General features: G+C 40.2%; 51 protein-coding genes (1 of these 51 only partly in view). 22 read left to right on the forward strand and 29 right to left on the reverse strand.

What is annotated here, in order from left to right; genetic code table 11:
- The 5 genes from MMO38_RS05640 to MMO38_RS05660 all read left to right on the forward strand — a co-directional run.
- Nucleotides 1–13, forward strand: the 3' end of a protein-coding gene (locus MMO38_RS05640; RefSeq protein ID WP_241322867.1) for a TonB-dependent receptor. It extends 2,669 nt beyond the left edge of the window; the window shows 13 of its 2,682 coding nt (coding positions 2,670–2,682); its start codon lies beyond the left edge, outside the window; it ends in the stop codon at nt 11–13.
- A gap of 150 nt (nt 14–163) precedes the next feature.
- On the forward strand, nt 164–871 hold the full coding sequence (locus tag MMO38_RS05645) for a TonB family protein (RefSeq protein WP_241322868.1): 708 nt from the start codon (nt 164–166) through the stop codon (nt 869–871).
- A gap of 40 nt (nt 872–911) precedes the next feature.
- Nucleotides 912–1,787: a MotA/TolQ/ExbB proton channel family protein gene (locus MMO38_RS05650; RefSeq protein ID WP_241322869.1), complete on the forward strand. Its 876-nt coding sequence runs from the start codon at nt 912–914 to the stop codon at nt 1,785–1,787.
- Nucleotides 1,788–1,798: 11 nt separating this feature from the next.
- Entirely contained in the window at nt 1,799–2,224 is a 426-nt protein-coding gene (locus tag MMO38_RS05655; RefSeq protein WP_004669976.1) for a biopolymer transporter ExbD, read from the forward strand.
- Nucleotides 2,225–2,245: 21 nt separating this feature from the next.
- On the forward strand, nt 2,246–2,665 hold the full coding sequence (locus MMO38_RS05660; protein ID WP_241322870.1) for a biopolymer transporter ExbD: 420 nt from the start codon (nt 2,246–2,248) through the stop codon (nt 2,663–2,665).
- A 75-nt stretch (nt 2,666–2,740) separates the two neighbouring features.
- Here MMO38_RS05660 and bioD read toward each other — a convergent pair whose 3' ends face one another.
- The 6 genes from bioD to MMO38_RS05690 form a co-directional block, all read right to left on the reverse strand.
- Nucleotides 2,741–3,397, reverse strand: a complete 657-nt coding sequence (bioD, locus tag MMO38_RS05665; RefSeq protein ID WP_241322871.1) for a dethiobiotin synthase — start codon at nt 3,395–3,397, stop codon at nt 2,741–2,743.
- Entirely contained in the window at nt 3,394–4,182 is a 789-nt protein-coding gene (gene bioC, locus MMO38_RS05670; RefSeq protein ID WP_241322872.1) for a malonyl-ACP O-methyltransferase BioC, read from the reverse strand. Before bioC ends, bioD begins: the two co-directional genes overlap by 4 nt.
- On the reverse strand, nt 4,179–5,333 hold the full coding sequence (locus MMO38_RS05675) for an 8-amino-7-oxononanoate synthase (RefSeq protein ID WP_241322873.1): 1,155 nt from the start codon (nt 5,331–5,333) through the stop codon (nt 4,179–4,181). The genes bioC and MMO38_RS05675 overlap by 4 nt, the downstream gene beginning before the upstream one ends.
- Nucleotides 5,320–6,615: an adenosylmethionine--8-amino-7-oxononanoate transaminase gene (gene bioA / locus MMO38_RS05680; protein ID WP_241322874.1), complete on the reverse strand. Its 1,296-nt coding sequence runs from the start codon at nt 6,613–6,615 to the stop codon at nt 5,320–5,322. The genes MMO38_RS05675 and bioA overlap by 14 nt, the downstream gene beginning before the upstream one ends.
- Nucleotides 6,616–6,938: 323 nt before the next feature.
- Complete coding sequence (locus MMO38_RS05685) at nt 6,939–7,673, reverse strand: hydrolase (RefSeq protein ID WP_241322875.1); 735 nt, start codon at nt 7,671–7,673, stop codon at nt 6,939–6,941.
- Between the two features lie 34 nt (nt 7,674–7,707).
- Nucleotides 7,708–8,031 carry a DUF6176 family protein gene (locus MMO38_RS05690; RefSeq protein ID WP_241322876.1) on the reverse strand — a complete coding sequence of 108 codons (324 nt, stop codon included), beginning with the start codon at nt 8,029–8,031 and terminating at the stop codon, nt 7,708–7,710.
- A 132-nt stretch (nt 8,032–8,163) separates the two neighbouring features.
- Here MMO38_RS05690 and MMO38_RS05695 point away from each other — a divergent pair, with 132 nt between their 5' ends.
- Nucleotides 8,164–8,739, forward strand: coding sequence for a peroxiredoxin (locus tag MMO38_RS05695; RefSeq protein ID WP_241322945.1), 576 nt, complete (start codon nt 8,164–8,166; stop codon nt 8,737–8,739).
- A 50-nt stretch (nt 8,740–8,789) separates the two neighbouring features.
- On the opposite strand, the gene bfr is transcribed toward MMO38_RS05695, so the two are convergent.
- On the reverse strand, nt 8,790–9,254 hold the full coding sequence (gene bfr, locus MMO38_RS05700; RefSeq protein ID WP_004669950.1) for a bacterioferritin: 465 nt from the start codon (nt 9,252–9,254) through the stop codon (nt 8,790–8,792).
- Between the two features lie 352 nt (nt 9,255–9,606).
- Between bfr and MMO38_RS05705 the strand changes: the two genes are divergently transcribed.
- Nucleotides 9,607–10,662: an aldehyde reductase gene (locus tag MMO38_RS05705; protein ID WP_241322877.1), complete on the forward strand. Its 1,056-nt coding sequence runs from the start codon at nt 9,607–9,609 to the stop codon at nt 10,660–10,662.
- Nucleotides 10,663–10,704: 42 nt separating this feature from the next.
- Here MMO38_RS05705 and ligA read toward each other — a convergent pair whose 3' ends face one another.
- The 5 genes from ligA to MMO38_RS05730 form a co-directional block, all read right to left on the reverse strand.
- Entirely contained in the window at nt 10,705–12,729 is a 2,025-nt protein-coding gene (gene ligA, locus MMO38_RS05710; RefSeq protein ID WP_241322878.1) for an NAD-dependent DNA ligase LigA, read from the reverse strand.
- Nucleotides 12,730–12,803: 74 nt separating this feature from the next.
- Nucleotides 12,804–13,817, reverse strand: coding sequence for a cell division protein ZipA C-terminal FtsZ-binding domain-containing protein (locus MMO38_RS05715; protein ID WP_241322879.1), 1,014 nt, complete (start codon nt 13,815–13,817; stop codon nt 12,804–12,806).
- A gap of 1 nt (nt 13,818) precedes the next feature.
- Nucleotides 13,819–17,304, reverse strand: coding sequence for a chromosome segregation protein SMC (gene smc / locus MMO38_RS05720; protein WP_241322880.1), 3,486 nt, complete (start codon nt 17,302–17,304; stop codon nt 13,819–13,821).
- A gap of 21 nt (nt 17,305–17,325) precedes the next feature.
- Nucleotides 17,326–18,021, reverse strand: coding sequence for a GntR family transcriptional regulator (locus tag MMO38_RS05725; RefSeq protein WP_004669914.1), 696 nt, complete (start codon nt 18,019–18,021; stop codon nt 17,326–17,328).
- A 409-nt stretch (nt 18,022–18,430) separates the two neighbouring features.
- Complete coding sequence (locus MMO38_RS05730) at nt 18,431–19,231, reverse strand: sulfite exporter TauE/SafE family protein (protein WP_241322881.1); 801 nt, start codon at nt 19,229–19,231, stop codon at nt 18,431–18,433.
- A 29-nt stretch (nt 19,232–19,260) separates the two neighbouring features.
- On the opposite strand from MMO38_RS05730, the gene MMO38_RS05735 reads away from it, so the two are divergent.
- Nucleotides 19,261–20,013 (forward strand): biotin--[acetyl-CoA-carboxylase] ligase, encoded by a 753-nt coding sequence (locus MMO38_RS05735; RefSeq protein WP_241322882.1) that lies wholly within the window; start codon nt 19,261–19,263, stop codon nt 20,011–20,013.
- A gap of 15 nt (nt 20,014–20,028) precedes the next feature.
- Nucleotides 20,029–20,772, forward strand: coding sequence for a pantothenate kinase (locus MMO38_RS05740; RefSeq protein ID WP_241322883.1), 744 nt, complete (start codon nt 20,029–20,031; stop codon nt 20,770–20,772).
- Here MMO38_RS05740 and MMO38_RS05745 read toward each other — a convergent pair.
- A complete protein-coding gene (locus MMO38_RS05745) occupies nt 20,742–21,329 on the reverse strand; it encodes an alpha/beta hydrolase (protein WP_241322884.1) in 588 nt (195 codons plus the stop codon). The two genes, MMO38_RS05740 and MMO38_RS05745, sit on opposite strands and share 31 nt — an antisense overlap.
- A gap of 161 nt (nt 21,330–21,490) precedes the next feature.
- On the reverse strand, nt 21,491–22,903 hold the full coding sequence (gene ffh / locus MMO38_RS05750; protein ID WP_004669909.1) for a signal recognition particle protein: 1,413 nt from the start codon (nt 22,901–22,903) through the stop codon (nt 21,491–21,493).
- Nucleotides 22,904–23,049: 146 nt separating this feature from the next.
- Here ffh and ccsA point away from each other — a divergent pair, with 146 nt between their 5' ends.
- The gene (gene ccsA / locus MMO38_RS05755; RefSeq protein WP_004669908.1) at nt 23,050–23,859 is read left to right on the forward strand and encodes a cytochrome c biogenesis protein CcsA; all 810 of its coding nucleotides are present in this window, start codon (nt 23,050–23,052) and stop codon (nt 23,857–23,859) included.
- A gap of 79 nt (nt 23,860–23,938) precedes the next feature.
- Nucleotides 23,939–24,871 (forward strand): tRNA-dihydrouridine synthase, encoded by a 933-nt coding sequence (locus tag MMO38_RS05760; RefSeq protein ID WP_241322885.1) that lies wholly within the window; start codon nt 23,939–23,941, stop codon nt 24,869–24,871.
- Between the two features lie 87 nt (nt 24,872–24,958).
- Here the strand turns inward: MMO38_RS05760 and MMO38_RS05765 are convergent, their stop codons facing one another.
- The 9 genes from MMO38_RS05765 to MMO38_RS05805 form a co-directional block, all read right to left on the reverse strand.
- On the reverse strand, nt 24,959–25,954 hold the full coding sequence (locus MMO38_RS05765; RefSeq protein ID WP_241322886.1) for a DUF6160 family protein: 996 nt from the start codon (nt 25,952–25,954) through the stop codon (nt 24,959–24,961).
- 130 nt (nt 25,955–26,084) lie between these two features.
- On the reverse strand, nt 26,085–27,584 hold the full coding sequence (locus MMO38_RS05770) for a hypothetical protein (RefSeq protein WP_004669905.1): 1,500 nt from the start codon (nt 27,582–27,584) through the stop codon (nt 26,085–26,087).
- 20 nt (nt 27,585–27,604) lie between these two features.
- The gene (locus MMO38_RS05775; protein WP_241322887.1) at nt 27,605–30,001 is read right to left on the reverse strand and encodes a DUF6160 family protein; all 2,397 of its coding nucleotides are present in this window, start codon (nt 29,999–30,001) and stop codon (nt 27,605–27,607) included.
- A gap of 20 nt (nt 30,002–30,021) precedes the next feature.
- Nucleotides 30,022–30,714: a hypothetical protein gene (locus MMO38_RS05780; RefSeq protein ID WP_241322888.1), complete on the reverse strand. Its 693-nt coding sequence runs from the start codon at nt 30,712–30,714 to the stop codon at nt 30,022–30,024.
- 12 nt (nt 30,715–30,726) lie between these two features.
- A complete protein-coding gene (locus tag MMO38_RS05785; RefSeq protein ID WP_241322889.1) occupies nt 30,727–32,796 on the reverse strand; it encodes a hypothetical protein in 2,070 nt (689 codons plus the stop codon).
- Nucleotides 32,797–33,039: 243 nt separating this feature from the next.
- Nucleotides 33,040–34,707 carry a POTRA domain-containing protein gene (locus MMO38_RS05790; RefSeq protein ID WP_347005782.1) on the reverse strand — a complete coding sequence of 556 codons (1,668 nt, stop codon included), beginning with the start codon at nt 34,705–34,707 and terminating at the stop codon, nt 33,040–33,042.
- A gap of 126 nt (nt 34,708–34,833) precedes the next feature.
- Nucleotides 34,834–37,815 carry a filamentous hemagglutinin N-terminal domain-containing protein gene (locus MMO38_RS05795; RefSeq protein WP_241322891.1) on the reverse strand — a complete coding sequence of 994 codons (2,982 nt, stop codon included), beginning with the start codon at nt 37,813–37,815 and terminating at the stop codon, nt 34,834–34,836.
- Nucleotides 37,816–38,224: 409 nt separating this feature from the next.
- Nucleotides 38,225–38,794 (reverse strand): dCTP deaminase, encoded by a 570-nt coding sequence (gene dcd, locus MMO38_RS05800; RefSeq protein WP_004669899.1) that lies wholly within the window; start codon nt 38,792–38,794, stop codon nt 38,225–38,227.
- A gap of 113 nt (nt 38,795–38,907) precedes the next feature.
- A complete protein-coding gene (locus MMO38_RS05805) occupies nt 38,908–39,501 on the reverse strand; it encodes a LysE family transporter (RefSeq protein ID WP_004669898.1) in 594 nt (197 codons plus the stop codon).
- A 323-nt stretch (nt 39,502–39,824) separates the two neighbouring features.
- Here MMO38_RS05805 and MMO38_RS05810 point away from each other — a divergent pair, with 323 nt between their 5' ends.
- From MMO38_RS05810 to MMO38_RS05825, 4 genes are all read left to right on the forward strand, one after another.
- Nucleotides 39,825–40,382: a DUF2062 domain-containing protein gene (locus MMO38_RS05810; protein WP_241322892.1), complete on the forward strand. Its 558-nt coding sequence runs from the start codon at nt 39,825–39,827 to the stop codon at nt 40,380–40,382.
- Between the two features lie 138 nt (nt 40,383–40,520).
- Complete coding sequence (locus tag MMO38_RS05815; RefSeq protein WP_241322893.1) at nt 40,521–41,525, forward strand: TAXI family TRAP transporter solute-binding subunit; 1,005 nt, start codon at nt 40,521–40,523, stop codon at nt 41,523–41,525.
- Nucleotides 41,522–42,010 (forward strand): DUF1850 domain-containing protein, encoded by a 489-nt coding sequence (locus MMO38_RS05820; protein ID WP_241322894.1) that lies wholly within the window; start codon nt 41,522–41,524, stop codon nt 42,008–42,010. The genes MMO38_RS05815 and MMO38_RS05820 overlap by 4 nt, the downstream gene beginning before the upstream one ends.
- Complete coding sequence (locus tag MMO38_RS05825) at nt 41,994–44,015, forward strand: TRAP transporter permease (protein WP_241322895.1); 2,022 nt, start codon at nt 41,994–41,996, stop codon at nt 44,013–44,015. Before MMO38_RS05820 ends, MMO38_RS05825 begins: the two co-directional genes overlap by 17 nt.
- Nucleotides 44,016–44,101: 86 nt before the next feature.
- Here the strand turns inward: MMO38_RS05825 and MMO38_RS05830 are convergent, their stop codons facing one another.
- From MMO38_RS05830 to MMO38_RS05845, 4 genes are all read right to left on the reverse strand, one after another.
- Nucleotides 44,102–44,977: a 5'-methylthioadenosine/S-adenosylhomocysteine nucleosidase gene (locus MMO38_RS05830; RefSeq protein WP_241322896.1), complete on the reverse strand. Its 876-nt coding sequence runs from the start codon at nt 44,975–44,977 to the stop codon at nt 44,102–44,104.
- Nucleotides 44,978–45,145: 168 nt separating this feature from the next.
- Complete coding sequence (apbC, locus tag MMO38_RS05835; RefSeq protein WP_241322897.1) at nt 45,146–46,384, reverse strand: iron-sulfur cluster carrier protein ApbC; 1,239 nt, start codon at nt 46,382–46,384, stop codon at nt 45,146–45,148.
- Nucleotides 46,385–46,541: 157 nt separating this feature from the next.
- Nucleotides 46,542–46,991 (reverse strand): hypothetical protein, encoded by a 450-nt coding sequence (locus tag MMO38_RS05840; protein ID WP_004669889.1) that lies wholly within the window; start codon nt 46,989–46,991, stop codon nt 46,542–46,544.
- Between the two features lie 182 nt (nt 46,992–47,173).
- Nucleotides 47,174–47,716 carry a GNAT family N-acetyltransferase gene (locus MMO38_RS05845; RefSeq protein ID WP_241322898.1) on the reverse strand — a complete coding sequence of 181 codons (543 nt, stop codon included), beginning with the start codon at nt 47,714–47,716 and terminating at the stop codon, nt 47,174–47,176.
- A gap of 108 nt (nt 47,717–47,824) precedes the next feature.
- Between MMO38_RS05845 and MMO38_RS05850 the strand changes: the two genes are divergently transcribed.
- Nucleotides 47,825–48,322, forward strand: coding sequence for a hypothetical protein (locus tag MMO38_RS05850; protein ID WP_241322899.1), 498 nt, complete (start codon nt 47,825–47,827; stop codon nt 48,320–48,322).
- Nucleotides 48,323–48,413: 91 nt separating this feature from the next.
- Nucleotides 48,414–50,471 (forward strand): methionine--tRNA ligase, encoded by a 2,058-nt coding sequence (gene metG / locus MMO38_RS05855; protein ID WP_241322900.1) that lies wholly within the window; start codon nt 48,414–48,416, stop codon nt 50,469–50,471.
- Nucleotides 50,472–50,545: 74 nt separating this feature from the next.
- On the opposite strand, the gene MMO38_RS05860 is transcribed toward metG, so the two are convergent.
- Nucleotides 50,546–51,574, reverse strand: coding sequence for a hypothetical protein (locus MMO38_RS05860; protein WP_241322901.1), 1,029 nt, complete (start codon nt 51,572–51,574; stop codon nt 50,546–50,548).
- 135 nt (nt 51,575–51,709) lie between these two features.
- On the opposite strand from MMO38_RS05860, the gene MMO38_RS05865 reads away from it, so the two are divergent.
- The 5 genes from MMO38_RS05865 (at nt 51,710) to MMO38_RS05885 (ending at nt 57,164) form a co-directional block, all read left to right on the forward strand.
- Nucleotides 51,710–52,687, forward strand: a complete 978-nt coding sequence (locus tag MMO38_RS05865) for an MBL fold metallo-hydrolase (protein ID WP_241322902.1) — start codon at nt 51,710–51,712, stop codon at nt 52,685–52,687.
- 129 nt (nt 52,688–52,816) lie between these two features.
- Nucleotides 52,817–53,365 carry a TetR/AcrR family transcriptional regulator gene (locus tag MMO38_RS05870; RefSeq protein WP_241322903.1) on the forward strand — a complete coding sequence of 183 codons (549 nt, stop codon included), beginning with the start codon at nt 52,817–52,819 and terminating at the stop codon, nt 53,363–53,365.
- Nucleotides 53,366–53,378: 13 nt separating this feature from the next.
- Nucleotides 53,379–55,034, forward strand: coding sequence for an MFS transporter (locus MMO38_RS05875; protein WP_241322904.1), 1,656 nt, complete (start codon nt 53,379–53,381; stop codon nt 55,032–55,034).
- A gap of 123 nt (nt 55,035–55,157) precedes the next feature.
- Nucleotides 55,158–56,222, forward strand: a complete 1,065-nt coding sequence (locus MMO38_RS05880) for an HlyD family secretion protein (RefSeq protein ID WP_241322946.1) — start codon at nt 55,158–55,160, stop codon at nt 56,220–56,222.
- Nucleotides 56,223–56,288: 66 nt separating this feature from the next.
- Nucleotides 56,289–57,164, forward strand: coding sequence for a pyridoxal-phosphate dependent enzyme (locus MMO38_RS05885; protein ID WP_241322905.1), 876 nt, complete (start codon nt 56,289–56,291; stop codon nt 57,162–57,164).
- Nucleotides 57,165–57,193: 29 nt separating this feature from the next.
- Here MMO38_RS05885 and MMO38_RS05890 read toward each other — a convergent pair whose 3' ends face one another.
- On the reverse strand, nt 57,194–57,559 hold the full coding sequence (locus MMO38_RS05890) for a hypothetical protein (protein ID WP_241322906.1): 366 nt from the start codon (nt 57,557–57,559) through the stop codon (nt 57,194–57,196).
- Between the last annotated feature and the right edge of the window lie 112 nt (nt 57,560–57,671).

Consider the following 57,671-nt stretch of genomic DNA (forward strand, 5'->3'; position numbering starts at 1 on the left):
TTTCAAATTTTAATATGCACATCACTACAGCATGATTTTCGGATGCTGTAGTGATCTACCGTGATCCGCTGATCCCAAAACAACATTTACTTGCATGACATAAATCAGAGTTTTCATTTTCAAATTTATGTATGGATCGACGATTACAATTTCAGGAGCAATTATGGGCATACCCTTTGCTGAGAATGAAAATCAATCTGCCAAACGTTTCATCGGTCTTGGTGCGGTTTTATTTCTACATCTCGTGATCGCCTATATTTTAGTAACAAGTTTAACGACTGCAACGATCAAGCCTGTCGAGAAACCTGTCGAACTACAGATTATTCAAGATATTGAACCGCCCCCTCCACCACCTCCACCAAAACTAGAGGAAAAACCACCTGAACCACCAAAAATGGTAGAGAAAGTGGCAAAAATGCCTGATCCGCCTAAACAAGTGGAAAAAGTAACACCTGTTGCCAAACCAACGCCTACGCCACCTGTACAAAATGCAGTTGCGACTCCTACAGCTACGCCTGTTGTCGCAGCACCCAGTCCGAGTCCTGTTGCAGCACCAATCGCCGCACCTGCTCCTGCACCCAAACCCGCTGGGATTTCACGTGGGGTATCCGAAGGTAGCGTAGGTTGTAAAAAACCTGACTATCCACGTGAAGCTTTAATGAATGAAGAAGAAGGTACGGTACGGATGCGTGTATTGGTCGATGCTTCAGGCAAGGTAATTGATTCAAAAGTCGCAAAATCTAGCGGTAGCAAAAGCTTAGATAAAGCCGCGATCAAAGCATACAGCTTATGTTCGTTTACACCTGCCATGAAAGACGGTGTCCCCCAACAAGAATGGTACGAAATCGAATACCCATTCACAATTACTTAAACAAATGAATGAATTAAACAAATTTTTTGGAGAATTTGAAATGAATAAAACAGCAAAATATATCGCTCGATTCGCGGCTATTGGTTTAATTTCAACCAGCACTTTACTCCCATTGGGCACAGTGTGGGCAGAAGAAACCGCCCAAACAACGCCTGTAACCACAGTCGTGGCGGATGAAACCACGCAAACGACAGCAACACCTCCTCCACTTCCAGCAACTGAACAAGAAGCTTATAACCCTTATGGTTTAGAAGCACTTTGGCGTGAAGGTGATGTTATTGCCAAAACAACACTGTTTATTTTGGTATTGATGTCGATTGGTACGTGGTACATCATTTTTTCTAAAGTATTCCAACAAAGTAAAGTTAAACGCCACGGTATAGAAGCTGAACGTAATTTTTGGGAAGCAGATACGCTCAATAGTGCCAAAGACAGTTTAAATCCCAGCAGTAGTTATCGATATATCGCTGAAAAAGGAATCCACTCAACCAAACACCATGATGGCTCTTTATTAGAAAGAATTGATTTCAACACTTGGGTAACCATTTCGATCCAACGTGCAATTGAAAAAGTACAAAGCCATTTAGGTAATGGTTTGGCATTTCTCGCAACGGTTGGTTCTACAGCGCCTTTCGTTGGGTTATTTGGAACAGTTTGGGGAATCTATCACGCCCTGACAGCCATCGGCATCTCAGGGCAAGCATCGATTGATAAAGTCGCAGGACCTGTTGGTGAAGCACTAATTATGACCGCAATTGGTTTAGCCGTCGCAGTCCCTGCGGTACTTGGCTATAACTGGCTTACTCGCCGTAATAAAGCGGTGATGGACAACGTCCGTTCATTTGGTTCGGACTTACATGCTGTTTTATTGAGTGGTGAACTAAATGGCAATCACCCAAACCGTGATTCTAAATAAGGAATACGATTATGGGCATGATGATGAATTCTGGCCAAGATGACGATGATGTCATTGGTACGATTAACACAACACCGTTGGTTGATATCATGCTGGTTCTGCTGATTATCTTTTTAATCACTGTTCCAGTTGTCACACACACAGTGCCTGTGAAACTTCCTGAAGAAAAAAATACGCCTTATGCCACCACACCTCAAAATATCCAACTTTCAGTCAATAAAACTGGCGATATTTTTTGGAATGAACAAAACGTTGCAGATAAAGAAACATTACTTGCACGTTTACAAGTTGAGGCGCAAAAGCGCCCTCAACCCGAGGTTCATATCCGTGGCGATCAACTCACGCATTATGAAGCGATTGATCAGGTGATTAGTACCACCCAACAAGCGGGTATTGGCAAAATTGCATTTGTCACTACTCCGCCTAGTTCACCTTAATCAAACGATAAGGAGTTAGCCATGGGTATGAATGTTGGTCCAAAAAGTAGTGAAGATGATGTCATGCTTGACGTCAACATGACGCCATTGATTGATGTCATGCTGGTGTTATTGATCATGTTCATCATCACGATTCCGATCCCAAACAACGCCATTAATATTAATTTACCAAATGGTACGCCTCCACCGCCAACAGATCAAAAACCACCTGAAACCATCAATCTTAGAGTTGATGCACAAGGTCAGATTTTTTGGAATGATCAAACGGTTGCTGATCGACAGGCATTAAAGGCTTTGTTTGACGCTGTTGCACAAAAAACAGATCAGGATCAAATTAAATTTAAACCTGATCCTCAAGCAGAATATAAAAATATTGCGATGGTGATGGCATTAGCCCAGCAAAGTGAAGTCACTAAAATTGGGATCGTGAGTAATAACTAGAAAAATAAACACTATAAATTAGGCTTCACAATTCTAAGTTCCTCCTCCGCTAACAAGTGCGCTTGTTAGCTTTTTTTATTTTGTGCTTTCGTCGAATTTTTCCAACTCCAGCCATTTTGCATCAGGAAAATGCTTTGCTAAATAAGCCTTTAAATAATCCGCCGTATCTTTAGAAATCAATGGGTCTTTCGATTGATCTTTTAAGTTATACACCAAAGCATACAAACTCAAACCACGCTGTTTTAATGCTTCCAAGCTTAATAAAGTATGATTAATACTGCCTAAACGCCCAGAAGTCACCAAAATCACAGGAAATTGATGCTGCACAATATAATCAATGGTCAATAACTCTGTGGTTAAAGGCACCATTAAACCACCAGCACCCTCCAATAACACCACATCAAAACGCTGAGTAAGTTCTTTAGTTGCAGCTTCAATCTTGGCGAAATCTAACTCACGCCCATCCAAACGCGTGGCTAAATGCGGTGATGCTGGATAAGTAAAAATCTCAGGCATGGTCAGTTTGTCATGATCTTCTTGAAACCACCCACTCCCCATGATTTCACGGTGTTTTTCGATGTCCTCTGAAACATCGACATTGCCCGTTTGTACCAGCTTTTGGGTAATAACGCGTTGCCCTTGTTCGGTCCAAAGCTTGGCGAGATAACCTGTGGCATAGGTTTTACCAATTTCTGTATCAATACCGCTGACGAAATAAATTGCTGCACTCATGCTGTTCTCCGCGCAATCAGATAAATAGGATGGTAAGTCAGTCGATAACCTTGCTCATCATGAAACTGTTGATAATCTAAATAAAACTGTTGTAAGGATTGCTTGGTCCAGCGATGCGATTTTGCGGTCGCGGTCACGCCTGTCGCTTTTAGATGCTGTAAAACTGCTTTAGGCTGATCAAAATACAGATGCTTTTGCTCTTGCTGTATCAATAAAATCTCAAAACCATTTTCTTCTAATTGTTGTTGCAAGGTCTCTAAAGAATAATAATTCAAACCTTGTCCAGTCAGTTGCTTGATCTCAATTAAATTCTCTGCCCCAAATGTAGAGAAACCGAAATATGCATTTGGTTTTAATGCGGTATGAATCCGTTGCAATAATGCAGGAAGATCAACCATCCATTGCAAAGCTGAACTGGAAATAACGGCATCTAATGATGTTGGTAAAGCAAGTTGTTCAATGTCACCAATCAACCAATTAACTTCAGGTCTCCCATTTGTAAAGGGGAGATTTAGAGGGGATTCCACATCAGCAAAATGCTGCTGCACGTCTTCATATAAATCATTTAAAAACAGTTGTTCAACCTGAAAATAGGATTGGAATAAATCGGTTAAATTACCAGAACCACAACCAATCTCAAGTACTGAGGCTAAAGATTCGGGACAATGCTTTTTGAGATATTCAAATAGCTGTTCACTAATCTGCTTCTGTACCACAGCATGTTCAACATAACTTTGCCCAGCTTTGGCAAAGCGCTGCGCGACCAGTGTTTTATTTAAACTCACAAACACTCCACCAATTGTTCCAATTCAGTTTTTTGCACCAGAGAAGTCAATGAAATGCGTAAGCGCGAACTATTTTGCGGGACAGTCGGCGGACGTACGGGCATGGCATAAAAGCCTTGCTGCTGTACATATTTCGCTTTTTCAATCGCTGCCTGACTTTCGCCGACAATAATCGGAATGATATGACTACTTGATGGACTTGAAAACCCTTTCGTAATCACCGCCTGCTGTAAATATTGACTGATTTCAGCCAAGTGTTGACGTTGTTGCTGCATGCTCAAAACTTTGTGAAATATAAAATCTGACCACGCCATCGAAATCGGGGGTAATGCAGTACTAAAAATCAGCGGGCGCATTTTGTTAATCAGATAATCACGGATAATTGGATCACAGATAATATAACCTCCCACAGAGGCGATCGCCTTACCGAAGGTTCCGACTAAAAAATCAATCTGATCCAGTACCCCATATTGCTCAGCACAACCTAGTCCTTGCTCACCTCTCACACCTATGGCATGAGCTTCATCAACATATAGCATGGTTTTATGGAAACGTTGTTTTAACTGAGCCAATGCAGCTAAATCGGTTTCATCACCATCCATACTAAAAATACTTTCAGTCACCACAATAATACGTTCAACTTGCTCATCTTGTTGATACTTTTGCAATAACTGTTCCAGATGTTGCAAATCATTATGACGATAACGCACATACTGAGCGTTGGATAGTCTAATACCATCAATCATACTGGCATGCACCAGTTTATCCGCCAAAATCACAGTTTTACTATCACATAAAGCAGGTAAAATGCCGATATTCATGTGATAGCCACTATTAAAAAGTAAGGCAGCTCGACCAAAAGCTTTGCTTAGGCTATTTTCAAATTGCTCATATTCTGCAAAATTACCTGTAAGTAAACGCGAAGAAGATGAACTAAACAATGCCCGTTCTATTTGTAAAGTATCGAGAAATTCCTCTCTTAAACTTAAATCAGCCGCCAAACCCAAATAGTCATTCGAGGCTAGATTCAGCATGGTTCGATCTTGGATCGTAATCCATCTGCCTTGCTGTTGATTCGAGGTAAATTGACGAAAATTGCCTTGCTGTTTGAGCTGGTCAAGCTGCTCGGCATAATGATCAAGCAAGGACATTAGCATTTTCTCCTTGCATATTTTTAACGACTTCACTCAACTGCGCTAATAAATAATGCAGCTCATCATCAGTGATGACATACGGTGGCATCACATAGACCAATTTTCCAAAAGGTCGCACCCAAATACCACGCTCAACAAATTGCTGCTGTAAGGTTTTCATATCAACGTTAGAGGTCAATTCAACCACACCAATCGCGCCTAAAACACGTACATCTGAGACATGATCAAGCTGAGCTAACGCATTGAGTTGCTGATTTAAAATATTTTCGATGCGCTGGATATTACTTTGCCAATCTTGAGAAACTAATAGTTGTGTACTTTTAAGTGCAACTGCACAAGCCAAAGGATTCGCCATAAAAGTTGGGCCATGCATAAACACGCCAGCCTCACCACGACTAATGGTTTCAGCCACCTCTTTGGTGGTTAGGGTCGCAGATAAAGTCATGTAGCCACCCGTTAAACCTTTGCCAATACACATGATATCAGGTTCAACTTGCGCATGTTCCCAAGCAAACATTTTGCCCGTACGACCAAAACCTGTTGCGATTTCATCAAAGATCAACAATAAATTGTACTTCTCACACAACGTCTTGGCTTGGCGCAAATATTCAGGATGGTAAAACCGCATCCCCCCTGCACCCTGCACAATCGGTTCAATAATCAGGGCAGCTATACTGTGATGATGTTGTTCAATTTGCTGTTTGAGTTCTTGAATGTCTTGTGGATTCCACTCACCATCAAAACGACTTTGCGGTGCAGGCACAAAAATTCGGTTCGGTAAACTACTACCAAAAATCTGATGCATCCCCGTGACAGGATCACAGACCGACATCGCATTCCAAGTGTCACCGTGATAGCCAGAACGCGTGGTAATAAAATTGGTTTTCTCAGGTTGATTCAACGCAGTCCAGTACTGAACCGCCATTTTTAAAGCCACTTCAACGGAAACCGAACCTGAATCTGCATAGAAGATTTTATCTAAACTCGGCGGGGTAATGTTTAAAAGTAATTTGCCTAACTCAATCGCTGGTTCATGGGTAAAACCGCCAAACATAATATGCGCCATGTTCTGCAATTGATCAGTAACGGCTTGGTTCAGGTCAGGATGGTTATAACCATGAATCGCACACCACCATGAAGACATACCATCAATCAAAGTGCGACCATCATCCAACTCAATAGTCGCCCCATAAGCACGTTTGACTTTGAACGTTGGTAGTGGATTTAACATCGAAGTATAAGGATGCCATATATGTTCTAAATCAAATAAATCGGTCATCCCCTATTCCTCATTCGTTAAATTAAATCTTAGTTATATCGGGGTCTTGCCGAGTGCTCATTCATTTCCAGTATAAGCCTTCGGCTCGACCTACTTTTCTTTCGGGAAAAGTAGGCAAAACCATTTGTCATCCACAAAACCTGTTCACCTTCATCATATTTTTAATTTAATCGCAGAAATCACATTTTATTGATACCGCGCAGGTTGTGGATGACGTTTCCGCGTATCAAGTTTCTGGTTAAATATTTAGAGCTAAACTTATTAATATATTAAACCTGTCAAAATCTAAAATACATTGCGAGAAATTTCATTTCTCAACAAGATTAAACCGTCTGTTTAAGAAAATCCTCAATTATTTGCACAGTTTCATTCACCATAAAACATGGGAAACCATGTGATGCACCACCAACCGAAACAACAGATTGATTCTTTGCAGCCAAATTACGGATATTCTGCATAACTTGGTAAGGAACTAAAGCATCATGCTCTGCAAACACATGCAACTGGACACCTTGATAATTTTTATAGATATTGACCAGATTTAACTGCTCCAACAATTGTAACCCATGCTTAAGTAATGCAATCGGTTGCGGCTGAATCAATCTTTGCATTGCCAAAAAATCTTTTTTCGCAGAACTTGCACCTTGACATACCAGTAGTCCGAACCGTTTTAAGGTGGTAATCGCATCTTGCTCAAATGACTGCTTAAACTGCATAAAAGTCTCGACTGGCATCGCCGTCATCCAATCTTCTTGGGCGACAAAACACGGATTTGAAGCTAGCGTAATTAAAACCTTTTGCTCTGTATATTGCTGCTGAATCAAATTGACCAACAATGTTGCAAGTTCACCGCCTAAAGACCATCCCACAATCACATCATATTTTCGTGCAAGTTCAATATGCTGTTCTAAGACACCGTCATCAAAAGCATTAAAAATATTGATTCGCTCAACCTCATGTCCTTGTTGCGCTAAAGCATCATGTAAAGGTTTTAATAATTCAACGCCACCGCCCCATCCTGTGATGAGTAAAATCTTGTGCTTCACCTTATGACCCAATTATGCAAACTTTCAAAATTATAACCTGTTTTTTCTAATCATTATTTTCCAAATCAACCAATAATGTCGCAGGAATGACACGTTCCCAATTTTGTTTAAACTGTTTATGAACTTTATCAATTTCGAAAGGGCTGTTGCGTGCGACTTGTTGAGCATGTGCAATATCATTTGCACGCATATATGCAAGTAGATAATTATTTCCATCAAGTTCAAGATGGAACCAAGATTCTATTTTCACACCTTCGGCTTGGAGTGTTTGAATGGCTTCATCTTTTCGTTGTTCAATTTCTATTTTCCAAGCATCGACATTTGCTAGCGTGTCTTGCTTCAATTTAATTAACACTGCACCGACATCCACTCTATTTTCCTTTTAGTTATACTTCATTTAAATTCAACTATATAAAACAATCAAAAGCCCTGTAAAGAATTTACTCGCACATCAAATTTTTAAATTTGCTAAAGTAAGCGTCTACCACACTTTGAGATCAAGATAATGGCTACGATAAAATCCAAAGTTCTTATTCTATGTAGCTCTCTTATTTTACTTAGTGCGCCAAGTTTAAGTAGCGCACAAAATACCTTATTTTCTAAGCAAAATACCCCCCAAAAAGAATGGGTCGGACAATCTGCGCCTGATTTCAAACTACAAGATCAAAGTGGAAAATGGCATACCTTAAGCCAATATAAAGGCAAATGGGTGGTACTCTATTTCTACCCTAAAGATAACACCGCAGGCTGTACTGAAGAAGCCAACCAATTTAAATCACTCTATCCACAATTTTTAAAGTCGAATGCGGTTGTATTGGGCGTGAGTTTAGATGACGTTGCTTCGCATCAAAAGTTCTCTGAAAAGTTAGGCTTACCCTTCCCAATTTTGGCTGATGAAAAAGGCACGCTCGCCAGTAAATTTGGCATCGTCAGAAATTTAGGCATAACCAAAATCGCGAAACGAGAAAGTTTTCTCATCGATCCACAAGGTGCGATTCTGTATCACTATACCAGTGTGAATACACAGACCCATGCGGATCAAGTATTGAAAGATTTAAACACTGCTCAAAAGAAATAAATCACAAAAAAAAACTCAGCGATTAAGCTGAGTTTTTTGATCTATAAATCTTACATTTGCGATTGAATATAGTTCTGCAAACCAATCAATTCAATTAAACGCAATTGCTTTTCTAACCAATAGGTATGATCTTCTTCAGTATCAGAAAGCTGCTGGCGCAACATATCACGGCTAATATAATCGCCTTTTTCTTCACATAGCTTAATACCAACCGCAAGTTTCTCACGAACATGATATTCAAGCGCTAAATCTGCTTTTAAACAGCTCACAACATCTGTACCCACATTGATGTCTTCGCGGTTCATATTCGGTTTTGCTTCCAAAAACAAAACTCGACGAATGATTGCATCAGCATGAGAAGCTTCTTCCTGCATTTCATGATCAATGCGTTCATAAATCTTACTCAAACCCCAATCTTCATACATTCTTGAATGAATTAAATATTGATCACGAGCAGCCAATTCACCGCCAATGAGCATATTTAAATAGTCGATGACTTCTGGATTGCCACGCATAATACTTACTCCTTTCGAATACATTTATTATGAGCAACTTAGAGTTTAATTGCAAAATTATAATTGTGTAAGTTTATGATTTTTATAAAATTAAAATGAGAAACATACGCATTTACAGTTCTAATTAACCCAATTTATTGAAATAAAATAAGCCTTTGCAGTGGATGAACCCTTTTGTATCACCATGATTTCACTCAAAACGCTATATTTTGTTTTTTGTAACGATTGGCAATGCTTCTTATTCAATTCATGATTTGATCAAAATAGCTAAAAAAAATCATTCAATAGTTGTATGTTCACATAAAACTGGTTAAATAGAATCATTTACAAAAACACGATGTGGATATACAAAATGGATAAAAGTAAACCAATCTTAGTCACTGGGGCGACAGGTTATATTGCGGGTTGGATTATTGAGCGTCTCCTAAATCAAGGATATACTGTTCATGCAACCGTTCGAGACCCGTCAAAGAAGAATAAAATTCAACATCTTTATGATCTCGCTGAGCAGTCATCTGGGCAAATCCACTTTTTTAAAGCAGACCTACTCGAATCAGGTGCATTTGATGAATCAATGAAAGGTTGTGAAGTGGTCATTCATACTGCCTCTCCTTTTGTTGTCACCAACTACAAAGATGCGGTCAAAGATATTATTGAACCTGCCGTGATTGGAACAGAAAACGTATTGGACAGCGTAAACCGTACTGAATCGGTAAAACGTGTGGTTCTCACCTCAAGCATTGCATCAACCTATGGCGATGCTGTCGAAATTCTAAATACATCAAATAATGAGTTTGATGAAAGTCACTGGAACAATACCAGTAATGAAACCCACCAACCTTATCCTTATTCAAAAGTCGCAGCAGAACGTAAAGCTTGGGAAATGGCTGAACAGCAAAATCGCTGGGATTTGGTCTGTATTAATCCAGCGCTGGTCATGGGTCCTTCATTAACCGCAAATACTCAATCAGGCAGTGTCGAAGTCTTACAGCAATTTGCCAATGGTATGACCTTGCTCGGTGTGCCACCGATGTGGAATGGAATCGTTGATGTTCGTGATGTCGCAGATGCGCACATTCAAGCTGCGACTAATGCCAATGCAAAAGGACGTTATATTATTAGCGGCGGCACTTTAAGTTTATTGGAAATGGGGAAAATCTTACGTCAGAGTTTTGGCAATAAATTTCCTTTCCCGCGAAATCAATTGCCTAAAACAGCGTTTAAATTATTTGGACCATTGGCTGGGTTTTCCAGATCATTTGTTGAACTAAATATGGGCTATCCAATTTATTTTAATGCACAAAAGAGCCAACAAGAACTTGGGATTCAGTATCGAGACATCGAATCAAGTGTTGTTGAACACTTTCAACAACTACTAGATGATGGTGTGGTGCGAAAATATATTTAAGATAATGCTGTAGGCAGCGATGGTAATCGCTGCCTACAATTTTTAAGAATACTGCGCCAAGAATTCCAAAAACTCTTGTTCATTCAAAACTCTAATTTCCAGTTTCTGCGCTTTCTCCAACTTACTACCTGCTTTTTCACCAGCAACCACACATTTGGTTTTACTCGACACACTGCCACTCACACGAGCACCCAAGGCTTGAAGCTTTTGAGTTGCCTCATCACGCCCCATCGTTTCTAGCGTACCAGTCACCACCCAACTTTCTCCATTTAACGGTTGGCGTGTTGGTGCTGTTGGTGCATCCCAGTGAATCCCCGCAGCCAATAAACGGTCTAAAACTTCTAAGTTGTGCGTCGCTTGGAAAAAGTCTGCAATCCACTCTGCTGTAATATCACCAACATCAGGTGTTTTCTTTAGTGCTTCAACATCGGCTTGTTTTAAAGCTTCAAGTGTTTGAAAAGTATTGGCAAGCATACGTGCTGTCGTTTCACCGACACCGCGTATTCCCAATGCATAAATAAAACGCGCTAAGGTGGTTTTCTTACTGGCTTCAATCGCATCAATCAGATTCTGGACAGACTTCTCGCCCATTTTTTCAATGGTCAGTAACGTCGCCCGATGTTCATGTAGGTGATAAATATCAGCAACGTCTTTTAACAAATCGAGGTGTAAAAGTGACTCCACCCATCGATCACCCAAGCCTTCAATGTCTAAGGCTTTACGAGATACAAAATGACGGATCGCTTCAATGCGTTGCGCAGCACAATACAAACCACCAGAACAACGTGCTAAAGCTTCGCCTTCTGGCATCACCACTGGTGAATCACATACTGGACAATTCGTAGGGAGATGTACGATTTCAGCATCAGCAGGTCGAAATTCAGCCCAGACTTTCTCTACTTTAGGAATCACATCACCACTGCGATATACGCTGACCGTATCTCCAATACGTACATCTAAACGATGAATTTCACCAATATTATGCAAGGTCACGTTGGATACCATCACGCCACCAACATTTACAGGTGTGAGACGTGCCACAGGTGTTAAGGTTCCAGTACGCCCCACTTGCCAATCAATATTTTCAACTTTAGTGAGTGCAGCTTGGGCAGGAAATTTATAAGCCGTGGCCCAACGTGGTTCGCGACTGAGGAATCCGAGTTGCTGCTGCTGTTTAAGGCTATCAACCTTCACCACCATGCCATCAATTTCAACTTTTAAATCTGGGCGCTCTTGCTGAATCTGTTCATAGCGTTGCTGAACTTCTTCAATTGAAGCACAGAGAAATTGTCGCTCTGCGATTTCAAATCCAAATTTAGTCAACCAATGTAAACTATCATGCATGGTCGGCAAGTTATGATGTGGCTCGCATTGTGCGATTCCATAGGCATAGAAGGCCAATGGGCGCGATGCGGCGATATTTGGATCTAGCTGTCTTAGGCTCCCCGCTGCGGCATTTCGCGGATTGGCAAAGGTTTTATGACCTTTGGCTTCTTGGTCTGCATTGAGCTTTTCAAAGCCTTGCTTTGGCATCAATACTTCGCCACGCACTTCTAAAAACTGCGGAATCGCTTGATACTGACTGGATAATACTTTTGGCAAATTACGAATGGTTTTAACATTTTGAGTGATATCTTCACCCGTCTCCCCATCGCCACGGGTCACGCCACGAACCAGTACACCATGTTCATACCACAGTGAAATCGCCAAACCATCCAGTTTTAATTCCACGTCATATTGGACTTTTTGATTTGGTAAACGCTCATCAATACGGCGGGCGAAAGCAAACAAATCTTCTTGATTAAAGACATTACCCAATGACAGCATCGGCACTGTATGCGTGACGCTTTCAAATTTAGACAGTGCTTGCCCACCGACTTTATTGGTTGGTGTATCTGCCTGAACAAGCTCAGGGTGTTGTTGTTCTAAAGCTTTAAGTTGATGAAACAAATGGTCATATTCACTATCTGAAATGGAAGGCTGATCCATGACATAGTACGCATGATTGTGTTTTGCAATGAGTTGAATCAATTGACGCATTTGCTCAATCACTGAATTTTGTTCCATTTGTTTTTCACCATATAAAAGGGCGGAAAAACCGCCCTATAAAACATTTCACTGAATTTATTATAAAAGATTAATCATGTTGTTGCTTGGTTTGGGCGATAATCAATCACATGATGACGCCAATGTTCTTTCAACTGTGGCGTAAACTCCAGATTATTTTCGTCATAGACTTTGCCATCCACTTCACGTGCAATTAAGCCGGCAATACTGGTCATCATGTCATAACCAGTGACTGCCTTGCTATTTGGCAATGCCAAGAAAAATGCCAAACCTTGCACTTGTTCAGTCGACAAGGTTTCCAAATCAAAACCAGCAGGACCATGATCCGTAATACGCAATACAGAGAACATCAATGCACTTGGTTCATCGGTATTTTCATAACGATGGAAACATGACATCTCACCAAAACGTAGACCATATTTAAGTAAAACTTTTAATGCCTTATCACCAGATAATGCACGGCGTGGGTTTGGATAGACATTAAGGGCGATAATCTGTTCAGCCGTTGCTAATGCGCTTTCATCATCATAACGTTGCTGCTCATGCAGATGTACGTCCAAAATATTACTCTCGCCTTCGAAGTCAGCGATTTCTACGGTCTCAATATTTGGATTTAAGCTCAGTTCTGATTCAGGCTTGGTTTCCCCATCATTTTCCATCGCCTCGGTTTCTGCTGATGCGACTGGCTCTACTTCTACAATTTTTTCCAATTGCGGCTCAGGTGTTTCAGGCTCACGGATGGGATCAACGTCAACCTGTACCACTGGCTCAACCTCTACTGCTTCAGTAACTACCGTGGTTTTTTCTTCAACTTCAGCCGCTGCAATAGGTATAGCAACTTGCGGTGCCTGCTCAGTCGATTCAATCGTTAAACTCGGTTCAACGCGGTCTGTCTCAATCTTCACCTGATCGTGTTGTAATTGATCACGCACATGACGTGGAATGACAGGCTGATTACTTTCAGGGTTAATATGCAAATCAGTTTCTAATGAAGGCTCAACTGGTTTTGGTTTTCTTAAAATCATGGTTAAGCCAACGAGCATAATCACAACGGCGATAACAATGCCTATTATTGTATTCATTTCCATACTAAGACTCCGCAACTAACCCGTATTCTTTTGCCTGTTCTAAATCAACAGTCACTAATTTTGATGTACCTGGCTCAGGCATGGTCACTCCTAACAAATCTGTTGCCATTGTCATTGCCAATTTATTATGTGTAATGTAAATGAATTGCACCTGTTCAGAAAGCTCTTTTACCAAATTACAATAACGTTGCACGTTCGCATCGTCCAGTGGCGCATCAACTTCATCCAATACGCAAAACGGCGCAGGATTCAATCTAAAAATCGCAAACACCAATGCCATCGCCGTTAAGGTCTTTTCGCCGCCTGAAAGTAACGCCAAAGAACTGTTGCGTTTGCCTGGCGGACGCGCCATCAATTTCACGCCTGACTGCCAATCATCTTCAAGACTTAAAGTTGCTTCACCACCGCCAAACACCTTCGGAAATAACAACTGCAGCTCTTGATTGACCTGATCAAACGTACTCATAAACAACTTACGCGTTTCCTGATCAATGCTTTTCATCGCATCTTTCAGTTGAGTCACGGTATTTTGTAAATCTTGCATTTGATGGCTCAGCTCATCAAAACGCTGTGAAACTTCTTCGTATTCTTGCGATGCAGCCAAGTTGACTGCTCCAATCTTTTCAAATTGTTGCTGGGCTTTTTCCAATTTCTGCTGATGGTCTTTGATTTCAATCAACACATCGGACAATGGGTCAGAATTGAGCGCTTTAAGCTGTTCTAAATAATGCTCGCGATCTGATTTAGCAGCCTGCCAAGCCAAACGTTTCTGTTCGAGTTGCTCACGCACCTGTTCATCTTTTTGTTGTGCCAAATGACGTTGTTCCGTGAGCTGTTGTTGTTTTTCTTGTATTTGATTCAGCTCAAGCTGCCATTCATTCCATGTTTTTTGCAGCTTTTCCGTTTGCTGCAATTGCTCTTGAAACTGGGATTCAAGATTTGGTAGCTCAAGCTGAATCGGATCAACAAACTTCTTCGCTTGTTCAATTTGCTCAATGATCTGTCGATATTGTGTTTTTAGGAACGAAATATCTTTCTCTAATAACTCAATTTGCTGATTGGCTTGAGCGGTTTGACGACGTAAATGTTCACGTTGTTGCTGTTGTTGAGTTAAATGTTGCTGCTGTTCATCCAACTGTTCAGTTAAATTTTCAACTTGAAACTGCAAGGTCTTGTAGTTCGGCAGGACGGCTTCTAGTTTGATCGCCAAAGCGTGTAAATCAATCTCCAAGTCATCACGCTGCATCGCATCTTCTTCAAGCTGCACATCTAGCTGTTTGAGCTGATCTGCCAGTTGCTGTTGCTGCAATACAAAAGCCTGTGCCGTACTTTGTAACTTGGCAATCTCCACATCCAGTTGTTGCAGCTCTTTTTGCTTTTGCTTTAGATGTTGCTGCTGTTGTTGCACAGTCTGTTGCAGTTGTTGCAAAACGTGCTGTTGTTGCGAATATTGATGTTCCAAAGCAGATAACTGCGGCTGATGTTCAGCAAGTTGTTGCTCGATTTCTTCTAAACGTACTTGATGACTCAGCAAGCCCTGTGCAGTTTGGCTATCTTCATCATAAAGTAAGCCAATAACCCAATCCGCCCCAACATGATAACCATCAAGGGTTAAAATTGACTGGGCTAGGTTTAAATCCTTTTGATGACTCAATGCTAAGGCTAAATTTTCAGCCACAGCGACATTTGACCATAGCGAAGATTGAGGTGATTCGATCCAGTCTGATAGATATTGCAAATCTCCCCTAACCCCTCTTTGGAAAAGAGGGGAACTCCTCCCTTTGATAAAGGGAGGTTGGGAGGGATTTCTTAACTGACGCGCCACACCTTCTTGGAAAGACTGCTCATCATCCAACAAATGCGCTTGCAACCATTTGGCTAAAAACTTTTCAATGATCGCTGCATGGGCTTTCCCCTGAGCGCTTAAATGCAAGTTCTGCATCAAGCGCACAACATCTTGATGCTGCTTTGGACTTTGCTTAGCCACCAACTGATTTAGATTTTTTTGCTCTGCCAATAAAACCTGAATATCGGTCTTGAGCGTCTGCAAATCAGTCTTACTCAACTGTTGCTGATCTTGCTGCGCCTGCACATTTTGCTGTAGCTGTTCAATGGCTGTTTCTAGCGCAACAATCTCTTGCTGTAACTGCTGCTGATGTTGCTGCAATTGTGCCTGTTCATCCTGCTGTACTTGAGCACGAATTTGACTCGTTTGCGTTTGCAAGGTTTGTTTCTGTTGCTCTATGCGCGACACATTTTTTGTGAGTTGTTCGATTTGCGCAGCCATTTGCAGCTTTTGCTGTTGTTGCTTGTCTACTTGGCTTTTTAATTGTTCAAACTGTTGCTGTGCTTGCTTATGCTGAGCCTGTAGATCACTTAAATTTTGCTCTGAGGATTGGGTTTGTTGTTCAAGTCCAATTAAAGCCTCGTTTTGCTCATCAAACTGAGTGGTTAAGGTTTCAACCTGTAATTCAGACAATTGCAAACGTTCTTTGCTTTGTGCTTTTTGTTGTTCAAGCTGAGCTAAACTGCTGCTGTTCTGCTGAAATAAACCCTGTTTTTGTTCCAATGTCATTTTCAATTCAGCCAGTTTTTTTTCTGCCTGTTGCCATTCTTGTTGCAACGGAGAGGACTGCTGAATTAAGCGTTGGAATAATGCACTGGTTGCCTCTAAATCATGTTCAATCGTATGTGACTCCGAACGAACCAATTTAAAGCTTTCTCCAAGCTCAGTCATTTGCAAGGTATATTCTTGCTGTAACTTATGACTTTGATCGGCTTGAAAGGACAGAATTTCTATTTTTAAAGTTCGAATTTGAGTTTCTAAGGTTTTGTATTGAATCGCAGCTTCTGACTGCCGTTTTAATGTGCGTAACTGTGATTTAAGTTCAGCCGCAATATCATCTAATCGTGCAAGGTTTTGTTCGGTATGTTCTAAATGCTGTAAAGTCTCACGACGACGCGCTTGATAGCGAGAAACCCCTGCTGCCTCTTCGATAAATACCCGCATTTCTTCAGGTTTGGCATCTACAAGGCGGTTAATCATGCCCTGTTCAATGACAGCATAAGAACGTGGCCCTAAACCTGTGCCCAAGAAAATATCGGTAATATCACGGCGGCGGCAACGTGTACCATTTAAGAAATACTCAGACTTGCCTTCACGCGTGACTTGGCGACGGACAGCAAGTTCATTATAAGCATTGTATGCGCCGCCTAATTTACCATAAGTATTATCAAAGCGAAGTTCGACACTGGCAACGCCTACAGGTTTACGTTTAGCTGTGCCTGTAAAGATGACATCTTGCATACTGCCACCACGCAACTGACGTGCGCTAGACTCGCCCATAACCCAGCGAATCGCATCTATGACATTTGATTTTCCACAACCATTCGGCCCCACAACCGCCGTACGGTTCGCCTTAAAATGTAAGGTGGTACTATCGGCAAAAGATTTAAAGCCGGAAAGTTTTAAACTGCTTAAACGCATACTGCCGTATCTTAACCCTAATTAGCGGCGTGAGCGTCTCGCCCAAGCCAATTCAATCTGTTTCATACGTGTCAGAGATTCCAACACAAGGTTGCGCAAGTGTCGACAAAAATCTTCCATAAATAAAGCAGCTTGTTGTGATTTTCGGATCAAAATAGCATCAATCACCAGTTTAAACAGGGTAAATGATTCTTGTAACTCCCGACGTGAGGTGTTTAAGGTTAAAAAATAGCTACGGCGCAAAGATGGCAACAGTTCTTTATAAAACTGCATCAAATAAGGATTGGCCACCATATCGTGTTGTTCTGCTAAATATTTAAAAATCGCATCATAAAATTTTTCAATATCCCCTGCGCGAACAAACTCGACCAATTCATCCAACAATGCTTGTAATTGCTCTGCCTCATTGACACGCCAAGTTTCACTGATACGTTGCACAATATGCCCAAGTACCATCACATTGGTATCAAATAAAGCCTTGACTTGCTGAGCGGACATTTCAGAAACAATCGCCCCTCGACGCGGAAAAATTTCGATCAAATAGGTTCGTTCAAGTAATAACAACGCTTCACGGACAGAGCCACGACTAACATCTAATTCTTTAGCGATGCGTAATTCTTGAATACGTTCGCCCTCAACCAGCTCACCGCTAATGATTTGTTCACTAATATATTTTGCAATCTGTTCAGAAAGACTATCAGCCTCTTCGAGATTCATGAGTCCCTCGCTATCTTTGTTATACGCATTTTCCGATACTGGTTGTGCTTTTTTGTTTTAACTGATCTTAGTGTATAAATTCTATATCATTGTCAGACAATTTCATTGCTTTTTAAGCCAATCGCACTAAAAACTAGGTTAAAGCACTTAATTTTAATAAAAACCCAAGATTTTCTATTTTTAATATCAGATATTTACATTTTTCTATCGCATTTGACCGTGCATCCGAAAGATAAAATATGACCAATTTTTTTATTGATTAAAATCACATAAAATTAAAATTTAATGAATAAAAACACTTTTAAAAAGTCTGATTTGAAATCGGGCGATCCTCAGACCGATCTCAACCCGATGACCATCGAAACATGCTTGCCGCGATGGAGATCTATTCAGCATTCAACGCGCAAGCTTACATCAGTCCTTTATAGACAAAATAACAACCCACGGTGACCAATAAACCAGCGAAACATTTTTTCAGCATCGCAGGTGATAAACGATGTGCCACTTTTGCGCCTACTTTTGCTGTGATAAAGCTCATCACACTAATGCCGAGAAAAGCATAAATATGTACATAGCCAATGGTATTTGGCACATTGATTTGTTCTTTGGCGCCAAACCATATAAAGCCAACTGCGCCTGCCGCTGCGATCGGCAAACCACAAGCTGCTGATGTGGCAACCGCTTTTTGCATCACCACCCCATATCGGTTTAAAAATGGAACGGTTAAACTTCCTCCACCGATCCCAAAAATCGCCGAGGCAACACCAATACCTCCACCCGCAGCAAATTGGATCGGTGCTGAAGGCAAATGGCGACTGGAATTGACTATCGCATAAGCTCCTCTGAACATTTTAAATGCCATCCAAATCGCAAATACACCGATCACAAGCTGCAAATGCTGCCCGGACATCAGATCGGCAATCCCAGCACCAAGAAATGAGCCTAAAACCAGTCCTGGCGCTAAATTTCGAAATACTGGCCACAACACCGCACCTTGCCGATGATGTGCCATCACCGAGCTAATTGAGGTCACAATGATGGTTGCCAATGATGTGCCAATCGCAATATGCATAATGACATTCGGGTCATAATTCATTTGAGTAAAGACAATATATAAAATTGGTACAATAATTAAACCACCGCCCACGCCAAATAGGCCTGCAGTAAATCCTGCGATTGCACCAATCAACAAATATATGATTAACTCCATAAATACATGACCACTCTACTTTTAAAACGATGGATGATTTCGCAACTCGCCAGTTACAGCAATTATTGAACGCAAAAAATCAATATCCTGAAGTGGTTTTACTCAAAACGACCACGACATCAACCAATGATGATATGCGTGAAATTGCACAAAAAGGCATTACAACAGGATTGGTATGCAGTGCACAACAAACACAAGGCCGTGGTCAACACCAACGACAATGGGTGTCTCCTGAAGGCAACGTTTATTTAAGCACACTGATTCAAAGCAAAACAGCATTAGATGGCCGCCTTGCACTGGAGGTTGCCCTGAATATTTTACAGATGCCAAGCCTGCAAGATTTAAACTTACAAGTTAAATGGCCCAATGATCTATACAGCCCACAAGGTAAATGGGGCGGGATTTTGGTTGAGCCATTATCCGCCAATCAAGCCATTGTGGGTGTAGGGATCAATTTAAATACCCCAGCAATTGAAAGTGCAGATCAACCGATTACCTCTTTGCAGATGTTAGGCTTAGAGCAGATTGATCGCTTGAATTTGATCGCTGAGTTGTACACGGCGATTCAACAAGCATCTCGATGGTTTGAACATGGTTGTTACAATTTGGCAGACCGCTTTAATCATCACGCGATTTGGCTCAATCAACAGGTTGAATTTGAACATGCTCAAGGCAAAGTTCAGGGCATCTTTCAAGGGATTTCAAATGATGGTGCGGTCATGATCCAAACGAATCAACTACAGCACTTCTATCAAGGTCGTTTACGACTTGCGTCCGTTTGAGGAAATCACCGTCCTATGAAAAGCTTATGGCTCGATATTGGTAACACCCGCTTAAAATACTGGATCACAGAACAAGATCAGGTGATTGAACACGCTGCCGAGTTACATCTACAATCTCCTGCTGATTTATTATTAGGTTTGATTCAACACTTCCGCTATCAAAATTTGAGTCGGGTGGGCATTTCTTCAGTGCTGGATACTGAAAATAATCAGCGTATCCAAATCATCCTCGATATTCTAAATATCCCGATCATTTTTGCTAAAGTTCATGCCGAATATGCAGGTTTAACATGTGGCTATGATGACCCTAGCCAACTCGGGATTGACCGTTGGCTACAAGTCTTGGCAGTGGCAAAGCCGAATGAAAGCTTTTGTGTAATCGGCTGCGGCACCGCGCTCACGATTGACCTCGTGAAAGATTTACAACATTTAGGTGGCTATATCCTGCCAAATTTATATCTACAGCGAGATGCACTTATTCAAAATACCAAAGGTATTAAAATTCCTGACTCCGCTTTCGATAATTTAAAACCCGGTCACAATACTGTTGATGCAGTTCATCATGGGATTTTACTGGGGCTGATCAGTAGCATTGATCAAATCATGCAACAGTCACCGAAGAATCTGATCTTAACAGGCGGTGATGCACATTTATTTGCCAAGTTCTTGAATCACTATCAACCGCAAGTTGAATCAGATTTATTGCTGAAAGGATTGAAAACCTATGTTCAGCTCAATTCAGCTTTCACTAAAGTTTGAAGGATCTGTAATAATTGTGGAAACTCAACATAACCATCTTCTGCACAAAAGTGCCCAGCCTGATTCACTTCGATCAATTGGGCATTTAGCATATGTGAAAATTTAAAGCTAAATGGAACAGGTACGATAGGGTCATTGCTAGAAAATAACACCACACGACGCTGTATATTTTGCCTCAATATTCCACTATCAAAAGGTGAGTGACCAATAAATAGATTCAACTCAGGATGCTGTGGCAACGGCTCATGAAAAGGTGCGATAAATACTCCCGCTTTTATGGTTTTTTGTTGCAGCTTCTTTGTAAGAAACCGAGCAACAGCCACGCAGGAAAGCCCATGAGCAACCACAATACTGTGCTCATTTAACTTTTTTAACTGCGCCTCTAAACATGTGTGCCAAATTTCGCTATCTGGATGACTTGCATCTGCCAAAAAAACGCGTTCAACAGTGACATTCAGTTGTTTGAGCTGTTGTTCTAGCCATAGATACCAATGTTGTTCAGGGTCAGCATTCACACAATGTGTGATGTAAATCGTATTGACTAAATTATGCGACATAGTTAACACTATTTTCAATATAAAACATAGATTTAAAGCCAATTTTCTTCTTTTAATCTTTGATTAGATATTGATATTTTGTATCAATTTTATACAGATCACAGCCATTCAAACTCAATAAAAAAAGGCGCAGATTGCGCCTTTTTCCAGATGTAGATCGGTTATTTCTTGGAGTCATTATTTCCAAATAATGGTCCCATACCGCCACCACCACCGCCAAATTGTTTTTGCATATTGCCAAACGATTTCAACATTTTGCTCATACCCGATGGATTGGCAAACTTCTTCATCATTTTCGCCATTTGGGTTTGTTGCTTGATCAACTTATTGACTTCAGCCACATCCATCCCACAACCTGCTGCAATACGTTTCTTACGACTCGGATTCATAAGATCAGGATTACGGCGTTCTTTAATGGTCATCGATTGAATGATGGCTTCCATGCGCTTGACTTGCTTTTCTGGATTTGCTTTTTCGATCGCATCTTGAATGCCAGAATTGCTCATGCCAGGCAACTTGTCCAAGAAGCCCATCATGCCGCCCATTTTGCTCATTTGTTCAAATTGCATCAGCATATCTTCAAAATTGAAGGTTCCGCCCTTTTGCAATTTTTTCGCCATTTTTTCGGCTTTTTCTTTGTCGATTTTACGTTCAACTTCTTCGACTAAAGAAAGGACATCTCCCATACCCAAGATACGTTGCGCAACGCGATCAGGATGGAATGGCTCAAGTGCATCGAGCTTTTCACCGATACCTAAGAACTTGATTGGCTTGCCTGTGATCGCACGTACTGAAAGTGCTGCACCACCACGCGCATCACCATCAGTCTTGGTGAGAATCACACCGGTCAATGCCAAAGCGTCATTGAAAGCTTTTGCTGTATTGGCAGCATCCTGACCCGTCATCGCATCAACAACGAATAAAGTCTCAGTAGGCTTAACCGCAGCATGTAACTCTTTAATTTCATCCATCATGTCTTCATCGACATGAAGACGACCAGCGGTATCGACAATCAGTACATCAGCGAACTGAATTTTGGCTTGTTCAATCGCACGATTAACAATATCAATTGGTCTTTCAGACGCATGTGACGGAATAAAACCGACACCAACTTCATTGGATACAGTTTCTAGCTGCTTAATAGCTGCTGGACGATAGACATCGGCAGAAACCGTCATTACTTTTTTCTTTTGACGTTCTTTTAAGAAGCGCGCTAATTTTGCAGCAGTGGTGGTTTTACCCGCACCTTGCAAACCAGCAAGCAACACCACGACAGGTGGTTTTGCACTTAAATCTAATGTTGCATTTTCCTCACCCATCATTTTGGTGAGTTCATCATAGACAATTTTTACAAATGCCTGACCAGGCGAAAGCTGCGTCATGACTTCTTGACCGAGCGCTTCTTCCTTTACCTTCGCGATAAATTCACGTGTTACAGGTAACGCCACATCGGCTTCAAGAAGTGCCATACGTACTTCACGTAAGGTATCTTTAATATTGTCTTCGGTCAGCTGCCCTGAGCCAGTAACATTTCTTAAACTCTGTGTGAGTCGTTCTGTTAAGGTATCAAACATTGCGAAATCCGCTTAAAATGGCTAGTTGCAAAAAAATCTTTCTTAAAATAGAAAATTTATGCATAAGATGCTATAGGATACTGTAGTTCGCAGCGAATTTATATCTTAATGGTGAATATTATTCATCCTCCTAAAAAAGGTTTGACATGATTAGTCTCCCCTTGGTTTACACAATTTTGGCACTTATTGCTTATACCAGTTCGTTTTGGTATTTGTTTATTCGTCTAATGTCAAAACGTACACCAAATCTTTGGTGTTATGGTCTGATGGTGGGTTTAGGAGTACTACTTCACAGTGCTGTCCTCTACCAAGACATGATGACACCAATGGGGATAAATTATGATGTATTTAACCTCATTTCTTTTACTTCGGGGCTGATGCTGGCGCTGAGTTTGATCCTGAGCCTGATTCGTCCGATTTTGCCATTAAATCTGATAGGTACGCCTGTGGCAGCGGTTGGTCTAATCTTGGGTTATGCCTATAGCCAGCCGAATCAATTTATTGAGCTGCATAGCTTTGGCTTAGATCTACACATTATCCTGTCGTTATCTGCCTATGCCGTACTCTTGATGGCGACCATACAAGCCGTATTACTTTGGTTCCAAGACCGAGAACTCAAAAAGAAACAGAAAAAAAGAATTTGGGTCAATTTACTCCCCCCATTCCAAGTAATGGAATCATTACTTTTTGATTTGATTATTACAGGTTTTGGTTTATTGACGGCTGCGCTAATCTTTGGTTTTTTCACCATTGATAATTTCTTTGCCCAACACCTCGCACATAAAACAGCATTTAGTATTATCTCGTGGTTTTTATATGGTGCGCTGCTCATCGGTCGTTACAAATTTGGTTGGCGTGGACTCAAGGCCATTCGCTTTACAGTGACTGCTTTCATTTTATTAGCCATTGGCTTTATCGGTAGCAAGTTTGTCTTAGAAATGCTTTTAGGGCGTTAAGTTTTTACACTTCTAATAAAACTAGACAGCCTCCTTTAAAATGCGTATAACGCTGTTTTCGCTTAACTAGGTAACCATCGTGAAACTTGTGCTCGCCCCAATGGAAGGTCTAACTGATCCAATCATGCGTGATGTCCTCACTCATGTCGGCAGTTTTGATTGGTGTGTCACTGAGTTTATTCGTATTACTGATACTATTCTCCCTGATCATATTTATTATAGTTTCTGTCCCGAACTTAAAAATGATGGTAAAACAGCAGCAGGGACACCCGTCCATGTACAGTTTCTAGGGAATAACCCAGACATGCTCGCCGCCAATGCAGCAAAAGCAGTCGAGCTAGGTGCACCAGCAATTGATCTAAATTTTGGTTGTCCTGCAAAAACCGTGAACCGCCATCGTGGTGGTTCGGTGCTACTCGATGAACCTGAGACGGTCCACCTATTAGTCAAAGCCGTTCGAGATGCGGTCCCTGCACACATTCCTGTTTCAGCCAAAATGCGCTTGGGCTATCTAGATGAAAACCATACTTTAGATAATGCTCATGCCATCGAAGATGCAGGTGCGAGTTGGTTAACCGTACATGCTCGAACCAAAGCAGATGGTTATACCCCGCCAGCCTATTGGGAAAAAATTCAGCCGATTACAGAAGCTTTAAAAATTAATGTCATTGCCAATGGTGAAATTTGGAACAATGCTGATGCCAAAGCTTGCTTACAACAATCACACTGCCAAGACATCATGATTGGTCGTGCTGCCGTCACTACACCTGATATCACCTTGTGTATTCGTCAAGACCTTGATCACGCACTTCTTTCTTGGCAGGACTTAGTTGAACTGCAACAACGCTTTTTAAGTGGTCAATATAAAACTGAAATCGGCATGATCGGGCGTTATAAGCAATGGTTAGGCATGATGAGCAAAGCCTATCCCGAAGCACAGGAACTTTGGGGGCAAGTGAAGCGAATGAAACAACTTGAGCTGATTGTTGATGCATTTAATGCAAAAAAATAAGAGTTATTGAATTAAAAAAGCGACTCATGAGCTAAATACATAAAGTCGCTTTCGCAAAACTGAAAAACCAGAAAATATAACCCCAGTCTATAATCCGCTTACTCTCATTCTCAAATTAGTCACAGAAGCGCCAGTCAAACCAAAACTGCCCATAGATGCGTTGGGTAAATTATTGAAGACATTTGCTTGTTGAGCATTATTACTACCGAGCAACACATTGTTGAGTTGTAAATTGAACTTATCTGTTGTTCCTGCATGTCCAAAAATAAAGCCACCCGCATCAGTACCTTGAGGCGCTTCAATCCCTGCATAGAAACCAGTCAAACCAAAAGGTGATCCATTATGCCCAGTAAATTTAAAATCAACGCTTGCGCCTATCGGTGCAGTGGTTGAATCCCCAGAAACCGCGTAGTCTGAAACCAGCATGATATTACAACCATCACCAGTACCACATATTGAATCGATAGCACCACCGAACTTGATCATATCACCCTGCGGTGCTGCTCCCAATTGAATATTCATGGTCGGCTTATTTGCAGCAAATACGACGTCGATTCCTCCGACACGTAAGATTTCTTTGACATCGCTTTTAAGTAATGTCCCCGACTCAAAAATAGAGTTTTGGGTATAGGTACTACCACTAATACTAGAGAGTGAGTTTGCTGCGGCTGCATATACTGAGAATGGAGAAATTCGAAGCCCTGTGACATTGTTATTAAATGCTAAACCAATATTCACAAATGCGCCATTTGTACCTGTACCAGCATCGGTATCTATCGTGGCAGTAAAACCAAGTGTCGTTTCAGCACCGCTATTTAAACCGACTACTTTTACGGGGGTATCTGTCGTTTGTCCTGCAACGCCTGCGACAACCAAGCCTGCTCGATTGGTATAGTCTGTAGCTAAACCATCATTATCAATAATTGCCAACTGATTGAACTGAATATTTGACTGCACACCGATCGTTAAGCCATCTTGCCCAGTCGTGGCTGAAAGGCTTTGATCATCCATGGGTTGCATTGCCATTGTTAAAGGACTTAACAATAACAATGAAAAACATCCTAGCTTTTTGTTTTTATTCATTGCCCTCATCCATAGACAAATGTTTAAAATATCTACTCTAGCTTAGCATAATCTAGAGAAACCACAATCAATGTAAAGCATCTGAAACTAAAAGTGACTGAGTGCCACCTTAGCTATAACATCTAAAAACCTAACAGAACTTCAAACCACCAAAACAGTTCGCAACAGGGCGTTGATGTCCATCTAAAAGTAAGTTTTCCAAAACCATAATCGCACGCGCATCATCGGCTAAACGCACATCACCAATACCTTTATAAAGAGGGCTACCAAATACTGCACCAATTGCCTCTCCAAAACCAATATCAATCCGATTATTTGATAAATAATCCGTAATAAATGTTGCAATTTGAGGTAATACATCATGCATCGGAATCCCTGTGGTTGGATTCAAAGCTCCAAAATCTAACGGATCTTTAAAAGATAACCACCATCCAGGTTGAGCAATATCATTGGGATCTACACCTGGCCACATTAAGGCAGTATTTTGTAAGGCTAGATAACCACCACTACTGATTGGTAAGTTATGAATTAAATTAAAGTTTTGCTTTACTTGTACATTGGCCTTTAGATTAGTGATATATGAACAATTATTTTTATTTACTACAGCAGCGCAACCAGCTGATGTAGTTCCTTGTGCTCCCATAAAAAAAGTCGCTTCATCAACTAATCCTAGAATCGATCTATCTATAGTCATCGCAATACCACCGCTATCTGCACCAATGGCAATGGTTGGAATCGGGACATCTTTCACTACCAAATTCAGTTGTTTCATACGACTCCCAGTGACAATCGTTTCAGGAAAATTAAACTGGACATCTTGGCGAGGTACATTAATCCCCCAAATTGGATTGCCATTATAATGATATAGATTTTGAGATCCATTTGCACCAGCTGGGTTTTGATAACTCCCAGAACCTACTGTCATCTTATTAGAGTTCGTAAATGCAACTCGGTCATTTGCAACTGCCCTAATCTTCGCATAAATTAACTGATCAGGCGTAGTTCCAAACATCGCATCCTGTGTAAATGCATTTACAGGGGTTTCACCAACTTTGATGAAACCACTAAAAGTATTGATACCACCACCAGTAGATAGACCATTGCCATCAATATCATTACGCGTGCCCGCTGACAGATAACCCAGGATTTCTTCAGCGCTTAGTCTAAAGCCAGCAATCTCACGAGTGGAGGCACTATTTGGGTTTTTAATCGCAAACTCAACAAAGGGATTGGTAAGTACCGCACTGGTATTAGCACGACCTTTGGACCAGGTCGGGGTACCATCTGCCAACTTGCCATCAGGTGGTCCGCTTAGAGATACGTTTTCCATGTCAATATCGCAGCCATCTGGACCATTTCGCCCACCACAACCAAGTTGTAATGCACGAATATTGGCATTCAACTCCATTTTCGCCTCAAGTCCGAGCTTATAATAACCATAGTTTTGTAATGGATTCGCAGTATTCGGGGCAGTAAAACCTAAAGATAAAAGCGCTTGCCCTTGTATCGCAGATAACTCTGTATCAGTCATTTCCACGAGACTATCATTGCTCGCCCATGTATGGGTTGAAACCACTGACATGAGTAGGCAAGAAGTCAATATTGATTTTTTAATTCCTTTTTTCATCATTCTCTTCCTCTGCTACTCAATTAATTACGTGGTCTTAAGGTAAGTTCTGAACGGATTTGTCCACCTGTCATGACCATTTCACCAAGTCGTTGTGCTTTGTTATTCACTGCATCCACTCTTGGGTAGAAGTTAATATCTTGGACACGGAAGACATCATTCGGATTTCGGTCTGGGTTAAAATCAAAACCGAAATTAAAACCAACGTTGTCTTTATTAATCACGATTGCGTTGTTGAACTGGACTAAACCAGACATTTTGTCAAAGCCAATACTCGCTTCATCAATCGGATCACTCAGTTGCAGTGTGCCATCTTTTAAACGATAGCGTCCAACGATGGACAAACGATTGCCATTGTTGGCTGTAATTTCATTGTTCGGTATCAAACTAAAATTCATATCACCTAAAAATTTCAGTTTTAGTCCCAATAACACATCATTTTTGGTATTAAATGCATTCAAGATCACTGGGCTAGCACCATTTGGATTATTATAAGTTGGCAAATATCCAGCAGCGATTTCAGCCGCCATCACCATAAGTAAGTCTTTGAGCTCGACATTTACATTACCATTTTCGAAGCCCATGCTGCCATAACCACGAAGTAACATGTCAATATTACGTAAGCCCATATAATAGTTTTTATCGCCATCTACGATTAATATCGACGTGGTTTTACTACCATCGTTATTACGCCCTTCGGTACTCAATGCTAACGCTAAACCTAAACGTTGTGAGTTGGTCACATTTGAACGTGAGACCACATTCGTGCTGTTATTTAGATTAAATACTTCACCAGTATAATTCGTTGCATAAGTCGCTATATTTGCATTAACGTTATAAAAAGGCAGTCCTAGCCCCCATTTGTTGTCCAGCCCTGCATTCGCTTCTATTTTATTTGCGGCTGAAACACCACTACCCGAAGTAAAGCGGCCTCGTCTTGATAGCGCTTGGAAATCGGCACCACGTACTGCGACCACCAAACTATATGGATTGATCGCTTCGTTATGAATTTGTTGCAGATAGTCAGCCGATGTTGTCAGTGTGCCTATATCGGTTCCACCAAAACGTGCATTTCGTAATACTGAATTTTCGGGCATTGTCAAAGTACGTGTATTGGCTAGATTGACATACACATTTCCACTATCAAAATAAGCGCGTTGATTTGAATTAATCACCAAAGGACTTAGATCACCAAATTCAAAACCGAAAGTATTGCTGCCTGCGCCACCAATTTCTAAGGTGGTTGCCTTACTATCATCGCCAGCTAACATGCCATCGCCTTTCTGAGTAAACTCCCCTCTCAAACGCAATGCTAGACCACTTGAGCCAATGACTGTTCCATCTGCACCATTCGCGGTGACATTCGCATCACTGGCGAAGCCCAATACATTATTTAATGTATGGGTATTGGTATTATTGTCATCTACTGGTGCAGCAACCCCATTGGCACTGGTACCACGTAGTTGCAAGGCGCCATTGACCATACGACCACTCATCCCGACACGAATTAAGCCTTTACTATCCTCTAAATTATAGTTCGGCATATTGGGATCAATCATGGCATTGCTTTTGGTCATCAGCTCAATATTTAGACCCGCACTAGTACCTGCATAAGTTCCTGTCTCAGCACCCAACTGATTCGGATCAGTCACTCGCGCAAAGTCAACATAACCATAGGTCGTATCAGGGCTATTCAGTTTACTGGCATTGACTGTACCCAAGTTAGTTTGTAATATTAAACCTTTGGTCGCATCGACATACATCGCACCTTTACCTAAAAAATTAAAATTGAAATTTTTAAGAATAAGTTGATTGAATTGGTTTGCCGTTCCAGTTCCTAAACCTGTATACAGATTTATATTTTGTAAACCCAACTGCAAAGTCGATTGAGAGTTTGAATTAAATAAACCATCTCGGGTACTAAGTGCAATCACTTGTGGTGAACCCGTTTGAATTGCAAAATTACCAATGCCTGCATTGCAATTTACGCTTGGCGTTTGCGCACAAATTTGAAAATTATCGACTGAGATGGTAGATGGCTGTGACTCGATATGCAGATCAAGTCCTGTTTTAGTGCCATTTGATCCTGTATTGATTTTAAAATGTGTGCCTAAATTATAATTTCCAGCGCCTGAACCTGCATCATAAGCCATGTTCTTACGTACACTTACGCCGTTGGCAACAGCTCTCAGAGATTGTTCAACATTATTCGACGTACCCGCTTGATCTTGCCAGTACAACTGATCAATTTTGACCTCGTCATATTCGACTTGTAAAGAAATACCATCTTGACCATTGACCATACGTAAATCACGATCTTGTAATTCTTGTAATGCATACACTGTTTGTGTCAAACACAAGATACTACTGGCCAATGTTGTTAAAACAAAATGGCGTTGTGTCATTGCAATCCTTTTCATAACCATTTTTCCTTTTTCTTTTAACAACGTGGATGTCCAGCACCACAAGAGAAGATTTTGACATCTCCAGTCAATGACAAATTACCATTCATATTTACACCAATAAAACCTCGTTCTTTATTGGCATCAAAACCACTGCCTCCATAAGGTGTAGCAGGAGTCAAATAACCTGGTAAGTTGCTTGAGCCTGTAGAACAATTGGCATCACTTTCGGTACAAGTATCCGTTTCAATCGATAATGACTGAAATCCAACATTTCTAAACTCAATGGGTTTCGCAGGGTTGAAGCCTAACTTGATCGCAGCGTGTGGTGTGCCATTATAAATAACATCTTCACCATCTAACTTAAGCTCTTGAATATTGACAGTTCCTTGAATACCTTTCATTACTAACCATTGTTTACGCCCGGTTGCTGAAGCAATCCGATTGCCTTGAGCATCATAGGTATCTTGAGTTCCATCGTGGTAACGATTATTCAATGATAATGCTAAACGGCAATACAACAGATCGGCACATAGAAAATTAGCATTATTATCATGGTTTAAACTGAACTTTAATGATAAATCTGCACCCGCTTGCCCCGTCACTTGCTGCAAACTGGAGTCATCTAAACTTTCCATCGCAGACAACGTTGTTGATAATAGGACCAGACCACATCCTTTTAAGATATTCATCGTTATACGATGAAAACGATACTTTTTATTGAACTTCATCGTCTTATATCCTTATAAGCCCGTTGTTGTGAACTTAAGATGTTGAATGAGTAAACCATCTATAACAGCAGAACCAAAGTTATTGCTGACCGTTGCACCTGTTGGCTGCATACTATTAATTCGTCCTGCAATATTCGCAGGTGTTGTGGTTTGGATTCCTAAAATTTGATTATTAAAATTTTGACGCCACGTGGTTTCGTATGGATCAGGGCGATTTAAAGATGGATGTGGCTGCCCTGTAAGTGGTGCTTTGGGGGCAACAGCACTCCAGTTACCCCAATTACCCCAGCTTCCACAATAACCAGTAAAAATACTACAGCTACCTGCCCCTCGTGTACGCATCCAAACTTGAGTAAAATCTTCTTGTACAGAACTTTGTAATCCAGTTCCAGATTTTAACTCACCGATCGACACCCCATAAGCACCAATGCCTTTGTGTGCTGTTAATTGATTTGTCACAGGGTTATATTCTGTTGAACCGATAGTAATACTACTATGCGTCGCATTACTGCCTTGATAGCCTGCAATGGTCGAGCTACCGCATTGATAAATATTACAAGTCGAACCCAAATAGGTCACACCTGAGTCAACACTTGCCGCAGGGTCAATATGCTCATAACGCGTATAGATACGACGATAAACTTCTTGTACATTTGGGATTCGCGCCAACTCAATGGAAAAGTTATTACCATCAGTACTGAGCATCAAGGGTTGGTATAAGTTCCCCAACACCAAGTTTATATTGACATCATAAAGGAAAAGTCCATCTGCATTCGAGTTGGGTTGGAAGTTAGGAACTACCCCACCTAGTGCAGGTGTACTATTGTCTGATGCACCACCAACCAACTCTTGAGTACCAATCCTAAATACACTGGTTGCTGTTGGTGCGGTCCAATTATTCGTACCCTTTGCTCTTAAACGTCGAGTAGTAAAACCATTTTGACTATAACATTGCCCAACTTGATCACTCCCTCCGACAGTATTCCTTACTGGGTCCGTACACATACCACCACTAGGAAAGCTCCCAGACACAGTTGCATTGGTTGGCGGAGCATAGGAGGTTCGAACTCCATTAGTATTATTTGATGCATTAGCCTGAGTAGCAGTGATGGTTGTACCTGTTGCTAACACGCCATTTTCAAAAAACTCATTTGTCGCAGGATTATAATCGACTTGTACAATTTCTCTCGTCACAGTCTGATTACTTACCGTTCCGCGCTTACTATCGGTTGCGCCGCTATTCAAACGGACCAATCCAGCCATACCAAAGGTTTTGTTATAATTGGTATTTAAACCATAATTAAAGGTTTTTGTTGTTTCTACACCATTCACTTTCATCAAGGCATCATAAGTTCCACCCATCGCAGGTGAAACACCGTCTAATGTTTGGAAAACTTTTAAATTTGAGCCATTAATACTGAACCCATCCCAGACGGCTGAAAGACGCAAACGATTACTTAATCCATCTAAACCATTTTCAACAACATTCGCATCGCGTTGAAAAATATCCGTCCATAAGCCGAGCTTTAGATTATACGCAGAGGATTCCGCACTGCCTGAAGCAGGTAGCGTCGTATGGCGTAAGGGTGCCTCTAAAGTCAAATAAGTGACATTTTCAATATTTCCAACAAAATTTGGTACATTTTCATCACTCAAGGTTTTGAACAACCAAGGGTTATCTGCCGTGCCCCATGTGTCAATTGGGCGCCCATATAAGGTTCCCCAATCACTACCATTGATGGCGGCACCTAGATTTTTGTTGGACTGTGAAAGTGACAGGCCATAGAGCCAAGCATCTGCTTTTTTATAACCTTTTGCAGTTGCACTCGCACTCAATGGTCCAACGGGGATGAGACGAATAGAACCTGCGCCATATGTTCCCGCACCACCATTGGCACTGTCTGCACCATTAAAACGAAAAGAAAAGTTTTCAGGCAAAAGTGCGATCCCCTCACCTGTGGTTTGACTAAGGCCTTCATCGGAGATTTCTTGCAATGCAAAAACAGTCTGACTGATACATAAACCAATCAAACTTGCTAAAACAGTCCGTTTAAAAACCACCGTAGAAGTTAATCTAGTCATTTTGACCTTCCTATTTCCTTGATGCTCCGCATCATCGTTATTTTTCTTACATCATTTTGAGTGACCAAATCTACCAAGATCAGTTAGCTTCCGAGCCACACTCAAACTTTATAGGCTATTTACGCCTAGGCATTCTCATTTTTTATTATGCCGAATATTTACACAAATGCAAAAGAAAGTGGTCAAATGTTACATTTTTCCGATAAGTGAATACGTCATCTTGCTGGCTGAATAAAAACAAAATTAAAAGCGCCACCCAACCATAAACTGCACTCTTTGCTGTCTATCTGTATCACTTTTAGCTGCATCAGTCATTCGCCAGGCTACCGTAGTATTATAGTCAAATCCTTGATAATTCCCTCCTAGCCCCACTCCCATACCACCTAGATAGCGACTATTCTTTTCTGTTAGATAAGGATTTTTGTTTTGTTGTATCTCACCAATGTCTTTAAACAGTGATGCATTGAGAAATGGCATCAATTGGTAATAAAAATTGATTGAAGCTCCCCAGCCTTGATCTCCAAGTGCTTCGGCTGAGGGGTAGGCTCGCATATGCTTAAATGAAAACTTTTCAGATGAATCTAAGTTTTTCGAAGCCACTTGTCCATACAGCTCAGCCATAAGCCATGATGAAGATGTCAATCTTTGCTGTCTCGATAGCGTTAACTCATACTTCTGAAAACTACCATGCGTTCTTGCAGATAGATGATCAATATTTAATGCGGATGGGCTTTGTATTTCAAGATCGCCAATTGTCGTCATCAGTTCAAGCTGATTCATACCACCTTTGGCACTACCAATACCCCGATCATCAATCTGGCTTAAATTCAATGCGATACGACTGGCATAGGTTTGCTTAGAAACTTCCGTTTCTGTAGCCGCAATTTCATCAAATAACTTTCTTTTCTCAAACAATAATTTAAAGTCTAAATTTGTTTTTTGACTACGTATAAACGGATAAGTAAAATTTAAGTTATAGTTCTCAGCAGTACCTTTCGCATCCAATAGTTTAAATTGCTCACCCAATTCATACTCAGTTCGACTATACCCCCCACCCATCCATAGACCATCTCCTATTATTGGAAATTGTGCATTTAAACCACCAGATATTAAGTTTTGATCACTAGTGAGTATTTGAGCAGTTATTTTTTCCCCATAACCCATAAAGCTATGACTTTCTAAATAGCCAGTAGCACGATATCGACCAGTATATGTACTGCCTGTATTATCAATACCTACTCGACCTAACCACTTTTTTTGCCCATATACATCCAAGAGCAAATCAGTTTGCCCAAGATTTTCACCTGCTTGTAAGTTTGCACTGAGCGATTCAACACCAGCAAGATCTGAAATTAACAATAACGTTTTATTACTTGACGTTTGCTGTAATGCTTGATTCTGAGGTATTTGCTGGGTAAATCTGTGGATGACACTATCTTTAACCGTTGATTGATTATTTAAAACAACCTTACCAAGCTGTCCTTCCAATACACTTATAGTCAACACACCATCCTCTATTTTTTGCTTTGGTAAATAAGCTGTAGCGAGAAAATAGCCTCTTTTTCTATAGTATTGAGTAATATGTGCAACAGCTTGCTGTAAAGCTGCCAAAACATTATTTTTATTTTCTAAATTTGCAACCAACTCATGGAGAATAGCCGTCTCAATTTGTTTGTTGCCTTCAATATGAACTTTATTTATCCAAATTGGTGTTTGATCTTGACTATATTCTTGTTGGGCATAATCTGCTTCAAAATACTGCTGATCAGTTTTACTGACCGGATTCAATGACTCAGGACTGAGTTGCTTGGTAATCGTTCCACTATCTGGTACAGCGATTTCAGCCTTTAATAATGAAGAAAAACAAAATAAACTACCAATAAACGTATAAGACACGCCTTTATAGAGCATTAGATATAACCATTTATTATCTTGATTTAAATAAAGTTTCATTCTTACTCTAAATTTATTTTTTAAGATCCATATAAGACAAGAGGCTTTTGCCCCTTGCCTGATTCCCTAATTTTTCTTTTTAAATTAATGGTTATATCTCAACCAAGGCGCTGTATTATCTTCATCGATCACCCATGTCGAAGTTGAATTCGGATCAGATGCATCTGCAATATCCCAGCCAGTAAAAGTTAGAATCTTCTGTAACTCAGCAGTTGTTTTTCCAATGCCACCTACACTTGTGCTTTGCCCTGAGGTATCGATGTTCCAATAACTGTTGATCACTAAGCCCCCTGAACTACTCTCTCCAATTAAACCACCCACATTGTTCGTTCCTGTCACAGCCCCACTAGAATAACTATGTTCAACTACTCCACTATGATAACCAATCAACCCACCAACAGATGTACTACCCTCAACAACGCTGGTTGAATATGAGTTAGTAATAATACCACCATAGTTATTACCCACTAACCCACCGACATTTAACCCACCTTGAACCTGACCAGTTGCATAACTACCATTAATTATATTATTTGACGAGTGAGCACCAACGAGCCCACCAACATGCTGACTAAGCGGCAAATTAATTGCTATTACATCGCCTGTGGCATAGCTATTATTAATATACAAACGAGGTTCTAAATCATAGAAACCTCTGAAAACCGTTATTCCAACCAATCCCCCCAAGCCAGATATACCTGCAACACTCCCAGTAGCATAGCTGCGATCAATATAATGAAGGCTATTTTCTTGAGCTCCTACTGCCCCCACCAAGCCACCAGCACCAAAAAAACCTAATTCTGGATACCAATTTCCATTTACATAAGCGCCAGTTAGAATATTGCCAGTCGCATAACTATTATAGATACCTTGAGCACTTCCCGCTAAGCCCCCAGCCCCAAGGCCACCTGTACCATTAGGGTCAAGATTTAGCTCTAACTCTAGAGGCATCGAAATATCTGCTAAAGAAATATCCCCCGTAGCATAGCTGTCATAAATCGGGAGTGTACTTCCGCCTACCAAACCACCAACTCCGAAAATCCCTTTAACATTCGCCTCAGAATAACTCTGGCTAATTTTATCTAGACCAGGATCAATATACTGCCCACCTGCAACCCCAACTAAACCACCTACAGAAAACATTCCTTCAACTTGCCCAGTACTATATGCTTTTTTAATAGTTCCTCCTAAATGCAGTCCAGTTAAAGCACCTATAGATGCGTGTGCATTAATCGTTACATTTGTGAGGCCAACATCCCTTAACTCACTACCATAGGTAATACTAAATAATCCTTGAGGAGCTGCAACCTGATCATTAATCGGTCCCCATTCAGGTCGTGGTTTTTTAATGGTTAGCCCATCAACAATATGACCGAGTCCATGGAAGTTCCCTTGAAAGAATGGTAACTCTATTTCTGGGGGAATACCGCCTTCAGGTAACTGCAGACCACCATCAATCTTAACTAGAAACTGCCCGATCGCATCAAAGCCCTCGCCATTATTCCAGTTCACAGTGGCAGAGGCATCAATATTACTGCCCAACGCATAATTTGCAGTTAAGTTATTTTGCATACCTTGTAACGTATTGCCACTTGTATCACCCTCAACACCTAGATCGTTAATGACAATGTAAGATGCACCATTAATCATCAGGGTTGGTGAAGAGCCACCAATATTAATTTTTGCACCATGATTTAAGTTGTAATCGGAACCCACACCGTAGTTCATCGCCAGCTTGGCTTTATCTCCACTTAAATCTAGATCACTATTAAAGTTGATATCTTTAGATGCTGTAAGCGTAAGCGCCGTATTCGCAGTCCAACTTGTTTCATCATTGAGATTAATATTGCCTTGCTGCTCTCCTGTACCAATAGCATTTAAAGTGACATTACCTTTATTTAAAGCATTGCTTAATGTGCTACTGTTTACAGTTCCACCGAAGAAATCAATATCAATATTTTTAGCCTGTAACTCCCAGCCACTTGTCGCTGGTGGTAGGTCATTGGTCATGTTCTGCTGTGTTGTTATGGTTGTACCTGCATTGATGTTGACACTCGATCCAAAGGTTTTAATCTGGCCACCATCTCCGCCATTGGGTGCTGAGGCATCAAGTACACCACCTACATTCACAGCACCGCTGTTTAAATCACTACTTAACTCAATTACACCGTTCACATTATTTACAGTTTGTGCCTGAATCACACCAATGCTATTTACAACCGCATTGCTTAACTCATCAATGCCTTTAGCCGTCAAAATAACTTTTCCGCCATCAGCTTGAATCAATCCACCTGAGTTAACTAAAGCTTGTGCTTTACCTTGGTTAATGGTGTATCCAAGCAAACTGCCATTATTTAGATTTAAAGTGATATCTCCACCAGCGGCTAACAACACATTTCCTTGAGGTGCTTTAATCGCACCAGTCTGCTTTACACTAGGTGCGATTAATGCAACTGTTCCACCTGTTGGCACAGTGATTTTCCCTCGATTCTCGACTGTTTTATTGTTATTCACATTATTAAAATTAAATACATTGTTATTAAAATCACTATTGCTCAGATTTAAAGTCGATGCAACTAAACCACTGGTATTTACTTGAGATGTACTTCCAAATAAAACACCATTCGGATTGATAATAAATACCTGTCCATTCGCATTAAGTTGACCATTTAATACAGATGCACCTGAGCCAATTACGCGGTTTAAGGTAATAGAATTTGCATTGGGTTGAACAAAGTTAACAGTTTCATTGCTATTGGTAGAAAAGCTACTCCAATCGATCGCCGCCTTTGCAGTAGATTGATTAATCGTTGTTATTGTCCCAGATGTACCAATTGTTGCAGTTCCTGAAGTTACAACGCCGCCTGTTGGTCCTGCAAGAGTAATACTTGCACTTAGTAAATTAACGACAAACAATCCTGTCAACTTCACCATAAAACCTGTTGATAATCTGGAAACCACCTTATCTGATGATTTTTTTAAAATAATGCCTCCCTTTGCAATCTCACTCACAGCTTGCCAGCAAAAATGCTTACTATTCCACACAACTTGATATACTTTATTCATGATTATTCCCCATTTATTTTTAATGTTTATTCAAAAATTATTGCACTTCATTTTTTAGCATATCTTTTGTTTTTTTGATTTATTTTTATACACTTTCTGACAAATGACCATTACATCATTTTTTAAAATCAAAAAAGTAGGATGATAAAAAGCAAAGCTTGTTATAGCTATATACCTAACCTTAAAAAAATCACGACAAGTCAGAAAAATTTAATTTATCTTAACAATACTTTAAGATTAAGTTGCCAAAATTCTTTCCCTATACTCTTATAATAATGATGAAAGATTTAGTATATAAAAAGAATTTATTGAAATGATATAAACGACCATTATTATTTTCTAAGTATTTTAACCATTGACCGAATGATCAATGGTTAAAATTTTATAATGTTGAACTTACCAAAGAAACTTAAGTCTTCGGCAATGTCACACCAGTTTGACCTTGGTATTTACCACCACGATCTTTATATGAAGTTTCACAGACTTCATCACTTTCAAAGAACAACATCTGAGCCACACCTTCACCCGCATAAATACGTGCAGGCAAGTTTGTGGTGTTTGAAAACTCAAGTGTAACGTGACCTTCCCACTCAGGTTCTAAAGGGGTTACGTTTACGATGATACCGCAACGCGCGTAGGTCGATTTTCCTAAACACACGGTCAGTACATTACGCGGGATACGGAAATACTCGATGGTACGCGCAAGTGCAAATGAATTGGGTGGAATAATACAAACATCAGATTCGATATCAATAAAGCTTTTCTCATCGAAATTCTTTGGATCAACAATGACAGAATGCACATTGGTAAAGACTTTAAACTCACGCGCACAACGGACATCATAGCCATAGCTTGAGACCCCATAAGAAATCAACTTCTCTCCATTTTCATCGAAACGGACTTGATTTTCTGCATAAGGTTCAATCATGCCGTGTTTTTCGCTCATTTCACGAATCCAACGATCAGATTTTATTGCCATGTCTTTATATCCAAAAACGAAGTTGATGATTGGCAGCTACTTTAACGTAAAATGACATTAATGAAAACAACACCCCAATCGATATAACCAACCAAGTGAGAAACGTTGAAATCTTATAAATTGTTGAGTGCTGAATAACTGATCGGAATCGCAAAACTGACCAGCACAACTGAAGTCATACGCTGTAATTTAGATTGAGATAACCATGTTACTTTGTTGGTTGCCAAAACAGCACCTACAGCGATCCAAAATAACGCAATTGGAAGAATCAGAGCAACAAAAGTGCTCATATGTGCAAAATAAATGTCTTGGCTCTTCCACGCAGTAGCTGGGAAAATCGCAGAAGCAAATAACAATGCTTTAGGGTTGAGTAAGGTGGCACAAAGTAATTCTCTCGGTCTAATCGTCGGTTGATTTAATATCACTTCTTGATCTGCCGTACGCCACAATTTAAAAGCGAGAAATAAAATATAGCCTGCACTCAGCAACTTGAGAAAAACGGGCAATAACGGCAAGGTTGCGGAGACTTTACCAATCAACATCCCCCACACACTAATCGCAATGATATAACCGATCGCCTCTGCTGGGATCAACAATAAAGACTTACGTAGCCCCACTTGGATACCAGAAGATGCAAGTAAGGTATTGGTCGGACCAGGCGTCAATAAAATCGTCGCAACTAATCCAATAAAAAACCATGAAATCATCGAATGACCTCACTAAAATTGTTTTTTAGATTAATCGAACAGCGATCCGATAGCAAAAAAATAACTGTAAGTAGTTATGCTGACATTCATATTAACCTCATATTTTATTTATACTTTATGATTTTCAATCCCTTATAACTCTAGAGTCACCTTAATAATTTCGTATATTTTGCATACAACAGATAGAGTGTGCCTCAGCAAAAACGCCGATGGAAGTAAACTTTCATTGCTGCATCCAATCTTTTTGGCTTTTAAGTTTAGGCTAAGCAAAGCATGCTATTTTGAAGAATGCTGCTCTTTTATTTTGGTACATTTCCCATTTTATGCCTAAGCTATTCTTTCAGAAATGGCTCCCCTCCTCGGAAAAAATCGCCAAACTTAAGTTGATGAAAGTTTTTGGTCCTCGTACCTTAAACCCCTTACTTTGGTATGTGAATCGTCACACGATTGCAAAAGCGATCTTTATTGGTACTTTTTGGGGCATCTTACCCGTACCTTTTCATAGCCTGTTTATCATCTTGAGTATTTTATACTTCGAGGTAAATCTGCCGATTGGCTTATGTCTAGCTTGGCTCACCAACCCATTAACGGTTGTGCCCATCCTATATGTCGGTTTTTGGTTTGGTGCTCAGATATATCAAGTCGACATGATTAATAAAGAGATGTTACTTGGTGTGCTGCATCAAATGATCAATTGGTTGACCAATTTTGGTCATGGTCATATTGATTTAAATTTAGCAAAAATACTCGTGTCTGGTCTGGTGGTTGAGGCACTGCTGTGTGCCCTGCTGTTTTACGTCGCTACACATTTAATTTGGCGTTGGGTGGTGATAAAGAATTGGAAATCACGTCATAAAAAAAGGATCAATTCTTTAGTATAAAAAGCGTCGAAAAAAGTTGCCATCCCCCTCAGAATACGGTAAGAGTAGAACATATTTTATCGCGTCAAAATGAACAATCATATTAAATAAAGCAACCAAATGATGGATTTATGGTTTGCATACAATTAGGAGATAGCAATGAAAAAATGGCCCCAACTCATTTTACTCGGTTTAGCAATCACAGGTTTATCCGCTTGTTCTGACAATACTGGCAACAAAAATACAAGCCAAGAAGGGAGCAGCGCAACTGCAAATGCCAATAAACTCGAAACAAGATTTGTCAATATTGCAACGGGTGGAGCATCAGGCCCATATAATGTCATCGCAACAAATTTGGCTGAAATTTATCATAAAACTTATGGTGTAAACTCTAAAACACAGACCACTGGTGCTTCGGTTGAAAACCTCAATCTACTCAAACAAAACAAAGTCGAAATGGCTTTTGTGATGAGCGATAGCCTTACAGAAGCGGTGAATGGACAAGGAAGCTTTAAGGATAAAATCACCAATGTGCAACAGATAGCTGCACTCTATCCAAACTATGTGCAAATCGTCACATCAAAAAAATCTGGGATCAAGAGCATTGAGGATTTGAAAGGTAAACGTATCGCAGTGGGTGCTCAAAACTCTGGCGTTGAAGTGAATGCTCGCACGTTATTAAATGGTTTTGGTATTAGCTATAAAGACGTAAAAGTTGATTATTTAGGCTATGCAGAGGCGGCTGATGCACTTAAAGGCGGAAAGTTAGATGCAGCCTTCCTCACCAGTGGTATTCCAAATTCATCACTTATGGAATTACAGCGCGGCTATGATTTGCAGCTTGTCAGTATTGATCCTGAAAAAATTAAACAAATCGCAAAAGACCAAGCTTATTTCTTACCAATGATCATTCCAAAAGGCACCTATGACAATGCTGAAGATATTCCTACAGCAGCGATCATGAATGCGTTGGTTGTCCGTTCAGATCTTTCTGAAAATGATGTGTATAAGTTGACTAAAACATTCTTTGAAAGTCTGGATGCTTTAGCCAATAGTCACCAAGCAGCCAAAGACATCAGCTTGCAAGGTGCGCAACAAGGTTTAGTGACTCAACTACACCCTGGAGCGAAAAAATATTACGACGAAATTGCAGCGACAAAATGAAGCATCTAAGTGCAGCCTCGGCTGCACTTTTCTGTAGCGTGGTGCTATTGGGTACTCTCATAAGTTATCCCATTGCAAGCACACAGTTCACAACGCCAAAACATCACTGCATTATTCGTGAAGCTGATTTTAATTTGCAATGGCGGCATTCTGTAGAGAAAACGTTGTGGCTCGAAAATTACCAACGTAACAAAAATGGCTTCCAGCTCATTTATACGGACTTAATTTCTTTTGGTGCTGGAACACCAAGTGATTACCCAGTTATTTTTCAAAAGGGTGGTGTGATCCGAATGTCGGTCAATCAACAAATCCCTGAGATCAACTGGACCGTTTCACGAAATATGCAAGGTCATATTTTACTAAAAGACAAAAGCTGGGCAATCGCAAACCAACTCCCCGATTATAGCCTTGTTCAGTTTAGAAGCACTTATACACCATTATGGAAGATCTGGTGGTTAGGAGAATGTGATGAATACACCGAATGATACCGTAACGCCAGAACAGACAGATCAAGCAAAACAAAAAGAATTATTAGAAAAATTTGATAAGGAATCTGTAACACGCACGCCCAAACAGAAATCTGTTGGTCTATTTATTACCGTGTTAGCCATTTTTTACTCTCTGTTCCATTTGTTTATTACCTTTAATCCACTACCTGAACTGATCCAACGTTCAGCACACGTTTCGATTGGTATAGCCCTTATTTTCCTGTTATATCCAGCTCGGCAAAGTAGCGATCGGCAACATATCGCTTGGTTTGACTGGGTATTAATGCTGGCATCGCTCGCTTCATTTGGTTATTTATGGATTGAATATCAAAATATTATGACCTCGCGAGGAGGTATTCCAAATACCTTAGATATCGTGTTTGCCATTATGACTGTGGTTCTGGTTATTGAAGCTGCGCGAAGAATCATGGGCTGGATGTTGCCTATTCTTGGGCTGATTTTTCTGGCTTATCCATTTATTAGTCATTTTAACTGGATGCCTGACCGCTTACTCACTCGACCTTATAGCGTCAGTGATATTTTCGGGCAAATGTATTTAAAAACGGAAGGTCTTTATTCGTCTGCGATTGGCGCGTCAGTGACCTTTATCTTCCTGTTTATTTTATTTGGTGCATTTCTAGCCAAGTCAGGTATGGGCAAACTATTCAATGATCTCGCGATGGCTTTAGCAGGACATAAACAAGGTGGGCCTGCAAAAGTAGCTGTGATTTCTAGTGGTTTTATGGGAAGTATTAACGGCACAGCCGTTGCGAATGTGGTGGGAACAGGTTCATTTACCATTCCATTGATGAAAAAAATTGGTTATAACAAAAATTTCGCAGGCGCAGTGGAAGCCAGTGCTTCTGTTGGTGGTCAGATTCTACCGCCAATCATGGGCGCGAGTGCCTTTATCATGGCAGAAACAACCGGGGTCAGTTATGGCACCATTGCCCTCGCAGCGATCTTACCTGCATTGTTGTATTACCTCGGGGTAATTTCACAAGTCCATTTCCGTGCAGGTCGTGACAATCTAAAAGGCTTACCTAAATCAGATTTGCCTCGCGTCAAAGAAGTACTGAAAGAACGTGGCCACTTGCTCATTCCGATTGTGGCGTTGGTGTTTTTCTTATTTCAATCCATGCCTGTCAGCTATGCCGCGGTCTATACGATTCTATTAACCATCGTTGTCGCTAATCTGCGTAAAACAACGCGGATGGGAGTTAAACAAATTTTAGAGGCGCTTGCGGATGGTGCCAAACAGTCCTTATCGGTAATGTCTGCCTGTGCTGTGGTTGGTCTGATCATTGGTGTGGTGAGTTTAACCAGTTTCGGCTCGGTAATGACCTCATATATCATGAGTGTCGGTGCAGGAAATCTGTTCCTTACGCTGTTATTTACCATGGTCGCATCGATGATTTTAGGCATGGGGCTTCCATCTATTCCTGCCTATATCATCACGGCAACGATGGCAGCGCCTGCACTGGCTCATTTTGATGTGCCGATTCTTGTTGCACACATGTTTGTATTCTATTTTGGTTTATTTGCCAATATTACCCCTCCTGTTGCTTTGGCTGCTTTTGCTGGGGCTGGTATTTCAGGAGGCGATCCGATGAAAACAGGATTTCAAGCACTTAAATTATCCTTAGCTGGTTTTATTGTGCCGTTTCTGTTTGTTTATAATCCAGCCATGTTGATGATCGATACCACCAATGTGGCAATGAATGCCCGTGAGTTTGCCCTACCTTCGATCTGGAGCATTGTCAGCATCGCGACGACATCGATTATCGGTATTCTGGCCTTAGGTGCAGCAGTAGAGGGCTATTTCAAAACCTCGATGAATTGGCTATGGAGATTGGTGTTAGGCGTTGGAGCATTGATGATGATTGTGCCAGAACCGATGACTGATCTTGTTGGTGTTGTTATTGTGGGGGTTTGTATTGCCATGAATATCGCACAAGCGAAAAAAGAAACTGGCGCTACACCACCTCAATCCGCTCACTAGCACTATTCACGATTAATAGTGATGTGAATAAAACCTAAAAAGCTGTCTCAGCATGTGATGAGACAGCTTTTTAGCAACACCTATCTCTATTTAGTTTCAGTTTTTTCCTTCATATAGTGTTCCGCAACATCTAATACATAATCCTGACACGCTTCACCTGTAGCGGGATCATAAGCGCCATTATTGGTAATATTATTGGATAAAACCCGAATGCCAAGGAATGGCACTTTAAATTGATATGCAATTTGTGCAACCGATGCTGCTTCCATTTCCTCAACAGAAGTACCATATGTGCTATGCAAGAAATTAATTCGATCTAATTCATTATTCCAAACATCAGCCGAACCAATCGTACCTTCTACAACTTGCCCTTTGCTATAGTTTGCTTTGGCTTTATAGGCTGCAACCAGTAAGGCTGGATCCCCTTCAAACTTGCGTATGGCAATCGGTTCAGGATCAGACTCATCATCAGGAAGTACATCAAATGCTTCGTTCCATGTCAGTGAGTTTGAACCGCCATTTATGGGTTGATGAGGTGTTTTGAATGCACCGATATTGGTCGTATATTTTCCGAGAACAATATCAAACACATGTAAATCAGGATCATGTCCGCCTGAAGTACCTTGATTTATAATCGCAATCGGTTGGTAATGCTGAATGGCAATCGCTGTTGCTGCGGCTGAATTACTCATGCCCATTCGGGTCTTCGAGATAATCATGGGATAACCTTTATAGCTTCCCTTCCAAAACGTCCAACCTCCTATCATTTCAACTGTGACACTGTCTAATTTCGATGCCATTCGTTCAGATTCAATCGGCAATGCACCTTGTATCACAATAGGCTGTAATTGGGGCTTTTCTTGTGCTTGCTGAGGATTTGAATCACCATCTCCATTACAGGCACTTAGAAACAAAGCGGTACAGACACTGGCAATCCCCATAAACCGTTTAAAATGCATCATCCATCTACTCTCAATCGAAAAGAGAGAATAAGCAATCCACATGCCAGTTTTTACTCATTGGTATAATTTTAATTCTTATCAATCAAAAAATCATTTTGCTCAGCACATAAAAAAACCAACATCATGATGTTGGTTTTTTTAAAGCATTAAGTTTGGAAATCGGTTTATTTAGAAAATGCGTTTGTCATCTTTTTGATGCTTTGGTAATTTTTCCATTTGCTCAAGCAGTGCTTGCGCGATAGCCATAAAACTTTCAGCCGCAGCATCTTGTGCAATTACGCTTGGTTTACCTTGATCCGCATGTTCACGGATTTTAGCATCTAAAGGTAAACGCCCGAGTAATGGAATTTGGTATTGTTCAGAAATTTGATCACCGCCGCCGATCCCAAAAATTTGTTCTTCAAAACCACAATTCGAACAGATATGTGTCGACATATTTTCGATCACACCAAGCACAGGAATGTTAACGCGATTAAACAACTCGATTCCTTTCACTGCATCCATGAGTGCCACATTCTGAGGTGTTGTCACAATCACTGCGCCTGTCACAGGTATACGCTGTGCCAATGTCAATTGGATGTCACCTGTTCCCGGTGGCATATCAATCACCAGTACATCTAAATCAGGCCAAAGCGTTTGATTAAACAATTGCATCAATGCCCCTGTTGCCTTTGGTCCACGCCAAGCCACAGGCGTATTATGCGCACCGATGAGATGACCGATCGAAATCACCGCCATACCATAGGCATCTAAAGGTACAAAATGTTCATTTTCAATTTGTGGTGTTTGACCTGCATTTCCAAGCATCGTTGGGATACTTGGGCCATAGATATCAGCATCGAGAACACCGACTTTTAAGCCCATTTTTTGTAGTGCAAGTGCAAGATTCACTGTCGTGGTTGATTTACCTACACCACCTTTACCCGATGACACCAAAATAACATTTTGAATGCGTGGATGAGCTGCAATATCACGTTGTTGCGGTGCTGCTTTTTGAATAGGCGGGTTATTTGGGTCAGTTTCAACTTTTGCAGACGCATCCATCACAGGCGGTAGTTTTGTATTTTTTGCAGTTTCTGTTTTAGGCTTAGATGAACAGCTATGACCCGCTTCGCCATGTGCAGCGTGTTTTTGTTGAATGACATGCAGGTTTAACTCCTGAATGCCACATTTTTCTAAGGCTTCAGCAAGTTCATCATGGATTTGTTGTAAATGATCTTTTTCTTGAGGGAAGGTATTAATCGTCAGTTGCAAAATACGACCTTGGACATTCACTTGGCTAATCCGATCTTTTAAGCCATTTTCTGAATAAGGTAATACATAATTTTGTAGAACTGTTTGAATCTCGTCTTCCTTCACTTCTTGTGCTGGTGAAAAAACAGATTTTAAGGAAGAAAGCCACGACATTTTGTTTACTCCAAAAACAGATCAACATAGGACTGAGTTTGGTTAGTTTAGCAGGATCGAAGAAGTGACGCTCATATCAAAGAAGACAATTGCTTATTTTTTACAGCATATTTCTTCATAAGATATGAGCATCAGTTATTTAAATTTAATCAGCCAACTAGCCTTTGAATTTATTTATAGTATCCGTTGCTGCTTTCTTTAAATCATCCAATTTGCTACTTGCCTGAGCTTTGAGATCATCAAATTTTGCAGCAGCTTCGTCTTTCAATTCAGCCGCTTTTACTTTTGCATCATCTAACTTATGACTAGCTTCTTCTTTTAAGTGGTCAAATTTGTCTTGAACGCTATGTTGCGTATCTTCAAGTTTCGCTTTAATTTCATCCACTTTATTAGAAAAAGCCTCTTTGCTTTCGCTACTTTGCTCAGACGCATCTTTTTTAAGATCATCCAATGCTTTTTCACCTTTCAGTTTTAGCTCCTCTGCTGAGTGCTTTAAATCATCAACTGCCTTTTCGCCTTGTAACTGCGCTTCTTTTGCTTTGTGTTTTAAATCATTACCTAAGTCGGCTGCTTGAGTTTTTAACTCATCAATTTTTTCATTTGTCATCGTAATTCCTCACTTATAGGTAAATATAAATTGTTTGGAGCAAACTTAGTTATACCGCGTTTATGTTGATTTTTTAGTGATTGCAGCAAATTGAAACAAAGGATATACAGGAATATTCAAATCATTTCTGATTGATAACCTTATGAATTTTTGGATATAAAAATCATATCAATGAATAACGTTTAATTTACTTCAAGAAATTCATTTTTAGAGATCTCATATAAGACATGCCAACTTAAAGGATGATCTGATTCCAAAGCTGGATGTTGAAACTCTGTGATCTTTCTCATTTTCAACTTTCTCATGACCGCTTGTGATTTCTGATTTCCTAGTGTGGTAAATGACACAACTTTGTCTAATTTCAACTGATCAAAAGCGAATGTGAGAGCCGCTTGAGCTGCTTCTGGTGCATAGCCCTGCCCCCAATACGCTTGATCGAGTCGCCATCCGATTTCCACACACGGCGAAAAAGAAAACTGGGTAGGTTGGTCATGTAAACCAGTAAAACCAATAAATTGCTGGTTGTGTTTTAACTCAACCGCCCAAAAGCCCCAGCCTTGAGTCTCGATAATCGACTTCATTCTATCGATCAAGGCATCACTTTCTGCTCGCGTCAGCAGTTTTGGAAAATATTCCATAACCTGTGGATTGGTGCTCATTGCGGCAAAGGATACATAGTCCTCTGCTCGCCACTGTCTTAAACGTAGTCGAGCTGTTTCGATCATTTTTAGACCCATTAAATTTCAATTAAAAAACTATTCACAATATAAAAAAATAGATCAGATATACTTTTGCACTATCGAAATCTTAACCTTATTTATAAAGCTTTAAATATGAATGAAAACGAACTTTTAGAAATTCAACATGAACTTCAAGCACAAGAAAAGCGCTTAAGGTACATTCTTTCAAGTAAAAGAAGAATCCAAAGCATGATTGATTCTTTTGAGCGTGATTTGGCAGAACAATTACTTCCTGTCATTCATAATGAAAGCAATAATTATGCTGGAATTGCAACAAGCTTAGCACTTTCGATTTGTTGGAAATTTTCAAAAGTAGAATTTCCAACAACCGTGCATTGGTGTAGCGAGATGAGCATCAGTGATTTAGAGATAAAAGATGAGTATTCGGTTGCGATTAAAGCTCAAGCTTGGTTAGGTACTTTAGGTAGTGATGAACTTTGGCAAACACCTTTATTTGCTGAAATCACGGTTGATCCAAAGACTAATAGCTTAAAAAGCTATCACATTCATTTCCTGTCTAAAGGCAAAATCATTTCGTTGAGAAAAAATTCTAAGCAAAGTGTAAGCGTTAAACAAATGCAGAGTATGTGATCTCAAAAGAATTCACCGATTCCCTTGTGCAAGTCGGTGTTAAGTCATGTAAAATCATCCACCTTGAAATACGAATGAGAGAACAATATCCGTGCGTAAAATTTTAGTCACCAATGCCCTTCCTTATGCCAATGGTCCTATCCATATGGGTCACTTACTCGGTTATATCCAAGCAGATATTTGGGTTCGTGCGATGCGTGCAATGGGTCATGACGTGACTTACGTATGTGCGGATGATGCTCATGGGACAGCGATCATGCTGCGTGCCGAAGCAAATGGCATTAGCCCAGAAGCACAAATTGCCAACGTTCAAAAAGAACATATCCGTGACTTTGATGGCTTTGGCGTACATTTCGATCACTATGATTCAACCAATAGTGACGAAAACAAAGCACGTTCAGAAGAAATTTATATTAAAAACCGTGAAGCAGGCAATATTGCGATTCGTCCTGTAAATCAGCTTTTTGATCCAGAAAAAGGCATGTTCCTCTCTGATCGTTTCATTAAAGGTACATGCCCTAAATGTAAATCGGAAGATCAATACGGCGACGCCTGCGAAGTCTGTGGTACAACCTATAACGCAACTGAACTTCTTGATCCTCGCTCAACTTTGAGCGGTGCAACCCCAGTTGAAAAATCATCAGATCACTACTTCTTTAAACTGCCAAATTTCTCAGAATATTTACAGAAATGGACCCGTGACCAAGGTCGTTTACCTGTTTCAATTGCCAACAAACTAGATGAATGGTTTGAAGCAGGTTTATCTGATTGGGATATTTCTCGCGATGCGCCTTATTTCGGTTTTGAAATTCCAGATGCGCCAAACAAATATTTCTATGTTTGGGTGGATGCACCGATTGGCTATATGTCGAGTTTTGAAAACTACATCAAAACCAAACGTCCTGATTTAAGTTTTGATGATTTCTGGAAAAAAAATTCAGAAAATGAAGTCTATCACTTCATTGGTAAAGACATCGTTTACTTCCATGCGCTGTTCTGGCCTGCAATGCTTGAAGGTGCAAACTACCGTACGCCATCTGGTTTATTCGTCAATGGTTTCTTGACTGTGAATGGTCAGAAGATGTCAAAATCTCGCGGTACATTTATCAAAGCTGAAACTTATTTACAGCATTTAAATCCTGAATATTTACGCTATTACTTTGCTTCTAAGCTTTCAGACAAAGTTGAAGATTCTGATTTGAACCTAGATGACTTCGTTCAAAAAGTGAATTCGGATCTTGTTGGTAAAGTGGTGAATATTGCGAGCCGTTGTGCGAAATTCATTAATACTAATTTCAACAACACCCTTTCAAATACCTGTGCTGAGCCTGAACTCGTGCAAAGCTTTATTGATGCAGGCGATTCAATTGCACAAGCATACGAAGCACGTGAATTCTCTGCGGCGATCCGTGAAATCATGGCGTTGGCAGATCGTGCCAATCAATATATTGATGAGAAAAAACCGTGGGCACTTGCCAAGCAAGAAGGTCAAGAACAACAAGTTCATGATGTGTGCTCAGTGGGTATCAACCTTTTCCGTCAGCTTGCGGTTTACTTATCCCCTGTATTGCCAGCACTTGCTGCACAAGTTCAGGCTTTCTTAAAACTTGAAAGTTTTAACTTCGAATCACGTAAGCAAATCTTAGTTTCACATGAGATTGCTCAATTCCAACCGTTAATGCAACGTATCGACCCGAAAGCAGTTGCTGCAATGGTTGATTCTTCTAAAGATTCTTTAGTCGCTACGGCAGAAGCGCCAAAAGTAGAAAAGAAAAAAGAGAAGAAAGCCGAGAAAAAGCCTGAGCCAAAAGTTGGTGAAGCTGAGATCATTGGCATTGAAGACTTTATGAAGGTTGATCTTCGCGTTGCTGAAGTTTTAGAAGCAGCAACTGTTGATGGTTCGGATAAACTTCTTCAATTAACTTTAAATGTTGGTGAAGCTGAGCCACGTAATGTATTTAGTGGTATTCGTGAGTTTTATCAGCCTGAAGACTTAAAAGGCAAATTGGTGGTGATGGTTGCGAACCTTGCGCCACGTAAGATGCGTTTTGGTATTTCAAACGGTATGGTACTTGCAGCGGGTAATGGCGAAGGTGTTTGGGTGATTTCTCCTGAATCTGGTGCTAAAGCTGGTGATAAAGTGTCTTAATAGTTTAATAAATTGAAAGCCCTGTAATAGGGCTTTCAATTTTTCAATCATTTAAATTATTAAGGCAATTCACTCTAGTTATTCTGCTTTTTTATGACATCCAACAAGGCAGAGGTCGATTTTAAAACCTCAGCATTTGTTTTAGCTTGTTCCTGTATTGAAATTGAATCTTCTTTTATAGATTCAAATAAGCTTTGACCAAAGTAACGTTTAGCTAAGTCAAAACGTATTTCATGTTGTTTATTATCAGGTAAATGGATTAAGTATTCTGGTAATGCTTCAAGCTCCATATATGTTTGATGAGCTTGTTCTGAAATTTTTCGATAAAAACTGATTTGCTTAAAACAATAGGTAAAGAGAGTTGCAATTAAAGCAAAAATCGTAAGTTTAATTGTAATGGCATTAGATAAATTTAATGCATCAAAAAAACTATGCGCAAATAATTGCCCAAGAACTAAAGTAACTGATAAACATACAAGTAACATAATATAAAATTCATATATTTCAACAGTCCGCTTATAGTCTTTATATTTTTTATTATATATTTCTTTAGTTTTTCTGGATGATGCTTCCCCCTTATAAATTTTTAACTCAGCTATAAGCTGATCTACTTGGGAGTTTTTAGATTTAAAAATTGGATTCAGATCTTCTGCTATTTTTTTATTAAGATTATCCAAAGATATTTTTGCTATACGGGCATATACAATAAATGCCTCATAAGTATTTCTAATGCTCTGGTCTATATTAAATAGATTATTAATCGTCCCACTACTTGAAAAAATAGAATTTAAATCAGGAATTCGTGACGATATTGTTCTTAAATCTACACGCATTTGTTCTTGTGCATCTCCTGAAATATCATAAAAAAACTTTTTTTCTTGATCATTTAGTGTTTCAAGTATTTGTATTATATAACCATGTCTTTGATCAATCACTTTAAAGCTGTTTTTTATTTGCTCTCCATAGCTATTAAATTCAATTTTAGTTCGAACAGAAATTTCTCGACTAAAGATTTCTCCTATTTCTTCATTACTTTTGGAATCTAAATACTCCAGAATCTGCTTAATTTTTTGGTTTAGCCCTTCGAAATACTGATTATTCATTTTTCTATATTTTAAATAAAAATTAATATTTATTATAATTCAAAGTACTGCAATTAACCTATAGTTAATTTAACTTGAAAAAAAATTAACTATCATGTTAAAACAGATAATTCTTTTAAATCTATAAGAACCCCTATGAAAAAAACCGCCCTACTCCTTTCCGTCTCATTCTTGAGCAGCTTCCCTTTATTTAGCCATGCGCAAACAGCCAAAACCCTGCCGATCATTGAACAACAAAAACAAATCTCAGGCTTTTATCAGCATCAAGTCGGTGATGTACAGATTACGGCATTATTGGATGGCACTAACTTTATGTCACCAAGCTTGTTTAAAGATATATCACCACAACAAGTGCAAGATATCTTAAAAAAATACTATGCTGATCAAGACAAAGGCGTGCAAACCTCGATCAATGCATTCCTCGTCAATACAGGAAAATCACTGATTTTAGTCGATAGCGGTGCTGAAAGTTGTTTCGGTGCACATCTTGGTTCTATTTTGAAAAATCTAGTTGCTTCAGGATATAAACCTGAACAAGTCGATACGATTTTACTTACCCATTTGCACCCAGACCATGTTTGTGGAATCAGCCAAAAAGGCACAGCTAATTTTCCAAATGCCACAGTTTATGTATCTGAGGATGAAGCTAAATATTGGCTAGATCCAAAACAAGCGGCAAAACTACCAAAAGACAAACAAGCCAACTACTTAAGCACCGTCGAAATGATCAAGCAAGCTATTGCGCCCTATCAAGCTAAGCAACGCTTTAAAACATTTAAGCTCGGTGATGAAATTCAAGGCTTTAAAGTCATCAACACGGCAGGACATACGCCGGGACACTATAGTTATGAGCTAAAAACCAAAGATCAAAGTGTCGTGTTTATTGGTGATATTGTTCATTCTCATACCGTGCAATTTGATAAACCTCAAACGGCAATTGAATACGATATCGATCCGAAAAAAGCAGTTCAAACACGTTTAAGACAATTTGCGAATTTTGCAAAAAATGGACAAACCATTGCAGCACCACACTTACCATTTCCGGGGATTGGGCATATTTATTCAGCAGATGGTAAAAGCTATCAATGGATTCCAACCCATTTCAAAGATTGATAAACATAAGCGTGTGTTGTAGATCAATGCACGCTTTTACTGAACTAAAACAAAAATCAAAATGACTTAAATTTACTTCGGACAAAAATGTCCGTTAAATATAATGTAAATACTCCATGAACTTCAAACATGCTAAATCGCCAACAACAGGCAGCCCATAACCGTGATGAGCTACTCAATGCCGCAGAGGAAATTTTCCGAACGCAAGGCATACATGCGCCGTTACAAGCGATTATTGATCATGCCGGTGTTGGACGTGCAACGTTTTATCGTAATTTTGCTGATCGCAAAGCATTAATCATTGCGCTACTCGAACAAGCCATCATTCGTTTAGAACAACGAGCGCAAGCTTTACTTGAGTTTGATGATGGTTTTATTCGCTTGATTGAAGGTCATATTGAACAACTCCCTCATCTGATTGTACTGATTGATTACTGGCGTGTCATTGATCGCCAAGACCCAATCATGCTAAACATTTATGCACGGCGTGATAAAGCATTACAACCACTCATTGATCGAGCCATACAACATCATTTATGCCGCCCAGATCTAACAACACAAGATTTTGCCATGATTGCGGCGATTTTAGGGTCTTCATTTCAAGGTCATAACGCATCAGAACAAGTTCGACTAGCAAAGCGAGCCATACAATTATTATTAAACGGTATTAAAATTTAGTTCGAGGCATAAAATGGATAAAACACCTCGTTATCTTGAGACTCCTCCAGATTGGTCACCTGACGAGCGCCCAACGCTACCAGGCTCGCCTGCCGCTATTGCACATGCCACACCGAAACGCTTTGCTTATTTTATTATTGGTTTATTTATCTGCATCGCTGCGAGCTTGAGTAATGGATTTATTATCGCTAATTTACCAATTTTTCAAGGTGAATATTCTTTAACTCCCTCTCAAACCGCATGGCTACCTGCGGCTTATGTAATGGCAAACGTTAGCTCGAACTTGATTTTATTCAAAGCCCGTCAACAATATGGATTGCGGCTGTTTTCAGAAATTGGGTTACTGGTTTTTATTGGTGTTCTGATCTTACATCTCTTTGTAAAAACCTATGAAATGGCGCTGTTTGTTCGGTTTATTGCAGGTTTAGCCGCAGCACCGTTAAGTTCGCTGGGGATGTACTACACCATGCAAGCCTTTGGTAAGGCTGATATGGCAAAAGGGATTTATCTCGCTTTCGGCTTTCAGCAACTCGGCTTGCCTTTGGCATGGATTATTTCTCCATTTCTACTGAGTGCCAATCAATGGGATGTGATTTACACTTTTGAACTCGGTTTAGCCTTTTGTTGTTTTGCCATGGTCGTCGCACTCAAACTACCTCGTAGCTTGCGTTTAGAGGTTTTTGAAAAACAAGATTTTTTTACTTTTGCGCTGCTGGCTCCCGGTTTTGCTTGTTTATGTATCGTGTTAACACAAGGTCCAATTCTGTGGTGGTTCAATAGCCCGTGGTTGGCCTATACCTTGATCATTGGCTTTTGTTTGATTGTCTTGGGTCTAACCTATGAGCATTATCGTCGTAATCCACTGATTATGACGCGTTGGCTCGCAACGGGTGATTTACTCGGTTTTATCATTAGTGCTTTTGCTTTACGGCTACTCATGTCCGAACAAAGTTATGCTGCTGTTAATTTTCTAAAAACAATGGGCATGGGTCCTGACCAATTTGTGCCACTCTATGGGGTTATCTTTTGCGGAACAATTGCGGGTTCTGTATTTAGCGCACTCACCTTTCATAAAGATCGTTTGATCTTAAATCTGTTCCTTGCAGAAATTCTGATTTTTATTGCGTGCATACTCGACTATCACCTGACCAGTGATGTTCGCCCAGCGAATTTCTATCGAAGTCAGTTCTTGGTGAGTTTTGCAGGTGGTGTATTTATTGGTCCATTATTGTTGATGGGTTTTGTACGTACCTTACAACGTGGTCCGCAGTACGTCGTGACCTTTATCGTACTATTCACCGCCACTCAAAACTTTGGTGGTCTGGTTGGTTCATCATTCTTCAACACATATCAACAACGTCATACCTACGATTACAAGGTCGAAATCAATAGCAGTTTAGACCCCACAGACCCATTGGTTGCGCAACGCTTACAGAGCTATCAACACAGTGCCATGATCAATACCACTGATCCTGTATTACAAAATAAGCAAGCGATGCAAAACTTGAATCAAGTGGTAACGCGTGAAGCTCAGGTCCGTGCTTATAACGACGTCATTATACTCAATGGCATCTTTGCTGTTATTTTATTCGTATGGGGATTATTTAAGTATATGCGTGACAAATACATCGCACGAAAAAAGATAGAAATGGCCAATTCACCTACTTGAACATTTGATTGAGAAAAGATTATGTCCGAAGAACAAGATAAACCGAAAAATGAGCTACCCCAAAAAAGTAGTGAGCCAAAACAGCCCGCTACACCAGTAGAAGTGCCAGATGCTGTGGCACAAATGCCGCCGCCTCCACCACCTGCGAGCAAACTCATCAAAACTAAAAGCTCAACACTATGGTGGATGTTAGTGGTCTTATTGGTGGGAATAATTATTATTTTATGGGCATGGCGAATTGGTCCTTTTCACACCGCGATTGAACAAACCGACAATAGCTATGTCAAAGGCAAAACCACGATTTTGTCCTCACAAATCAATGGCTATATCAAAGATGTACTGGTCAAAGATTTTGATCAGGTGAAACAAGGTCAAGTGCTGATGCATATTGATGCGACAACCTATGATCAGAAGGTCACCCAAGCTGTTTCAGGGGTCGAGCAAGCACAGAATAGCCTCGCAAACCAAACTCAAGCCATCGCCCAACGCCAAGCCGATGTTGTCGCAGCTCAGGCAAAATTGGAGCAAGTCAAGGCACAATATGATTTATCTATTGCACAATTGAGACGTTATCAACAACTAGGCAATAGTGGTGCTGCTTCCAAATCAGAACAAGACAAAGCGGCGGCTGATGCACAAAACAATCTTGCACTGCTGAAGCAAGCTGAAGCTAATATTTTAGTGGCTCAAGAAGCATTAAAAACAGCTCAAGTTGCGCAGATGGGCTTAAAAGCACAAGTAAATAGTGCACAAGCTCAGCTTGACCAAGCCAATACGACGAAGGATTACAGTACCATCGAAGCACCATTGGATGGTCAGTTAGGCGAAGTGAATCCTCGTGTGGGTCAATACGTCGCAGCAGGCAGTCAATTGCTTTATTTAATTCCAAAGCAAACGTGGGTGATTGCAAACTTTAAAGAAACTCAGATCGCCAATATGAAAATTGGACAAAAAGCCACTTTCACTGTCGATGCGATGAATCATCAAAAGTTTACAGGGCATGTTGAGCAAATCTCACCTGCCGCAGGTTCAGAGTTCAGTGTATTGAAAGCAGATAATGCGACGGGTAATTTTACCAAAGTGGTGCAACGCATTGCCGTACGTATCGCTATTGATCCGAATCAAAAAGGCATAGAGAACTTGCGTCCAGGTATGTCAGTGGTGACTTCTGTGGATACCGACTCTTAAAGCAACACTGACATTCTCAATCAAATCCATTTACAATGTGATCAAATTAATTGTTAGCTCAATGAAATGTTTGATCACATTGCTTTTCCCATTCCTTATCAAACATTAGCACTGCCCTATCCTGTTCAGCTGACCATCAAGCGGCTAGACCAAATTCATCCTCGAATTTCAGGCAATAAATTTTTTAAACTCAAATACAATTTATTGGCTGCTCAACAACAAGGCTTAAAACAAGTGCTCACTTTTGGTGGAGCATACTCAAATCATATTGCTGCGACCGCTTATGCAGCACAACATTTTGGTTTTGATAGTATTGGCATCATTCGAGGTGAAGAGTTAGCCTCACAACGCTTAAATCCAACATTAGAAACAGCACAAGATTTTGGTATGCAGCTACATTTTGTCAGTCGTGCTGAATATCGTTTGCGCCATGAAGCTGAATACTTAGCACAGTTACAGCAACAATATCCTCAAGCTATGATTATTCCTGAAGGTGGAACCAATAACCTTGCCATTCAAGGTACGCAGGAAATTCTATCTGCCGATGACTTAGCAAATTATGATCTGATTTGCTGTGCAGTGGGGACAGGAGGAACGATTGCAGGCCTCATCGAAAGCAGTGCTGATCATCAGCACGTCTTAGGCTTTTCTGCGTTAAAAGGGGATTTTTTGAAACAAGACATTCAGAAATGGACGAATAAAAATAATTGGTCGCTCACCGATGCTTATTGTTGTGGGGGCTACGCGAAAACCACACCAGAGCTACTACAATTTATGCAGCAATTCGAAGAACAATATAATATTCCACTAGAACAAATATATACCGCTAAAATGATGCTGGGCGTATTTGATTTAATTCAACAAAATCAATTCCCTGCACATACTCGAATTTTGGTGATTCATACAGGTGGTTTACAAGGTAAATTAAAAGCTATCAACTGATAGCTTTTGTCATCGCTTTCACGTTGTCATTAAAACCAACCATCGCCAATTGGCTTGTTATCATTGAATACAATCAATCCTTTCACAATACGATAAATAAACCAAATCGTCGCTGCCAATAGAATTGGAATGCCAATCAGGATAAAAGACAACACAAATCCAATCACACCTGCAATCAAAGTGACCCAAAAGGTTTTTATTTGCCATTCAAAATGACTAGCAAGCCATGTGCCTTCTACTTCATCACGTTTGATATAATTCATAATGATTGCGGCAATACTGGTTAAGCCAACAATGATGCTCACAGCATATAATACATAAATAATGAGTGTATATTGTTTCAATTGATCTTGGTTTTCTGGCTGATTATGACCTAAAATTGTTTTATCATTCATTATATTGCCCTCTTATTTAAAGTTATGTTTATAACATACCTTGCAATAAAAACATTTTTTCTAGTCAAGCACTCTACATATTAAAATTTGTTTAAATCTTTTATAATCGGCC

The sequence above is a fragment of the Acinetobacter sp. NIPH 1852 genome (assembly GCF_022549455.1).
Lineage (GTDB): Bacteria > Pseudomonadota > Gammaproteobacteria > Pseudomonadales > Moraxellaceae > Acinetobacter.

What these genes read in the sequence shown, in the direction of transcription:
- MMO38_RS05645 (WP_241322868.1), top strand. Translation starts at nt 164, where the DNA reads ATGGGCATACCCTTTGCTGAGAATGAAAATCAATCTGCCAAACGTTTC.
- MMO38_RS05650 (WP_241322869.1), top strand. Translation starts at nt 912, where the DNA reads ATGAATAAAACAGCAAAATATATCGCTCGATTCGCGGCTATTGGTTTA.
- MMO38_RS05655 (WP_004669976.1), top strand. Translation starts at nt 1,799, where the DNA reads ATGGGCATGATGATGAATTCTGGCCAAGATGACGATGATGTCATTGGT.
- MMO38_RS05660 (WP_241322870.1), top strand. Translation starts at nt 2,246, where the DNA reads ATGGGTATGAATGTTGGTCCAAAAAGTAGTGAAGATGATGTCATGCTT.
- bioD (WP_241322871.1), bottom strand. Translation starts at nt 3,397, where the DNA reads ATGAGTGCAGCAATTTATTTCGTCAGCGGTATTGATACAGAAATTGGT.
- MMO38_RS05675 (WP_241322873.1), bottom strand. Translation starts at nt 5,333, where the DNA reads ATGTCCTTGCTTGATCATTATGCCGAGCAGCTTGACCAGCTCAAACAG.
- bioA (WP_241322874.1), bottom strand. Translation starts at nt 6,615, where the DNA reads ATGACCGATTTATTTGATTTAGAACATATATGGCATCCTTATACTTCG.
- bfr (WP_004669950.1), bottom strand. Translation starts at nt 9,254, where the DNA reads ATGCGTGGCAATCCAGAAGTCATCGACTATTTAAATATGCTCATTGGC.
- MMO38_RS05705 (WP_241322877.1), top strand. Translation starts at nt 9,607, where the DNA reads ATGGATAAAAGTAAACCAATCTTAGTCACTGGGGCGACAGGTTATATT.
- ligA (WP_241322878.1), bottom strand. Translation starts at nt 12,729, where the DNA reads ATGGAACAAAATTCAGTGATTGAGCAAATGCGTCAATTGATTCAACTC.
- MMO38_RS05715 (WP_241322879.1), bottom strand. Translation starts at nt 13,817, where the DNA reads ATGGAAATGAATACAATAATAGGCATTGTTATCGCCGTTGTGATTATG.
- smc (WP_241322880.1), bottom strand. Translation starts at nt 17,304, where the DNA reads ATGCGTTTAAGCAGTTTAAAACTTTCCGGCTTTAAATCTTTTGCCGAT.
- MMO38_RS05725 (WP_004669914.1), bottom strand. Translation starts at nt 18,021, where the DNA reads ATGAATCTCGAAGAGGCTGATAGTCTTTCTGAACAGATTGCAAAATAT.
- MMO38_RS05730 (WP_241322881.1), bottom strand. Translation starts at nt 19,231, where the DNA reads ATGGAGTTAATCATATATTTGTTGATTGGTGCAATCGCAGGATTTACT.
- MMO38_RS05735 (WP_241322882.1), top strand. Translation starts at nt 19,261, where the DNA reads ATGGATGATTTCGCAACTCGCCAGTTACAGCAATTATTGAACGCAAAA.
- MMO38_RS05740 (WP_241322883.1), top strand. Translation starts at nt 20,029, where the DNA reads ATGAAAAGCTTATGGCTCGATATTGGTAACACCCGCTTAAAATACTGG.
- MMO38_RS05745 (WP_241322884.1), bottom strand. Translation starts at nt 21,329, where the DNA reads ATGTCGCATAATTTAGTCAATACGATTTACATCACACATTGTGTGAAT.
- ffh (WP_004669909.1), bottom strand. Translation starts at nt 22,903, where the DNA reads ATGTTTGATACCTTAACAGAACGACTCACACAGAGTTTAAGAAATGTT.
- ccsA (WP_004669908.1), top strand. Translation starts at nt 23,050, where the DNA reads ATGATTAGTCTCCCCTTGGTTTACACAATTTTGGCACTTATTGCTTAT.
- MMO38_RS05765 (WP_241322886.1), bottom strand. Translation starts at nt 25,954, where the DNA reads ATGAATAAAAACAAAAAGCTAGGATGTTTTTCATTGTTATTGTTAAGT.
- MMO38_RS05770 (WP_004669905.1), bottom strand. Translation starts at nt 27,584, where the DNA reads ATGATGAAAAAAGGAATTAAAAAATCAATATTGACTTCTTGCCTACTC.
- MMO38_RS05775 (WP_241322887.1), bottom strand. Translation starts at nt 30,001, where the DNA reads ATGAAAAGGATTGCAATGACACAACGCCATTTTGTTTTAACAACATTG.
- MMO38_RS05780 (WP_241322888.1), bottom strand. Translation starts at nt 30,714, where the DNA reads ATGAAGTTCAATAAAAAGTATCGTTTTCATCGTATAACGATGAATATC.
- MMO38_RS05785 (WP_241322889.1), bottom strand. Translation starts at nt 32,796, where the DNA reads ATGACTAGATTAACTTCTACGGTGGTTTTTAAACGGACTGTTTTAGCA.
- MMO38_RS05790 (WP_347005782.1), bottom strand. Translation starts at nt 34,707, where the DNA reads ATGCTCTATAAAGGCGTGTCTTATACGTTTATTGGTAGTTTATTTTGT.
- MMO38_RS05795 (WP_241322891.1), bottom strand. Translation starts at nt 37,815, where the DNA reads ATGAATAAAGTATATCAAGTTGTGTGGAATAGTAAGCATTTTTGCTGG.
- dcd (WP_004669899.1), bottom strand. Translation starts at nt 38,794, where the DNA reads ATGGCAATAAAATCTGATCGTTGGATTCGTGAAATGAGCGAAAAACAC.
- MMO38_RS05805 (WP_004669898.1), bottom strand. Translation starts at nt 39,501, where the DNA reads ATGATTTCATGGTTTTTTATTGGATTAGTTGCGACGATTTTATTGACG.
- MMO38_RS05810 (WP_241322892.1), top strand. Translation starts at nt 39,825, where the DNA reads ATGCCTAAGCTATTCTTTCAGAAATGGCTCCCCTCCTCGGAAAAAATC.
- MMO38_RS05815 (WP_241322893.1), top strand. Translation starts at nt 40,521, where the DNA reads ATGAAAAAATGGCCCCAACTCATTTTACTCGGTTTAGCAATCACAGGT.
- MMO38_RS05820 (WP_241322894.1), top strand. Translation starts at nt 41,522, where the DNA reads ATGAAGCATCTAAGTGCAGCCTCGGCTGCACTTTTCTGTAGCGTGGTG.
- MMO38_RS05825 (WP_241322895.1), top strand. Translation starts at nt 41,994, where the DNA reads ATGAATACACCGAATGATACCGTAACGCCAGAACAGACAGATCAAGCA.
- MMO38_RS05830 (WP_241322896.1), bottom strand. Translation starts at nt 44,977, where the DNA reads ATGATGCATTTTAAACGGTTTATGGGGATTGCCAGTGTCTGTACCGCT.
- apbC (WP_241322897.1), bottom strand. Translation starts at nt 46,384, where the DNA reads ATGTCGTGGCTTTCTTCCTTAAAATCTGTTTTTTCACCAGCACAAGAA.
- MMO38_RS05840 (WP_004669889.1), bottom strand. Translation starts at nt 46,991, where the DNA reads ATGACAAATGAAAAAATTGATGAGTTAAAAACTCAAGCAGCCGACTTA.
- MMO38_RS05845 (WP_241322898.1), bottom strand. Translation starts at nt 47,716, where the DNA reads ATGATCGAAACAGCTCGACTACGTTTAAGACAGTGGCGAGCAGAGGAC.
- MMO38_RS05850 (WP_241322899.1), top strand. Translation starts at nt 47,825, where the DNA reads ATGAATGAAAACGAACTTTTAGAAATTCAACATGAACTTCAAGCACAA.
- MMO38_RS05860 (WP_241322901.1), bottom strand. Translation starts at nt 51,574, where the DNA reads ATGAATAATCAGTATTTCGAAGGGCTAAACCAAAAAATTAAGCAGATT.
- MMO38_RS05865 (WP_241322902.1), top strand. Translation starts at nt 51,710, where the DNA reads ATGAAAAAAACCGCCCTACTCCTTTCCGTCTCATTCTTGAGCAGCTTC.
- MMO38_RS05870 (WP_241322903.1), top strand. Translation starts at nt 52,817, where the DNA reads ATGCTAAATCGCCAACAACAGGCAGCCCATAACCGTGATGAGCTACTC.
- MMO38_RS05875 (WP_241322904.1), top strand. Translation starts at nt 53,379, where the DNA reads ATGGATAAAACACCTCGTTATCTTGAGACTCCTCCAGATTGGTCACCT.
- MMO38_RS05880 (WP_241322946.1), top strand. Translation starts at nt 55,158, where the DNA reads ATGCCGCCGCCTCCACCACCTGCGAGCAAACTCATCAAAACTAAAAGC.
- MMO38_RS05885 (WP_241322905.1), top strand. Translation starts at nt 56,289, where the DNA reads ATGTTTGATCACATTGCTTTTCCCATTCCTTATCAAACATTAGCACTG.
- MMO38_RS05890 (WP_241322906.1), bottom strand. Translation starts at nt 57,559, where the DNA reads ATGAATGATAAAACAATTTTAGGTCATAATCAGCCAGAAAACCAAGAT.